Here is a 57,671-nt window from a genome sequence, read left to right as displayed (position 1 = left end):
AACTGTATAACGACAAAGGCGAATACAAATACGTGAAATTCAACTTCCGTTCAAAACAGGGCGTGAAGGGCTTGAACGTAAAAGAAGCGGCTGAGCAGCAAGGCAAAGATTTCAACCACTTGACCAATGATCTTTATCACAACATCTATGCAGGTAATTTCCCGAAATGGGACCTGTACATTCAGGTGATTGATCCTAAAGACTTGGGCAAGTTTGATTTCGATCCGCTAGATCCAACCAAAATCTGGCCAACCGAGCTGGTGCCGGAAACCAAAGTCGGCACCTTGACCCTGAACCGTATGCCGAAGAACTTCTTCAACGAGACTGAACAGTCGGCATTTGCGCCAGGTAATCTGGTACCAGGTATCGAGTCGTCTGAAGACCGTCTGTTACAAGGTCGAATCTTCTCTTACTCAGATACCCAAATGTACCGTCTGGGTGCGAATCACCAGCAAATTCCGGTAAACCGTCCAGTGGTGAATGTGAACAACAATAACCAGGATGGTTACATGAATATCTCTGAGCGTGACTCGGATGTGAACTATGAGCCAAGCCGTAAAGAGCCAAAAGCTGCTACTGAAAAAGCACGTGCAGTACAAACTCCTTTAACTGGCCATATTCAGCAGATCGGGACCAAAGAGCAGAACTTCAAACAGGCAGGTGAGCTGTACCGTTCATATACGGCTAAAGAGAAAGATGACCTGATCATGAACCTTGCTGCTGACTTAGGTGCAGTGAAAGACTCAGAAACCAAGCACATCATGTTATCTTATTTCTACAAGGCAGATGCGGACTACGGTACCCGCATGACCAAGGCAGTGAACGGTAACCTGGCGACTGTTAAAGCCAAAGCTGCAAAATTAAAAGACTAATCACGATTGGTCTTGAGGAACTGGTGATTAGGGCATAGCGCATCACCTCCGAAAAGTCCTGTAAAGCTCCAAACCTTTCCTGCACCCTAGGGGGAGTTTTACAGGCACTCCGTTTTTTATCTCATCTCAGGTGAATATGATCCTGAGTGACTGAAATTTTCTTTTCGATTTCTGTTGGAGTTCATCATGAACGTTATGCCACACGCATTTTTAGCCAGTATTCTTGCCTTCAGTTCTATATTCGCAACGGCTGCTGAAGTGAAGAATGTCTCCCCTGCAAAAACAGCGGCAAGCATTCGGATGAATTCACAACAGGAATTGGTCAACCTGTTCTTTGCTGCGGCTAAAGTTGGCAATAGTGAAGTTATCAACGAATTTCTGAAACATGGCTTCCCGGTCGATGTACGCAATAAAGACGGTTATACACCGCTGATGATGGCGACTTATTATGGCCATCAGGAGATTGTCAGCAGTTTGCTTAAACATGGTGCTGACCGCTGTGCCCGGGACAATCGAGGCAATACGGCCTTGATGGGTGCCTTGTTTAAAATGGAATTTGCCATTGCCAAGCAGCTGCATCAGGCTGACTGTGATGCCCAGGCCCAGAAAACCGGGCAAAAGACTACTGCTGAGTTTGCCAAAGTGATTGGTCAGGAAAAACAATTACAGAAATTGATTCAGGAGCAGGAAAAAACTCAGGTCAAAACCCAGAAATAAGCCGGTTTATATTGGGATACTGTTGTTGAAAATCCGGCCGGCTGTACGTAAATCCTGCAATATTGCATGACTTTTTATGCTTTAATGCAAAGATAAGCACAGCGATATTCCTTTAGTTATGGCTCCAATTATCCATTCTCTGTTAGATACTGACTTGTACAAATTTACCATGTTGCAAGTGGTCTTACACAAGTTTCCACAAACGCATAGTGTCTACCATTTCCGTTGTCGTAATCTGGAAGATACAGTCTATCCCCTGACGGATATTCTGGATGATCTGAACCATCAACTCGATCTGCTGTGCCAGCTTAAATTTAAAGAAGACGAATTACAGTATTTACGCAGTCTACGTTTTATCAAAAGTGACTTTGTTGACTATCTGGAACTGTTCCAGCTGAAACGCCGTTTTATCAAGGCCAGTATTGACAGTCAGGGGCGTCTGGATATTGTGATAGAAGGTCCGATGGTTCAGGCCATGATGTTCGAGATCTTTGTCCTTTCCATTGTCAATGAGTTGTATTTCAGCCGGATTCGTACCCCCGAAGTGCTGGTCGAAGGCGAGCGCCGTTTAAAGGCTAAAGTGGAGCTGTTAAAACAGTATGCTGCTGCACAGGACCCAAATGATCCCCCATTTCTGGTGTCGGACTTCGGTACCCGCCGTCGTTTCAGCTTTGCATGGCAGAAGCATGTGGTTGAAGAATTTAACAAAGCTGCGCCTTATGTGTTCCGTGGTACCAGTAATGTACTGCTGGCCAAAGAGTTGGGCATTACTCCAATTGGCACCATGGCGCATGAATTTTTGCAAGCTTTTCAGGCACTGGATGTACGTTTGCGGAATTTCCAGAAAGCCGCACTGGAAACCTGGGTACAGGAATACCGTGGTGACCTGGGAATTGCCCTGACTGATGTGGTCGGAATGGATGCTTTCCTGCGTGACTTTGACCTGTACTTTGCCAAGCTCTTTGATGGCCTGCGTCATGACAGTGGCGATCCTTACGAATGGGGTGATAAAGCCTATGCCCACTATAAAAAGCTGAAAATAGACAGCAAAACCAAGATGCTGACTTTCAGTGATGGCCTGAATCTGGAAAAAGCCTGGAAATTACATCAATACTTTAAAGACCGTTTCCAGGTCAGTTTTGGAATCGGGACCAATCTGACCAATGATATGGGACAGACACCGCTGAATATTGTCCTGAAACTGGTGGAATGTAACCGTCAGTCGGTGGCCAAGATTTCAGACAGTCCGGGCAAAACCATGACAGATAATGATACCTTCCTGGCCTATTTACGTCAGGTATTTAGCGTTACAGAAACTGCTTAACAGGGACACACCCTATTTAAAAACTGCTTCAATATTGAGGCAGTTTTTTCTTTCTGAGTTAGCTTTCTCTACTTTTTCTTAGCTAAAATTATGCTAAGGATCTTGATAAAAATATCATAATTGAAAAAATGAGCTGTGCTAAGATCAGATAGATTTGACCGTGACGACACCTGATAATGATGACAGCTTCAGCCTTGGATTTTGGCCTGCTGATTGAAGCAGAAGACCTGGTTCCGTATCTGGGACATGAGAAACTCAGAATTGTGGATTTAAGCCGGGCTTCGGTCTACGAGCAATTGCATATTCCACATGCCTTACATTTAAAGCCTAAACTTCTGGTGCGCCAGGAAGAAACGGCGATGGGACTGTTACCGGATACCGAAGGCTTACAGGCGCTCATCAATTATCTGAATATTTCTCCAGAACATCATGTCGTGGCTTATGATGATGAGGGCGGTGCATGGGCCGGACGTTTACTCTGGAACCTGCATTGTCTGGGCTTTGAAAATACCAGCTTACTCAATGGCGGGATTCATGCCTGGCTCGGTGCCAGTCTGCCTACTTCATCTGATCAGGAAACTGTTCAGCCGGTCGAGCATTTAGTTCAGGTGCAACTCGAGCATAAGGCCCAATTCCAGATTGGCTATGAGGAATTAAGACAACAGGTTGAAAATGAAAATATTCAGCTCTGGGATTGTCGTACAGAAGAAGAATATACCGGCCTGCGTCTGGCAGCGCGACGCGGTGGTCACATTCCAGGTGCACGTCATTTTGAGTGGAGTACTGCCCTTAACCGGCAAAATCATTTAAAATTACATCCTTTACCACGCACACAGCAGCGTCTGGAACAACTGGGTTTTGATTTGAATCAACCGGTTGTAGCGTATTGTCAGTCCCATCACCGTTCAGGTCTGGCTTATATTCTGGGCCGGTTATTGGGCTGGAATATCCGGGCCTATGATGGTGCGTGGAGTGAATGGGGCAACCGCCTCGATAGTCCAATCGCTACAGGAGAGGTGCCATCTTGAGCATCACATCGCGTCTAAAACAACAACTGTTTATCCAGGCCCAAAAAGTGGTGCCGCAGCATCGCCTGTCACGTGTGGTGGGAAAAATAGCAGCCAGTGAAAATCCGATTGTAAAAACAGCGGTCATTACAGCATTCAAGACCAAATACGGGATTGATATGTCGATTGCTGAGCAAACTAATGCACTGAAGTTTAATTCATTTAATGACTTCTTTACCCGTGGTCTGAGAACAGGTGTACGTGCGGTAGATGCGGATTCAACTGCAATTGTTTCTCCTGCGGATGGCGCGATTTCCCAACTGGGTAAAATTGAAAATGGCGATGTATTTCAGGCCAAAGGACAGAAGTTCACTGTTGAAAATCTGATTGCCGATCCGCAACTGGCCGAACCATTTAAAAATGGTGAATTCGCGACAGTGTATCTGTCACCACGTGACTATCACCGTGTACATATGCCATTTGCCGGAACACTGACTGAAACCCTGTATGTACCGGGTGAACTGTTCTCGGTTAACCAGACGACAGCAGAAAACATTCCGGGCCTGTTTGCCCGTAATGAACGTATGGTCTGCCTGTTTGATACAGAACTCGGCCGTATGGCAGTGGTATTGGTGGGTGCGATGATCGTCGCAGGGATTGAAACGGTTGCTACGGGTAAGGTGAAACCGTCTGGGCGTATCGAACTGAATCAGCATGATTTATTTCTGGAAAAAGGTGCAGAGCTGGGCCGTTTCTACCTCGGTTCAACCGCAATTATCCTGTTTGAAGAAAATAAAATGCATTGGGATGAAAAGTTTAAAGCCAATTCAACTGTATTGATGGGCGAAGCACTCGGGCATACGGTTTAAAAATTTTAGCTTCCCTTTATTAAAGGGAGGCTGGAGGAATTAAATATTTTCTAGTTTAGAATAAATAAAAATCCCCCTCAGTCCCCCTTTTGAAAAAGAGTGAGGTTCCCTCTCCTTGTAGGAGATGAGCAGCACTGCTGCGCAAGGGAGAGGTTCAAAAAAAGCGCCATCAGGCGCTTTTTTATTGTTAAGGTTTATCGTTTTACGACGATTGAATCGATTCCGCTATTTTGCAAGGTTTGCTGCGCGATGATTGCAGCTTCTGCTGAATCGTAAGGACCAGAAACCACGCGATACCAGACTTTGCCATTTTCCACACTGCGCACTACATCGGCAGATAAGCCATTAAGAATAATTTCTGCACGGCGAGCATCTGCCTGATCTGGGTCATCAAAACTGCGCACCTGCAGAATATAACTGGCCGGTGCGGCAACAGGAGCTTCACTGGCTTGCAGGCCAGGCTCAGTTGTGGTCGCCTCAGGTTCAGCCGCTTCAGGGCGGGGGGCTTCAACAATGACTACCGTATCCTGCTTTTTGTTTTCAGGAACTGCCTGTTCAGGAATTGGCGTCACTTGCTGCTGTGGTAACAGGTCATAAAAACGGTAATCTTTGTTGGTGTCTTCTTCTTGGACAGATTCACTTGTTTGAGTCTTCGGTTTGACTGGTTCCCATGGCTTCCAGAGCATGAGCGCCATCAAAAAACTTAACACGATTAAAATGATCACGAGTGTGCCGAGCCAGGTTGGAATAAGTGGCTTTTTAGGCTTATTCGGTCTTTCAGATACACCGCGCTGCGTTTTTCCAAACACTTGGGATTTTCCTCTTATTAATCGGGACATATAGAAAAGGCATAACAGCAGTTATGCCCCTACTATCATTTCATCCTATGTGATCAGGATCTAAAAGTCATCCTCTAGATCATAAATCACACAGAATTTTAATTTTTCTGTATCTTCAAGCATATAGCTCAAATTAAAAAATTCTGCTTGGCAGATAAACGGTAATAAAACATGCTTTCAAGCTAAGATATTTAAGCTTAAGAGCATGCCAATTGCTTACATGCTCACTTCGAGCATAGCTCTCGTCTTGCGAGCGTGCTCACCTTCTTGCATTAATGTAAAAGCAGTGCTTTACATTGATTCAGGAGCAGACACACCTAAAAGCTCTAAACCATTACGTAATACCTGGCGAACATTCACAGATAACAATAAACGTGCCTGAGTCAACTCAGCATCATCACCCAGAACCTTATTGTCGTTGTACCAGCCATGGAACAGCGCAGCCAGTTCTTTCAGGTAATTACCAATCTGATGTGGTTCATAACTGTTTGCAGCACGCACCACGATCTCCGGATACGCTGCCAGTTTTGCCAGGATTTCAGTTTCCGCTTCCAGCTCGAGTTTAGCTGCTAAACCACGCGCCACTGTCGCATCAAAGTTTACACCGATAGAGGCTGCCTTTTCTAACATACGGCAGATCCGGGCATGTGCATACTGGATGTAATACACTGCATTGTCCTTACTTTGTGACACGGCAAGATCCAGGTCAAAGTCGATGTGCTGTTCAGACTTGCGCATTACGTAGTAGAAACGTGCTGCATCATTACCGACTTCTTTACGCAGGTCACGCAAGGTCACGAACTGGCCTGAACGGGATGACATTTGTACCATCTCGCCACCGCGCCACAGGCTGACAAACTGAACTAAAAGTACAGTCAGTTTTTTCGAGTCATAACCCAGCGCATCAATGGCCGCTTTTACCCGGGAAATATAACCGTGGTGGTCTGAACCCCAGATATCAATAATATCGGTATAGCCACGTTGCAACTTGTTCAGGTGGTAGGCAATGTCAGACGCGAAGTAGGTGGTCTGGCCATTACGGCGTTTCACCACGCGGTCTTTTTCATCACCGAATTCAGTCGACTTGAACCAGATGTTGCCATCTTTTTCGTACAGGAAACCGCGCTGATCCAGAGTTTGTAAGGCTTCTTCAATTTTTTCAGTGAGAGAAGCTTCGCTGAACCACTGGTTGAAAGTCACTCCGAACTCACCCAGATCGTCTTTAATGTCATCCAGAATGGCTTTTAAAGCAGCCTGATGGAAAACACGGTAGCCTTCATTTAATAAGGTTTGTGAATTGAAGATCAGGCCATCGATATGCTTTTCTTTATCGCCAGAAACAACGACTTTATTGCCTTCAGCATCGGGCTCTGCAGCATATTGCACATCTTCCGGTACATCTTTATAAACATCTGCAACAGGGCGGACATAGGCATCACCATCCTGGTCAATAATGCTTTGCGCGATTTCTTTAACGTAGTTGCCCTGGTAAGCATTTTTCGGAAAGACCAGTTCCTGACCGGTTAATTCTAAGTAACGCAGGTAAGTAGAAGTCGCCAGAATATCCATCTGACGGCCAGCGTCATTGACATAGTATTCACGGTCGACTTTGGCACCGGTTGCTTCAAGCAGATTCGCCACCGTCATACCATATGCAGCACCACGACCATGACCCACGTGCAGGCTAGAGGTTGGATTGGCAGAGACGAACTCAACCTGGATACGTTTGCCGGCATTGACCTGGGTACGACCATACGTTGCCTGTTGGGCCTGAATTTGATCCAGAACAACAAAGCGCTGGTCGGCATTCAGAAAGAAGTTAATAAAACCGGGACCGGCAATTTCTGCCTTGCTGATATCTGCCACTTCAGGCAGGGCAGCAAGAATCTTTTCTGCTAAATCACGTGGCTTCATACCTGCAGCTTTCGACGCGATCATGGCAATATTCGACGCAAAGTCACCATGGCTTCGGTCTTTGGTACGCGTCAAATTACTTGTATTATTCCAGTCAGATGGGAGTACGCCTTGTGCCTGTAGAGTGTGCACTGCATGATCGAGAGCTGCTTGTATTGCCGTATTCATAATCAGTCGAAAATAGAGATCGCAGAAAAACAGCAAATATAGCAAATTTCCGGCTGTTTAGGTAAAAGCATTTATGGAGAAGAAAAACTATACAATTAACAGTCATAAATTTTCTAATTAAATCAATAGAGAATAACGGGATAAATCTCATGAAAATTGAATTAATATCAGGCAAAACTATCTAAATAAAAAAATCACTCAGCCAAGTCTGAAGATTTGGCTTATATTGTGGGTAGTCGAAGAACAAACAAAAAAAGAGGCAGTATGGCTTCACCACAACGTCCAACTATTATCGGGAACATTCCTAAACTCCCTGCAAAATGGGCACTGATTATTGTGCCTTTTATCCTGTCCTGCCTGATGAGTGGCATTATTTCCATGATCAATATGCTGCGTACCCTCGGCTGGACTGAAGGATTTATCGCGCTCTGGTTTCATAACTGGATGATTTCCTGGGCGATTGCTTTTCCAATTGTAGTGACTTTATTGCCGTTTGTACGCAGATTTACCGGGCTACTGGTAGATATGTCCGGACCTCAGCCACCCAAATGATCATTTTTAAATTTAATCGGGTGAGGAACAACTCTCTGACGACTTAAAAGCTGGGCTGTATGGGGCAAATAGCCTCACCTTTAAATTAAATGCTCCACTGCCGCCCGGATGATCCCGAGCACCAGACCGATACAGGCCCCAACTACCACGCCATTGACCCGGATCATATGCAGGTCACCACCGACCTCATTTTCAATCTTGTCAATCATCTCGCTTGAATCCCATTCGTGGATGCGCTCGCTGATAAAGCGGATGACTTTTTCACTGTACTGGTCGCTCAGGTCCACCGCGATTCCGCTGAGACGTTTATTCAGCAGCTCACGAACCGAGACATTCGAGATAATATTTTCTCCAACCTGCTGGATAGCAATCCTGAGATTTTCCGCAATACCCGAATCTGGTTTTTGCAAGTCTTCCTTGATTGCATCACATAAAATCACCACGGCACCACTGATAAAATTCAGCACTTGTGGACTATCCAGTAAGGCATCTTTGGTTTCATTCAGACGCTGGCTGGCTTCACTGTCATTATCCGACAGCTGTAACATCCAGCTATTTCCCATTTCCTCAATTTTAAGTCGCCATGGATGATCTGGGTCGGCCAGCATGGCCTCAACCCGCTGAATGACAGAGTCGATACTGCGTTGCTGCACATCAATCCCGATCCAGCTGGCACCTTTGGCCAGTTTCCACACACCCATTTCCTTAAACAGGTTACGGGTCAGTTCCCGGGTCTGTTCGGGATGAGAGGTCATCCAGGCATGTACCACATCCAGTCCTCGCTGTAACACATCCTGATGGAAATCATTGTCCAGTACTGCGCGTAGCATTTCACTGGCCAAGGTATTGATCTGGGTGTTTTTGACCCATTGCACGCTGTTGCTCTGGATAAATCCGGCAATCTGTTCCTGCCCGACAAATTCAAAGATTTTCGGAGCTGTCTGCTGGATGACCTGAGTCACCTGGACACTGTTCTGTGGGTTGGCCAGCCAGCGCCCCGCAGCCAGACTGAGGTCGGTACTCTCCAGACTGCGCTGTACAATTTGTGGAGAAAGAAAGTTTTCCTGGACAAAACGGCCCATCGATTCTGCAATCCGGGCCTTGTTGCGTGGAATAATTTCGGTGTGGTCACGTAAAAACTTGGGGATAGGCAGGCGGCCAAAGGGATTGCGGAACAGAACCGTAATCGCATACCAGTCTGCCAGGCCACCAACTACCCCTGCTTCTGCAGAAAGCATCAGGATCTGAAGCAGCCAGACATATTCTGGCAGCAGTTTGGCTGCCACCATCAATGCCAACCAGATCAGAACCGCAACCACCAGGGCAATGGTCGCGAAACGTTTACTGCGTTGTAAGCTCGGGGAAATACGCTCTGTCTGCATGAATCATCCTGTCAGGAGGGATTGGCCGGTTGCGGTTGCAGCACTGCACCAGATGGACTTAAACCATATTTAGCGCCAAGTGACTGTAAAATCAAGCGGGCATCAAAAGCATCTTGAGGTGCCTGATTGGCCTTGAAGCATTCAATGGTATAGGCCACCTGAGCAGGATCCAGAGTCACGGTATAAGGACGGTCATAGAATGGGTCAGGCCAGAAACCCGGATAACGGCGGTAATAACCAAACGGATAGTAGCTCGGTGCTGGATAAACCACGGCCTGCCGCGGCGGTTGGGTCCGGTTACTTGGATCATTGAGTACCCTGAAGAACTGAAAGCCATTCTGTACGGTGGTCTGGGCGGCTTTGAGCAGGGTAATTTCTTCCGCTGTACCAAAACTCATATTGGGGCGTGCCTGAAAGCTGATGCGATATGTATTGGCATTCAATGGCGTGGTGCTGTACTGGCCGAGCTGGTCAAAGGTCAAAGGTTTGGAAGGTGTGGTGGCACAGCCCGTCAGGCTGAGGGCAGCAACTATACCCAATCCCAGTAATGTATTTTTCATGTTCGGTCTCCTGATGCAATGATCCAGTCCGGACAGCCTGTTAAAAAATCTTAAAAGCTGCTGTCGGGCTGGGTCAGGAAAATAAGTTCTTCATCGGTCGATTCACGGCCCAAGATTTGATTTCTGTGCGGGTAACGTCCAAAGCGGTCAATAATGACCTTGTGCTTTTTCTCGAATTCCAGATTGGTCGGATTACCCAGACGCTGGAACAGTTTCAAAGCGAATTCATGAATCATTCTGGATTCACTGTGCATAAACGGCATATAAAGAAAGGCACGCTGTTCCGGACTGAGCTGTTGATCCAGGTTCAGGCTGATGGCTTCCTGAGCCAAAGCCAGTGCCAGACTGTCTTGGGCAAAAGCCTGAGGAGAATCCCGGAATAAATTTCGTGAAAATTGATCCAGAACAATAATTTCAGCCAGCCGGCCTTCTGCGGTTTTACGCCAGGCCCAGAGTTCGGCCCGGGTTGCCTGACGATGGGTGCTCATGAACTGCTGTGCAATACTTTGGTCGAATTCATGACTCTGGCTAAACCAGAATGGCTGGCTGTCCGCATGAAACCAGAAGTCTAAAATATCTTGATAATTCATAATATTTACAATTCATTAGCATCCATTTGTTAATAAAATCACAAATTATCCATGTCTTATAGAGGAAGTTTGTGTTAAATATTTGCCAAATTAAAAATCAAAGGTTTGCCTGAAAACTAGGCAGCCTGTCATGTGCCGGCACGAAATCACGTTATACTGATTAAACTGATGATTTTAATTTATTTAATAGTTTAGCCCCCTTAAGCGAGATTGTAATGAGTCAACCTGAATCGACTTCCCTAAATGTGTTACCGACCTGGGTCGAGTCGTCACTCATCAAAGGCATGCTGCGTGGTATTGAGCGTGAAAGCTTACGCATGCAAAGTGATGGATTCCTGTCACAGGCAGCGCATCCTCGTGCCTTGGGTTCAGCCTTGACTCATCCCCATATCACGACGGACTATTCTGAAGCATTGATGGAGTTCATTACTCCGCCACAAGACAGTATTAAAAAAGCGCTGGATTATCTCAGTGATATTCATGCGATTGTGCATCGTCATCTGGAAAATGATGAAAAACTCTGGCCCTTATCGATGCCGTGTATGCTGGACAGCAGTGATGACAGCATTCCGCTGGCACAGTATGGCAGCTCGAACATCGGCCTATTCAAGACCTTGTATCGTCATGGTCTAGGTGTGCGTTATGGCCGCCGTATGCAGACGATTTCAGGCGTGCACTATAATCTTTCTTTTCCGGATCATCTGTTTGAGGCCTTACAGCAGCAGGAACAGGACGAATCTCTCAAGGCATTAAGCTTGCAGGATTATCGCAGCCACCGCTATATGGGGCTGATCCGTAACTTTATCCGCCTGACCCCACTGGTCATGTTCCTGGTCGGGGCCAGTCCGGCAGTCTGCCAGTGCTTTATGACCGGCCGTGACCATTTCTTGTTGCCATTGGTCAAAGGCACCCTATATTCTCCATATGCGACTGCACTGCGTATGGGGCGTTTTGGTTATCAGAACTCTGCGCAGAAACAGCTCGGTATTCACTACAATAATTTGCAGGACTATCTGGATGGACTGCAAAAAGCCGTCAAAACGCCCTATGAGCCGTTTAGCCGTTTAGGATTGGACGATGCAAATGGACAGCCGATCCAGATCAATGATCATGTGCTGCAAATCGAAAATGAATATTACAGTTTGGTGCGCCCAAAACAGGTACCGCAAGCGGGCGAAACACCCTCCCAGGCCTTGGAAAATCGCGGGATTGCCTATATCGAGTTGCGTGCCGTCGATGTCAATCCTTATAGTCCGACTGGTATCAATGAAGATACAGCCGGTTTTCTTGAAGTACTGGCCCTGTACTGTCTATTGCAGGACAGTCCGGCACTACTCGGTGATGAACAGGACCTCATTGAGCAGAATCAGGCCGAGGTCGTCAACCGTGGCCGTGCACCTAATGCGGCGATTATAGAAAATGGTCAGTCTTATCTGATTGAAGACTGGTGTGGCATGCATTTGCAGCGCATGCTGCCCTTGGCCAAGCTGCTTGATTCGACCTATGACATCACCGTGTATACCGATGCCCTCAAAACCATGATGCTCCGGGTCGATGAAGTTGATGCTACCCTGTCTGCCCTGGTGGTTGGGGATATACGTAAACAGGGCGGTATGTGGCATTTTGGCCAACATCTGGCACAGCAGCACAGCCTGGTCTATGAAGAACATCAGCTCAGTCCCGAAACACTGGCTTATTTTGAAGAAATGTCACAAAAGTCATTGCAGCAGCAACAGCAACTCGAGCAAGATAGCAGCATCAGTTTTGCTGATTATTTAGCCCAATATCGATAAAAAAACAAGAGGATTCACCATGCAATGGGGTTATCGCTTCGTGAGTGGGGTGTTGTTTCTGGCTGCTGTCATCGGCATGGCATTTGCCTTATATCTTGAGCATGTACAAGGGCTTGCACCTTGTCCGCTCTGTGTGTTTCAACGTGTCGGATTAATCGGATTGGGGATTATCTCCCTCATTGCATGTCTGCATAACCCTGAATCCAATCTCATGAAACGGTTTTATGCCTTGCTGGGTTCGCTCAGTATTTTGTGGTCTGTGGGGGTGGCGGCGCGGCATGTCTGGCTGCAGAACCTACCCCCAGATCAGGTGCCGAGCTGTGGTCCCGGTCTGGAATACTGGCTGGAAACCTTGCCGATGCAGTCTGTATTACAACAGGTGCTCAATGGTTCAGGGGAATGTGCCACGGTTGACTGGACCTTCCTGGGTCAATCCTTGCCTGTCTGGTCCTTGATCTTCTTTAGTATTTTATTACTGGTCAGTTTATGGCAACTATTGCGTAAATATAAAAAGGCACCGGTTAAACGACTAAGAGATAAATATTAATTCTATATTCAATAAAAAGCCCTCAATTAAGGGCTTTTTTATATGCTTAAGTTCAGGTCAGGGCAATGCCTTCCAGGCTGTCCAGGTCCATTAGATATTCATGAATCTGATCAAAGGCTTCATCTTCTACACTTGGATAAAACCAGCGTACGATCTGTTCAGCCACCAGTGGATGATACTGAATTTCAAAATGGTTCAGGCCATAGAAAATAGCCTTATGTGCATCCGGGACTTTGAGCTGGAAACGAGGATTAGGGTGCTCGCCCAAAGCACTTTTCAAACTGACCAGATAATCGCCAATCATATGCAGGGTCTTGTTCTTGCGGTGTTCAAACTCGATGGTACCTGCAACCAGATAGGTATCGATATGAGAAGGAATCGGGGCAGGTTTGCGGTGATCATCCATAAGGCCGATCCGAAGCGGATTATGCTCCCAGTCATCATCACGAACACTACCATGGCGTAAATCCAGAATCCCGTTACTGCGGATATTGACCAGATGGCCAATCAGCCGGATCAGTGGAAAATGTCCAAGTTTGTCCTGCAGGCTAAAGCCAAAACGCTCTAATACTGCCCCGTGATGCGGTGAACCCAGACAGACCAGATTCTCCACCATGTTGACCCAGCCATACATATTTTGCTTGCCATAGAACAGCGCACTGCGTGATACCAGTCCACCCATACTATGTCCAATCAGGTCAATACTGGTAATTCGCGGATTGCGGGTGACCAGTTCCTGTAAGGTATTTGCCAGACTGCGACCATTGGCAGAAATCCGGCGTCCGGTATTGTAGTTTAGGTAGAGCATGGTATTGCGGCTGCGCTGCGCCAGTAATTTTTCCCCGATTCCTTCATATTTGCGATTTGACCAGTCTAAATGATTCATGCACAGGCCATGTACAAACAGGGTAATACGGCCGCTCAGCTCACCTTTTTGCAGCGAGCCATAATGGTCATAGATCACCATCGGTAGGGCGAGAGGGTTTTGATATTTCAGCAGGTAGTCCCCGATAATGCCATTTAAGGCACTGACCAGGAAATGCAAGGAAGGGGTCAACGGTTTGTTGTGCAGTTTTGGAAACCGTTCAATAATCTGGCGCAAAGCGGGAGCAATCAGGGTATTGCCATAATGAAACAGCATGTCATAAGACATTTGGTAGAGCCGCACAATCGAAGGAATATTCTGAATTTTCTGTGAATTGTTTTCACTTAAACCAAAAATACTCATTAAAATTTCGCGTTGAAGACTTTTGACCAGCTCCTGGATCACATCATTAAAGCGCATCGTGACCAGCTGCGCCAGACCTTCCAGTACATCGGCCTGACTCGGCGGGGTTCGGTCCCAGCGACAATAGGTTTCATGTAACGGTGTCAAACTTGGCATCTGATCCTGTCCTTTCATTGAGCCGCGTGTAGTACTGTCTTTCTTTTTAAAGAACTTCGCGGTATAAATTCTTTTTCTTGTTGGGTTTCCAGATTTTTAAGAGCCTTCGATTAAAATAACGAGAATGAGAAAAGATTTTGAGCTTTTTTGTCAGACAATTTAAGCAATTAACAGGTTATAAAAAGTAGTGTACTTCACATTTTTAAATTAAATTTTGATGATTGATGGGTTTTTTGTTGATAGTTGATGAATATCATTTATTTGCATGGATTTAAGAGTAATTCGAACTCGATCAAGGGGAGATTGCTGCAACACTACTGTGCACAGTATCCAGAGATCCGGGTACATTTACCTGATTTAAACATGCCACCGAATGCTGCCATTGCACATGTGTCCGCGCTGATTGAGTCAATGCAAAAGGTCGCATTGCTGGGCAGCAGTCTCGGGGGATTTTATGCGACACATCTGGTCGCACAGCATGCTGTGCCTGCTGTACTGATCAATCCGGCAATGCGACCATGGCAACTGTTTCGTGAACTGTTTGATGAGCAGTTACCTTATCAGGTACATCCAAACTGGTGTCTGGATGAGGCAGATCTGATACAACTGCAACAATTGGCCCTGCCGGTTGCACAAGATGCAGACAAAATACTGGTTCTGCTGCAACAAGGTGATGAAGTTTTGGATTATCGTGAAGCACATCGTTATTATAGTGCTGCGCATCCCCCGGCTATGCTGATGACTGAAGCGCATGGCAGTCACGGGATGGATGATTTTGCGGAAAAAATTCCGTTCGTCTTACAGTTTTTATTGGACTGCATAAAAAAGGAAACCGAATAACGTGTCTCAATATACGGCTCAATCTCTCGAAGTTCTGTCTGGTCTGGACCCGGTCCGTCGTCGTCCGGGCATGTATACCGATACTTCTCGTCCCAACCATTTGGCCCAGGAAGTGATTGATAATGCTGTCGATGAGGCACTGGCAGGGCATGCCAATAAAATTACCGTCACGGTCTATAAAGATGGTTCTTTGTCAGTCGAAGACAATGGCCGTGGTATGCCGGTAGATATACACCCGGAATATGGCCAGAGCGGTATTGAAATCATCATGACCAAACTGCATGCCGGCGGCAAGTTCAGTACCGATAACTACCAGTTTTCCGGTGGCTTGCATGGCGTCGGGATCTCGGTGGTGAATGCACTGTCGACCCGTGTTGAAGTTGCGGTACGGCGTCAGGGTAACCTGTATAAAATGGCCTTTGAAAATGGCGAACCGGTTGCACCACTTGAAGTACTGGCAGGTAAGGCACCAAAACGGGTATCCGGGACAACAGTTCACTTCTGGCCAGAAGCTAAATATTTTGATTCGCCTAAATTTGCCTTAAAAGCGTTAAAACATAATCTCAAAGCCAAAGCTGTTCTGGCCGCAGGTTTACAGATCAATTATATTGATCAGATCAATGATGAAAAGATCACCTGGCAGTTTGAAAATGGTCTGGTTGACTATTTGATGGATGAGTTGGAAGACCGTGAAATTATTCCGGCACCAGCTTTTGTCGCCACAGGTGATGCAGAGCGCGCCAGCGCAGAATTTGCGATTTGCTGGAATGTTGAAGGTGGTGAAAGTGTTCAGGAATCTTATGTCAACCTGATTCCGACCGCGCAGGGCGGCACCCATGTGAATGGTTTGCGTTCAGGCGTGACTGATGCGATGCGCGAGTTCTGTGAACTGCGTAATTTGCTGCCGCGGAATATGAAACTCTCTGCCGAAGACGTCTGGGACGGCGTGAACTATATCCTGTCACTGAAATTCCAGGAGCCGCAGTTCTCAGGTCAGACCAAAGAACGTCTGTCGAGCCGTGAAGCAGTAGGGATTGTGCAGAATATTGCCAAAGATGCCTTTGCATTATGGTTGAACCAGAATTCTGACATTGCCATGCAACTGGCTGAAATGGCCATTTCCAAAGCCGGTCGCCGTCTGAAAGCGGCCAAGAAAGTTGAGCGTAAGAAGATTGTCGCGGGTCCAACTTTGCCGGGGAAACTGTCGGATTGTGTAGGCCATGATCTAGACCAGTCAGAATTGTTTATTGTGGAAGGGGATTCTGCGGGCGGTTCGGCCAAGCAGGCGCGTGACAAGAATTTTCAGGCGATCATGCCAATTCGTGGCAAGATTTTAAATACCTGGGAAGTCTCTTCTGATGAAGTACTGGCATCTCAGGAAGTACACAACATCGCGATTGCCATTGGCGTGGATCCGGGTTCAGATGATCTGTCTGAGCTGCGTTATGGCAAGATCTGTATTCTGGCCGATGCCGACTCGGATGGTCTGCATATTGCGACCCTGCTTTGCGCCCTGTTTGTGAAGCATTTCCCAACTCTGGTCGAAGAAGGGCATCTGTATGTCGCCATGCCGCCTTTATTCCGGATTGATGACAACAAAGATGTGCACTACGCTTTGGATGAAGACGAGCTGAACAGCATCCTGAAAAAATGCAAAACCAAGAATCCGCAAATTACCCGATTTAAGGGTCTGGGCGAGATGAATGCCAGCCAGTTGCGTGAAACTACACTTGATCCGAACACGCGCCGTCTGGTGCAGCTGGATCTGGATGATGCGCATTTTACCGCAGGTCTACTGGATAAACTCTTGGCAAAAAAACGTGCCAGTGACCGCAAAGACTGGCTGGAGCAAAAAGGTAATCTGGCAGATTTGGTGGTTTAATGCAGACCTATCCTTCACCTGCAGATATTCAGGAGATGAAGCAGTGTGGTTATGATCGTTCATTCATAGCCGATGCTGAAGAAACGCTCTATTTATGGCAGGCCATGAAGGATATTCAGACGCAAATTGAAAATGCATTTGCTGATGTTACTCTTGATGATGGCATTGGCTTATGGCAAGCACAAGGCATGGATGATTATAAAAGCGCAGAAGAATGTCTGGCTTTGCGTCAGCGTGATGAAAAAGTAGATTGGTCCAAAATTCCTGTTCAGGATTTAAAAGACTGTCACAGCAGTTTAAGTTTCTTTGATGCAGAAGGTATGCGTTTTCATTTACCAGCGTTTCTGATTGCCGATCTGCGTGGTGAATGGCTCTTTCACCTGACTTTTTACTTGTGCAGACCAACTGAACAGATGCAACAGTTTCATTTATTGAATCAGGCACAGCGAGAAGCTGTTAAGGCTTATCTAAACTGGATTGCATCAGATCGGGATTTTTCTTTGAACCGCGATTTGATTCTTCAGGTCCTGAAACAAGGATATTGGTCTCATTAAGCTTAGTTTTTGCCCATAAAAAAATCCCGCAAGTGCGGGATTTTTTTTAATGAATAGAGATTAGATATCGCATAAAGAACAGTTGACGCCGCGGCAATTATGTAAAACCGAGCTGCGTGCGCTATTTTTATTGGTACCTGGACCTTCTACCAGAGGTCCTGCAAGTTGTTCAGCGCCCGAACCCGGACGCCATTTGCTTTTCATATTGATTTGCTGATGACCGGTGATCATCGGTTTTGCTAAAGTCTGCTGTTTACAATAATTACATTCAATCGTATCGGTCGAGATACGGGCAATTGGAACACGTTGTTCAAAAATTCCCTCGCAATGCTCACAGCGGAAATCATATAACGGCATTTCTGTACTCCTGTAGCATGTAGGCCTCAAATTAAAAAGACGGGTAGCCGAAGGCTTTAGGTTGGATGACTACCCGTTGCGAAGCCAAAACAGCAATAAATCGTAAAACCTAGCGTTTATGCCCCCAGAACTTGTCATCGTTCAGTGCACCCTGAGGCAGGATGTTCTGTTCGAAGATTGAAGTTGGCAGAGATACGGTACAGGCACAGTTTGGAATATCCACGATACCGCCGATACGGCCTTCAACTGGTGCGGCAGTCAGTAACATGTATGCCTGTGAGCCGGTAAAACCAAAATTCTCAAGGTATTTGATCGCTTTTAAGCATGCCTGACGATACGCTACAGTGGCATCCAGATAATAGTTAACGCCATCTTCAACGCTGATGCCTTCAAAGGTCAGCCACTGGTCATAAGCCGGACGGACATTACTTGGCACGAAGATTGGAGAATCGATATTGTATTTTTCCATACCGCCCTTGATCAGGTCGAAGCCGACACGGGTAACACCGTCCATCTCGATCGCGCCACAGAAGCCAATTTCACCATCCCCTTGTGAGAAGTGCAGATCGCCCATCGAGAAGCCAGCACCTTTCTGGTAAACAGGGAAATAGATACGGCTACCTGCTGCCAGGTCTTTAATGTCCGTATTTCCACCATGTTCACGCGGTGGAACAGTACGTGCAGCTTCAGCCGCCATACGGTCGAATTCGGCACCTGTTACGCCACGTAGAACGGCAGTACGCGGATCAGGCGGGTTAGCCTGGCCTTTAGGCACCAGTAGTGCCTCGCGACGGTTCCATTCTTTTAGCAGGTCATGTGAGGGTAAGGTTCCCATCAAGCCTGGGTGTTTTAAGCCGGCAATACGCACGCCCGGAATATGACGTGAAGTCGCAAATAAGCCTTTCAGATCCCAGATGGCTTTGTCAGCCTCAGGGAAATAGTCAGCCAGGAAGCCGCCGCCATTTTCCTTGGCAAATACGCCCGAGAAACCGACATCTGAAATTGGCTGGATGTCGAGCAGGTCGATTACCAGCAAGTCACCTGGCTCAGCGCCTTCTACATAGAAAGGTCCGGTCAATGGATGGGCACGGGTAAGGTCGACATTTTTGACATCAGAAATGTCATCAGTATCTTTAATCTGTGCATCCAGGAAATCCAGACTTTCAATCAGGATTTCTTCACCTGGTTTTACCGAAGTCAGAAATGGCAAATCCGGATGCCAGCGGTTATGTCCAATTTCCGCCTGTTCTGCCAGCGGAACCCCCGGTTTAATTTTAATATGTTGCATGGTTTATCCCCTGTGTTGAGGTCGAATAAAGCTAGTTTTTGATGTTATTGCCCGTGTCATCCATGATGAACAGCAGATCTTCGATCACGCTTTCAACAGGAACTGACTGAACCTGGATCGTTTTACCGTCATAATCGATGATGATCTGACCGGCTTCTGGATGCTGAATAAAAAATCTGGCAAGTTGCGGCTCGACTAGAACCCGAAAATGGCGACTCAAGCCTCGTGCTCCGAAACGGACATCGTGTCCGGTAGACAGAAACTGAGTTGCAGCTGCTGTAAGTTCAACCGTACGGCTCTGCTTGCGGAGTCGCTGATTCAGTTTCTGGATTTCCAGACTGACCAGTGTTGGCGCAAAATCAGCTTCTACCGCTTCATAATGCAGAATACGTTCAATACGATTCAGAAACTCTGGATCGAACTTCTTGTACAGTGCACGTTCGGTAATCTGGCTATCATCCAGTTTTGCCAGTCGAGCCAGTTTCTGGATCGGTTTTGGAAGCTTGGCCAGCTGTCTTAAACGTGCCTGAGCATTTTTGGCACCGATGTTACTGGTCATAAAGATCATGCAGTTTTGAAAATCCAATACTTTGGTCCCTGCGGTCAGCTTTAATGTTCCGGTTTCCAGAACATTCAATAGACCACGAATGACTTCGGTACTGGCTTTTTCAATTTCATCAAACAGCACAATACCTGGCTTGGAAAAACTGCCTTGAATATGGGCTTCATCAAACAGAGTATTGCCTTCCTTGGAGCCGACATAGCCCGGAGGGGCACCTGTCAGTGCTGCAGCATAATGTTCCTGTGCCAGTGTGTTCATGTCGATCCGGCAGAATGCATCGGGCTTGCCATGAATCGCTTCCGCAATCAGCCGAACCGTTTCGGTTTTCCCAACACCCGTCGGCCCGAGCATTAATGTGACTGCCAGTGGCCGGGTAGGGGCATTAAAATCTGCCTTGACGGTTATGAGCATGTTTTCGATTTCATCCAGGGCAGCGCGCTGCCCGATAATATGACCACGGACATGCTGCATGACTTTTTCAGGATCGAAGCTAAAGCGAGAGGTACGTGCAATACGTTCTTTGCTCTGCATCTCATAACGCTGTTTCGCCAGGGTTTCCTGATTGGCACTGATGCGGTCACTGGCAAATGTCATATCGAATACCTCCTCTCAGACCAAACTTAAGATGCTTCTTTTTCTAAGCCTTCATGTGGCAGATTGCCGATTGGGCATTCCGCAACACCGATGGTAGAGCGGGTAATTTTTTCCACGTTCTCTTGCGCTTTTTGAGCATCCAGAACCCAGGTCTTGTAGAAGTCGAATGGACAGTCCGCAACGCCTTTATCGCCGTCACCGTTGTTATAGACACCGGTATAGCCGCGGTGCAGCAATTTAAATAAATGGTTTTGTGACTGGTCGTATTTACGTGCATCACGAATTTCATGCAGTGACAATTGTGCGTATTGGATGCCGTTTTCTTCCGTACCACATTCACCCAGGGTACGGCCGTCGAAGCCGACTACTGCAGAGTGACCGAAGTAGGTGTAGACCCCATCAAAACCGGTACAGTTGGCAACAGCAACGTAAACGTTATTTGCCCATGCCATGCATTTCGCCATGTTGATCTGCTGATCTGCAGCCGGGTACATATAGCCTTGGCAACGCACGACCAGTTCAGCGCCTTTCATGGCACAGTCACGCCAGATTTCTGGATAGTTACCGTCATCACAGATGATCAGTGACATCTTGATGCCCTTCGGTCCTTCGGTCACATAAGTGGTATCACCTGGGCACCAGCCTTCAATTGGGCACCATGGAATAATCTTGCGGTATTTCTGAACGATTTCACCTTTATTATTGATCAGGATCAAGGTGTTATAAGGCACCTTGTTTGGATGTTCCTCATGTTGTTCACCGGTAATCGAGAACACGCCCCAGACGTTGGCTTCAATACAGGCTTGCGAGAAAATCGCGGTTTCATCGCCTGGAATGGTGGCAGCAGTTGCCATCATCTCGTCATGGTCGTACATAATGCCCATGGTGCTGTATTCAGGAAAAACAATCAGGTCCATACCTGGAATACCCTGTTTGATTCCTTTCAACATCTCAGCAATTTTTTTTGCGTTCTCAAGAACTTCCGCTTTGGTGTGCAAACGAGGAATTTTGTAGTTTACAACTGCTACCCCTACTGTATCTGGGCTGCTTGAGATATCACCGTGACGCATTCAAATTTCTCCAACTCTTTTATTGATTCAACTTTATGATTCGAGTGTCGCGTGAAATGCGTTACAGCAAAATACGTTGAATTGCGTATATGGATGCGTAGACGGGAAGAAATTTTTAAATGTGAATAATCAAATAAAATAATAAAACCAGATACCAATTAATTAAGTGAAGTAGAAATTAAAAATCCCCCGACGAATCGGGGGATGTGGAAAAATTATAGCCAGATTAAACCGGGAATATTAAACAGAGAGATATTTACTGATAGTGGTCTCATCGACATTTTCACGGACATCTTCGTAGGCAAAACGACCTTTGTCGATCACCAGGAAGCGATCGGCCATCGCGATGGTAAAACTCAGCACCTGCTCGGAAACCACAATGGTCAGATCACGCTGGTCACGGATTTCTTTCAGAGTTCTGGCAATATCCTTGATGATAGAGGGTTGAATCCCTTCCGTTGGTTCATCCAGCAGAAGTACCTTCGGATTAGTCGCTAAGGCACGGGCAATTGCTAATTGCTGCTGTTGTCCACCCGATAAGTTTCCACCTTTACGTTTGCGCATATCCCAAAGTACAGGAAACAGTTCATACAGGTCATCCGGTACTTTGCCGTGCGCAGAAGCCGGTAAACCGGTCTGGATATTTTCCAGCACCGACATGGTGGAGAAAATCATCCGGCCTTGAGGAACATAAGCCACACCATTTTCTACGCGCTGGTAAGGATCCAGTTTTTCCAGATTCTTGCCATCCAGCTTGATTTCACCTTTGCTATTTTTAATATCTCCAATCAGGGTTTTGAACAGGGTGGTTTTACCCATGCCGTTACGGCCCATGATCGCTACGATTTCCTTCGGTTGGATTTTCAGTTCCAGGTCGTGAATCACCTGACTTTGTTTATATCCTGAACACAAAGAATTAATTTCTAATAATCCGCTCATAGTGGCCTCCTTAGTGTCCCAGATAAACTTCAATCACTTTTGGATCATTTTGCACATCGTCCATTTTGCCTGCTGCCAGAATTTTGCCCTGATGCAGTACCGTGACTTTGTCCGCAATGGTTTTGACGAATTCCATGTCATGTTCAATCACCAGCACAGAACGTCCTTTGCTAATCTCCCGCAACAGTTGTGCCGTCTGCTCACGCTCCGAGACACTCATCCCTGCGACTGGTTCATCGAGCATGAGGAGCTCTGGATCTTGCATGAGTAACATGCCAATTTCCAGCCACTGCTTCTGGCCATGAGAGAGCAGACCAGCTGAGGTATCCAGAAGATCAGTCAGGAAAATCTTGCCAGCAACTTCACGAATACGGTCATCAACATCTTTAGTCCGTCTGAAAAATAGCGCACCAAATACGTTACGGCCACGCGGGAAGGACATTTCCAGGTTGTCATAGACCGACAGGTTTTCATAAATATTCGGGTTCTGGAATTTACGCCCAACCCCTTTACGGACAATGTCGAACTCTTTCAGTTTGGTCAGTTCAATATCATTAAACTTGATGGTGCCTGAAGTTGCTTTGGTCTTGCCACAGATCAAATCCAGCACTGTGGTTTTGCCGGCCCCATTGGGACCAATCACCACATGTACTTCATTTCTATCCAGATAGAAGTTGAGATCACTGACTGCCTTGAACCCATCGAAGGACACGGTGAGATCTTCAATGACCAGAATCGGTTTATTCATTTCTACGCCGACTTTATTCATTTGACACCTCCTTCCACAATTGGATCGATAGTTTTATCCGGATCAGTACTTGGCGGTGGCAAAGTGCTGTCGATAGGTTTCTTTTTCAGGAACAATGGACGTACATATTTTTCATACAGACCTGCTAAGCCATTCGGTAAGAACATGACAACACCGATGAACAATGCACCGAGGAAGTACAACCATACTTCAGGGAAGGCTTCAGAGAAGTAAGTTTTGCCAAGATTCACCAGAATTGCACCATACACAGCACCGATCAGCGACAGACGACCACCAACCGCAGCCAGAATGACCATTTCAATCGAAGGCACAATGCCGATAATCGTTGGTGACATGAAGCCGACTTGCAGGGTAAACATCGCACCACCAATAGATGACACCACAGCAGCGAAACAGAAAATGAATACTTTGTACATTGCCACGTCATAACCAGAGAAACGCACACGTTCTTCTTTGTCACGCATCGCAGAAAGTAGACGTCCGAGTTTAGAACTGAGGACAAAACGGCTGATCATGATCACTGCAATGAGCAGCAAGGCATTGATGTAGTACAGAACATACTTGGCTTCGTCGGTACGGATATCCCAGCCATGCAGTGTTTTTAAGTCGGTGATACCGTTAATACCGCCAGTGAAACCTTGTTGACCAATAATCAAGATGGTCAGGATCGCCACAACCGCTTGCATGATAATCGAGAAGTACACATCACCGACACGACGGGTAAACATCGCGAAACCAATGATAAAGGCAAGCAAGATTGGAATGATGATGATGGCGAACAGGGTAAAGCCGAAACTATGGAAGGGTTCCCAGAAGCCTGGCAAGCTGGTGATCTGGTTCCAGTCCATAAAGTCTGGAATACCTGGTGTGGTTTGTGCTGCTGTAGATTGCATGTCCGAAGCTTCAAGTTTCAGGAACATGGCCATACAGTAGCCGCCAATGCCAAAGAAAATCCCTTGACCTAAACTTAAAATACCACCGTGCCCCCAGCACAGTACGAGACCAATTGCGACGAAAGCAAAAGTCAGATATTTACCCATCAGGTTCAGACGGAAAATATCCAGGAACATCGGCATCACCAGCAGGATCAGTACAGCTAGAATCACCAGACCAATCGCGCCTTCTTTGCCACCTAAAAATGCATTTGCAAAATTTTTCATAATATCTCTCCTGAATCCTATTTACGTACTTTGATTGAGAAGAGACCCTGAGGACGTAGCATCAGGATGATGATCACCGTCGCGAGTGTCAGGACTTTGGCTACAGAACCGGACAGGAAGAACTCCAGAACAGACTGTGCTTGAGCAATACTAAAGGCCGATGCCACAGTACCGAGTAAGCTTGCAGCACCACCGAATACCACCACCAGGAAGGTATCGACGATATACAGCGAACCTGCTGTTGGACCAGTAGAGCCGATGGTGGTGAAGGCTGCCCCGGCAATCCCTGCAAGACCACACCCTAAAGCAAAGGTTAAGCTGTCAACGCGTTTGGTGTTGATCCCTACCGCACCACTCATAAAGCGGTTCTGGTTGGTTGCACGCAGTTGTAAACCCCAGCGTGAACGATAAATCAGGAAGTAGACAAATGCAGTAACACAGAGGGTGACACCGACCAGGAACAGGCCGTTGATTGGAATATCGATGGCTTCAGTCGGTTGATATGAACCCATTAACCAATCTGGTAGGGTAGGACTGACTTCTTTAGGACCAAAGATAGAACGGAAAAGTTGTTGCATGATGAGGCTTAAACCCCATGTTGCAAGAAGTGTATCGAGTGGCCGTTGATAGAGCCGGCTGATCATGAGCCGTTCCACCATGTAACCGATAATGCCTGCTGTGAGGAATGCTGCAATGATGGCAATGAGAAAGTAATACGGTAAAAGTTGTGGAAACAAGCTTTCAGTTAAGGTGGAAATGAAAAATGTCGTATATGCGCCAATGGTCAGAAACTCACCATGTGCCATGTTAATTACGCCCATTTGCCCAAAGATAATTGCAAGGCCGAGCGCCATCAGTAACAGCACACAGAACACAGAGAGACCATTAAAGCCTTGCATGGCAAATATTGCACCGAATTCTGCAAATGATATATCCATCGCATCATCCTCCAAGCTTTAAAAAAATTGTGTGGAATAAAAAGATCAGGAGAATGACTTCCCCTGATCATGTGGCTGTTAACTTAGTAACCTTTAGGGAATGGGTTTGGTTTGATTAGACCTTTAGATTCATAAACCACCTTGAACTGACCATTTGGCAGGACCTGTGCAATACGGGATTTGCTCCATAAATGGTGGTTCGGGTCAATTTTCACGTAACCTTCAGGTGCTCGTTTCATTTCTAAGCCTTTAGATGCCGCTGTTACTTTCGCAACATCGAAGCTACCTGCTTTTTCAACTGCAGCTTTCCATAACCATGGACCAAGATAAGCAGCTTGAGTCACGTCACCAACGACGGCTTTAGGACCGTATTTTGCTTTAAATGCTTTAACAAAAGTCTGGTTATTCGGGTTGTTCAGGCTTTGGAAGTATTTCATTGAAGAGTAGAAGCCCTTCATGTTTTCACCGCCAATACCGAGTAACTCATCTTCAGTCACTGAAAGGGTAAGCAGTGTTTGCTTGTCGCCTGTTACGCCTGCAGCTTTCATTTGTTTATAGAAGGATACGTTTGAACCACCGACAACCGCAGCGAAGATGGCATCAGGTTTTTTCAATTTGGTCTTGTTAATGAGTGAACCGAATTGTGTGTGACCCAATGGATAGTATTCTTCGCCCACCACTTTGCCTTTCAGCACTTTTTCAATGTGCGTACGGGCAATTTTCATGGTGGTGCGCGGCCAGATGTAGTCAGAACCAATCAGATAGAAAGTTTTGGCTTTTTTCTCTTTTGCCAGCCAGTTCAGGGCTTCAAGTACCTGTTGAGTTGCTTCCTGACCCGTGTAGATTACGTTTTTAGATTGCTCTAAACCTTCATAGAATGTCGGGTAGTAAAGCAGGGCATTATTACGTTCAATAATTGGAAGCACAGCTTTACGGGATGCTGAAGTCCAGCAACCGAAGATCGCAGCAACGCGGTCTTTTTCAGATAACTTACGTGCTTTTTCTGCAAAGGTTGGCCAGTCAGAAGCCCCATCTTCCTGAATGATTTTGATCTGACGACCGAGAACACCGCCTTGTTTATTAATCTGTTCAATTGCCAGACGCTCTGCCTGGATTGAGCCAGTTTCAGAAATCGCCATGGTACCGGTTGCCGAATGCAGCTGACCCACATACACAAACTTGTCATCTACTTTAAGTTTGGTGGTATTGACCTTTGCCGTTGCAGGGGTGCTGGCATTTGTTAATACTGGAGCCAGCAGGAATGGAACAGCAAGTAAACCTGCCAGTAATCCAGATGTCTTTACTTTTGATTTCAAGCTCATGTCGGTTCCCCTATAGAATTAGATGTGCTGATGCGCTTAATCATTGGTTTGCGCTTGGTATGCAACTAAGCCTAAGGGGAGTTAAAAAATGAGCATATACGTCACTTTACGTATATACCGTGCAGCCGGATTATTTTTAGATACTGATAGGCTGGGCATAGTTTTTGCTTTTAAGACCAGATATTTAGCTTTATTTAATCTGTATGGACCCAACAGCCAAGACCAGTCAGGCACCGCAGCGCGTCATTCATACCCGGCGTAAATACAATACTTGGGTGGTTGATGAAAGCATCGAAGACTATGCGCTTCGCTATGCGCCTAAATCCGTCCGGAAATGGTCACTGTGGACAGTGACCAATACGGCGCTTGCGGCCGTTAGTTTCCTGGCAATGGAGGCACTTGGGGCGACCATGCTCTGGCAATACGGGTTTAGTAATGCTTTCTGGGCATTGGTGGTGGTATCCATTATCATTTTCCTGACCAGTTGGCCGATTGGTTATTATGCTGCCCGTTATAATGTCGATATTGATTTACTGACCCGTGGTGCCGGATTTGGTTATATTGGCTCCTCCATTACCTCGGTCATTTATGCCAGTTTCACCTTTATCTTTCTCGCCTTTGAAGCCGCTATCATGGCGCTGGCATTGGAGCTAGGCTTAGGGATACCCCTGAGTATTGGCTATCTGATTTCAGCACTGGTGATTTTGCCATTGGTGGTAAAAGGTATTGGCTTTATCAATAAGGTGCAAGCAATCACCCAACCACTGTGGTTATTTCTACTTTTATTGCCCTGGTGCTTTGTCTTGGTGAAGCAGCCTGATTTGATCAGCGATCTTGCACTCATTGAGGGCGCAAAAAGTCAGAGTGCTGCGTTTAATCTGTCCTTTTTTGGTGCATCCTGCACAGTACTATTTGCTTTGATCACCCAGATTGGTGAACAGGCGGACTATCTGCGATTTTTACCCGATAAAAAACATATTCAGCGTAAATGGAATTGGGCGGTCTTTTTGGGTGGACCAGCCTGGATTCTGGGTGGATTTATCAAGATATTCATGGGCATGCTATTGATGGCATTGGCAATGAAATATCTGGTCTCCGATTCTGAACTGAGTAACCCCAATTATCTGTACTGGATTGCCTATCAACAGGTAGTCAATCATCCCGGTATTGCTTTATTCCTGACGGTTCTATTTGTCTGCGTTGCCCAGATCAAGATTAATGTCACCAATGCCTATGCAGGTTCATTGGCCTGGTCTAATTTCTTTGCGCGTCTGACACATAGCCATCCAGGGCGCGTGGTTTGGCTGGTATTTAATATCTTTATTGCCTTGCTATTGATGGAGCTTGGGGTAATCCATGCTGTGGAGCGTGTACTGGGCTTATACAGCAATGTAGCCCTTGCCTGGATCGGCGCCCTTGTTGCGGATCTGGTGGTCTGTAAACCGCTAGGGCTGAGTCCAAAAGGTATCGAATTTAGACGGGCCTATCTGTATGACATTAATCCAGTTGGGGTCGGTAGCCTGATCATTGCCTCGGTCTTATCCATGTTGTGCTATTGGGGGATTTTCGGAGATATTGCCCGCTCACTGGCTGGTTTTATCGCACTCGGTACAGCAATGTTATGTGTACCGCTGATTGCTTGGTTTACCAAAGGTAAATATTATCTGGCACGTCAAGAAAAGCCTGAACTGAATCTGGTCGAGACCCAGACTTGTGTAGTCTGTGAGCATGATTATGAGACAGCCGACATGGCCAGTTGTCCGGCCTATAGCAGCCAGATCTGTTCTCTGTGCTGCACGCTTGAAGCACGTTGTCATGATCTGTGTAAGCCGCATGCACGCTGGTCTTCACAGCTAAGAATTTTTGCGGCTTGGTTCCTGCCGAAATACTGGGTACAACATATTAATACCCGCTTAAGTCTGTATATCCTGCTGATTTTTGTCTTGAGTGTGGTGCTGGCGGTCAGTCTGAGCCTGATTTATTTACAGGAATCTGCCAGCTTGGGTACCCTGTCACAGCAGCAGGATGCACTGACGATGCTGTTCATCAAAATCTACGCAGTACTATTCCTGCTACTTTGTGTGGCTGCCTGGTGGCTAGTACTGAATGATGAAAGTCGACGTCAGGCGCAATTGGAAAGCAATACCCAGACCCAACTGCTGATGGATGAAATTGAAGCGCATAAAATTACCGATCGCCAGTTACAGGATGCCCGCATTCAGGCAGAAAAGGCCAATGAAGCCAAAAGCCGTTATGTGATTGGCATCAGCCATGAGTTACGGACACCGTTGAACAGTATTCTCGGTTATAGTCAGCTACTGCAGAAACAGGAAAAACTGTCTGAACAGGGCGAGTCTGCCCTTGGCGTGATTAGCCGTAGCGGTCAGCATCTCACTTCTCTGATTGATGGTCTGCTCGATTTGGCACGGATTGAAACCGGCAAAATTTCATTGGAAAGTTCCAACATTGACCTGCCAAAATTTCTTAAACAGATTGTGCATATGTTCGAGCCACAGTTTGCTCAGAAACAGCTGAAGTTTGATGTGGAGATCAGCAGTAAAATTCCGCAATATGTGCGTATCGATAAGAAACGCTTAGAGCAGGTACTGATTAATCTGCTGGGCAATGCCTTGAAATTTACCCTCAAGGGTGGAGTGAAATTTAAGGTCGATTACCGTTTTCAGACCGCTTATTTTGAAATTCATGATACGGGTTGTGGTATTGCTGAATCGGATGTTGAGCGGATCTTCCAACCTTTTGAACGTGGTCGAAATGTAGTACAGGGCAGTTTTGCCGGTACAGGTTTAGGACTACCGATCGTGAAACTTCTGGTTGATATTCTCGGAGGCGAGCTGACCCTGAGCAGCCAGTTAAAACAGGGTTCAGTGTTTAAAATAAAATTGTATTTACCTTCTAAATCCCTGATCCATCCGATTGCTGACGTTGCCTCTAATACCGTGACCGGTTATACCGGAGAACGCCGTAAAATACTGGTTGTTGATAATGAAGCAACCGACCGTGGTCTGGTTTTAAATTTCCTGAAACCACTGGGTTTTATTTTAGAAGAGGCAGAATCAGGTTTAGCCTGTTTGCGCCAGGTTCCAGAATTTAATCCTGATCTGATTCTGATGGATTTGAGCATGCCTATACTGGGCGGCTGGGAAACAGCAAAATTGCTGCGCCAAAATAAAATTACCAATGTACCGATTATTATTATTTCTGCAGATGCCAATGAGCGGATGATCAATCCGGAAACCGATGTTCTCAACGAAGACTTTTTAGTAAAGCCGGTCGATCTCAATTTATTATTGAACAAAATTGGTGATAAATTGGGCTTAAACTGGCTTCATCAGCATGAGCAGAATCCAGAACAAGAACAAGCTTCTGATCAGGAAGAGCAGCCCCTCACTGTGGGGGTTAAAAACAAAAAAGAAGTGCACCAATCAATCCCATTGTTAAATGTGGCAGAGGCAGTTATTCAGCTGGAACAGCATTTAAGTATTGGTTTTATTCGGGGTGCGAAGGATGTGCTGCATGAGTGCGGACAGCACTTTGAACAATATAACGATATATGGCATCAGATTGAACGGGATTTACAACAATTTGATTTTAAAAAAGCAATTCAGCGACTTCATGAGCATGCAGATGTGTTGAAGTAGAGGGGAATGAGCATGTTAGAAAGTATTTTGATTGTGGATGATATACCTGAAAATCTATGCCTGTTGCATGAGAGCCTGGATCAGGCTGGCTATCAGGTACTTGTGGCGACCAATGGATTTGATGCAATTGAAATTGCGCATCGCATTCAACCCGACATGATTTTGCTGGATGGCAGTATGCCGGAAATGGATGGCTTCGAAACCTGCACCCAGCTTAAGGCCAGTCCAGTAACTGAACATATCCCGGTGATTTTTATGACGGGTCTGACTGAAACCGAGCATATTCTTAAAGGCTTTCAGGTAGGTGGGGTAGATTACGTAACCAAGCCATTAAATATTGATGAAGTTCGGGCGCGGGTAAAAACTCATTTATTGCAGGCGCGTCTGATGCATCAGCAGCGGCAAATGCTGGACGCAACAGGTAGCGCGATTCTATCGCTGAATCTGGAAGGTGAAATTATCTGGCAAACGCCCATTGTCAGTGAATTACTGAACAGCCATCAGGTGGATGTACAACACTTTCAATCCAGTTTAAATCACTGGTTACAGGATTTGCTCAAGCAGCCCGATCAAGCACATTTACTGCATGGTCAGTACGGTCATGGCCATCAGCAGTTACAGCTCAACCTGCTCACCAAACTGTATGCAGGACATATCTCTAAACATGTCTTGGTACAGTTGAAAGAGCAAACCCAAATGCCGAGTGCAGAGGAAATCGCACAGGCTTGTCCGAATCTGACGCCGCGTGAAGCAGAAGTCATGCATTGGGTCACGATGGGGAAGACCAACCGGGATATTGCCGAGATCTTACAGCTCAGCCCACGTACAGTGAACAAGCATCTTGAGCATGTATTTGAAAAGCTCTATGTAGAAACACGGACGGCTGCAGTATTGCATGTCATGTCAGCCTGTCAGAATCAGGCAGTGGCTTGATACTTTTGGCTATCAAGTTCCCTTTTCTGGAAGGAAAAGGAACTTAAAGTTTTTCTTTAAATCTCGGTATTTTCATTCCAAAGGAAGTACATGCCAAATTGTCCGGTTCTAAATTCACCGCCTATCGCTTTGCCCGTATCCGTTAAAAAGTGCTTATCATTTTCAAGTTTAAGATAGCCTTTATTCACCAGCTGTTCGAGCAAATCAGGAGTCTTGATTCCAAATTTAGAAGCAAGTTTTGCTGTGGTTAATTTCTTGAATTTTACATTTTCTTGTTCTATTTCGCGCTCATTTTGCACTTCAACCTTATCTATTCTAACTTCATCTAAGCTAATGCGAACTTCTTCACTAATCCGAATAATGCGTTGCGCTTCTTCGTACGCATCTTTGAAAACTTCATCATCTTCATACTTACGAACTGAAATGCCCATTTCATTGTTATTGACCTGGCTAAATTCATAGAGGTTTAAACTGGAAATAATACATTCTGATTCATTGAGATAGCACTTTGCATGCAGGTTTTTGCAGAAACTTAAACGAACATAATCTAATTTTTGTATCCATTTAATTTCTTCAGGATGTAAATCACTTTTGCCATAAACAATTCGAACATCAATTTTTAACCGGTCTTTGTCTTCTAGTAATTCTTTGATACGGTCATTGAGCCGCAAATAAGGACTGATTAAAATTAAACGCTCTTTGGCGTTTTTAATAAGTTCTTCTAAGAAAAAATTGGTTGCACTGGTATTTAAAAATTTAGCCATATTTTTTCCTGCAATATTTGAATTTTATGTTTGTTATAGGGCAATAAGATATCGCTGAATCAGTAATCACTCAACCTTTAAATACTTGCCATCTGCTGAAACGTTATGCCCAAAACCGCAAGACATCGGATTTCTGCTATTGACCATAATCTGTTGTCCAATTTGAGCGTTAAACTGAAATTTCAAATCAATTCTGCAGTCGTCATAACGATATTGGGTATGTGTTTTGTTCAGTGGCATGCGGGTTGAAAATTCTCCCATATTAGGACCATAAATCAGACTGCGTAAACCCATATAGAGTCCATTAAACTCAATCTGGTAGGCATTCGAAGCCTGTTTAACTTCCATCGTATTCCACTGACCAAAACCTGCATAGCGGACATATTTCCCTGCAAGACTCTTCGGTTTTTTTGGTACAGGTAACTGTTTTAGATTGAACTGGCTGGCTTTAGCATTCGGGAAAACGGAAAACCAGGCGCGTGCCCATTGCGGCTTGCCTAGCTTGGCATAACTTATACCGACATTATTAAACGCCGTGGTGATATCACGTTCAGAAAAAGCTGTACCGCCATCTTCTACATTCATCGCACAAAAGGATGACCAGGCCGCTTGTTGCTCAAATTGCGCGATGGCCTTTTGATATTGTTTCTGGTCGTAGAATTTCTTGCCATTATTTGCGTAACTTTGCACTTTGCTACAGCCTGAATGCAATTCTTTCTCGAACTCTGAATCAGCAAAAGTGAGCGCGCTTAAACTTAAAAGAGCAATAGAAAATAGAGATTTGTACATGGTGTTATTCGGTATGAGTTTAATTCGAATAAAACATAGCAAGCCTGTGAAGTAAATAATATCTCTGTTGTAATCCAATCCAGTAAAAATCAGATAATATGAAAGTGATAAAGACAGTGGGAGGCTGATGTTAAGAAAATAGATCAAGAGAAGAATTTAAAATAAAAGTGAATTAACCCTGATCCAGATTGAGTTGTAATAGGACCAAATCACGCCATTGCCCAAACTTCTGTCCAACTTGCGGCATATAGGCAGTTTGAACGAAACCCAGTTTTTCATGCAGGCGAATTGACGAGGTATTTTCTGAATCAATTGCGGCAACCATAATATGCAATTTCTGTACTTGAGCCTGTTCAATTAAATACTGCAATAATTTAGAACCCAAACCTTGTCCTGCATAATCCGGATTTAAAAAAATGGAATGTTCAACCGTCTGTCGAAAGCCCTGAATACTGCGAAAATGATCATAACAGGCATAACCAGCCACGACCCGATTTCGAGTATCTTCAACCACAAAAACTGGAAAATTCTGATTTTTAAGCTGCTTAAACCAGATTTTGAAATAGTTCAGATCAAAGGCTGTTCTGTTCCAGGTCGCAGTGCCATAGAGCACTTCCTGATTATAAATCTCAAGGATGGTTTCAAGGTCACGTTCGGTCGCAGGGCGAATGTCAAAATCAGGCATATTCTTGTTCTGTTAGGATAAAGCTGAAATTATGGTTTAAAAAAAAGCAGAACCGAAGTTCTGCTTTTGATCATACATCAATTAGAAGTGATACTTCACAAGGGCACTGACATTGTTTTCGTCCGTACCTTTTACAGCATATTTGTTATTCCAGACAGAATGTTCAATACCTAGGTATAGACGGGTTTCTGGAGAGATATGTTTGCCCAGATTCCACTTGTATTGGGTGGTCCAGTTAAGCTCGCTCGCATGACCATTTTTTTCAGCAGTAGACCAGTCAAGGAATCCGTCAACAAGGAAGTCTTCGGTACCAACTTTGAAAGGAATAGCGTACACCATAGTCATTTGGTAATCGTCTTCAGAGCCTTTTTCATTATCGGCCTTGTAGAAGTTTAGCTGAGTATACTGGAAATACGGAATTTCAAGGTCAAAGCCAACACCATACAGATAATTGTTAAAATCACTGCCAGGATAGTTAGCGCTATTGCCTTCCCATGTACCCGCAATCAATACATCTTTAATCGGTCCAAGTTCAAGCTTTTGACCGGTAACAGCACCCAGACTCAAACGAGGTGATACTTCGAAATAGGTTGCATTACCTGAGTCATTATGAGTACGGTCAGCAAAACCGAAGAAATCCCCGTAATTCAACTTGGCAGCATATTCAAAGGTTGCAGTGGTTTGCTGGTTATCGTCACCTGCACCCGGGAATGCATAGTGTTCACCATAAAGACCAGTAATGCTGAAGTCCTGCCATACAGGTTTTGCTTGAGCAAATACTGCAGTTGAAGCCAATGCACAAAGTGCTGCGAGTTGTGTAAATTTCATTTAAATCTCTCCCCCAAGAAAGCAGAATAAGCATACAGATTAATAAGTAAAAATAAAGTTAAAATTGTGGATCTAGCCAAAATATTCAGGGAGTCATGACCTTGGAGAAATCAGTTTTATTACTGCTGTTCCGGTCTGAATTTTCTAAGTCTTTATTTTAAAAAGTGAAGAAATAGAAACTTTCGTTTGCTTGTTAAGACGGCAAAATTATTATTTATCTATAAACAAGCATAGAACATTCAGTAGGTATAAGAGGGTTATGGGGAGATTAAGTTATTAAAAATAATTGGATTTTTAACATAAAATATTATTTTTAGGTAAAAGCAGATGAAAAGAACTCATAGCTTGGTACTTTAATCTTGAAGGTATTGCTCTTTCAGATTTTATTCACCATTGAGGTCATAAAACCGGGTCTAAAATTTTAGATTATTGGCTACTTGTCCAGCTTTATTCAGATAAAAAAGCATCTGGATTGTTTAATCTTGCTGCTTAAACAGCCAAAACTAAACTTTTTGCAAAGCTGTTTCTGCTACCGCGCACTAGACTGAAAAAATAATCTGCTTATCCGTAGTGATTCTAAACATAAAATCTATTATTTTTAATAATTTGCTCTCATTTTGTATTCTTGGGGCTAATGGGCGGCTGCAAGTTATAAGCAGATTTTATAATGAAGAGTTCAACACCCAGTCACATAAATAATATTACAACTACACCATAACTCATCAGTTGTTTTTAACTCGGTAAGTACTTGTCACAATCAATTATTCTTTTGCTAAAAATCCAAAATACCACTTGCATATTTTCCAGATAGGGCCGATATTCTAGATATAAGGACACGATTCTGCAGACTCAAAAAATGTGTTCATCATTCAAAGTGGAGGTTAGAAGTCCAGTCATTTGGATATGTAAAATGCAATGTGAAACAGCAAGTTAAGAGCGTGCCAAGATAAAGAATTTTGCACTAAAAAAGTTACAAAGATTCGAGGGTGGTAATTTATGAATATTGAAATCCGTACAGATAAGCACATTCAGAATAGCGATCGTTTAATTGAGTATGTACGTGCAGAATTGAATCAGGAATTCCAGCGCCACAGCGAACGTATTACCCATTTTTCAGTCCATCTTAGTGATGAAAATGGCGCCAAAGGCGGTGAAGACGATATTCGCTGCATGATTGAAGCGCGACCTGCAGGATTGAAACCAGTAGTGGTCAATCATCGTGCACCGAGTGTAGCGACTGCTATTAGTGGTGCTATTGATCGGCTGAAACGCAGTCTGGAACATGTTATCGAGAAAAATGATGACCCTCGTGCAGGTACACTGGAACTTGCAGATACGGATACAGTAGATACAGAAAACTGATTTCGGAACGATTTGAAAAGAGCCCTGCGGGGCTTTTTTCATATTAAAACCAAAATATACTTGCTGGAAATACAACAAAAGCCTCTTTATTCGGCATAATAGTCGAAAACGAATTAAAGTGAGTTCCATCATGTTAACTGCGCAACAACAGCTTTTTGTGCAAGCACTCGAAGAATTGAATCTGGAACAGGTCAAACAGCTGCTGGCAGGTGGACTCAATCCAAATTTTGTAGATCATGACAAAGGACCGGTGATTTCGGTCTGGTCGGATGGCCTGTTTAAATGGTGGGAAGAGGTGTGCGAGTTGTATGAAGCCGGCACCCCACTTTCAGAAGATGAAAAGCAAGCACGTTTGCAAGTGCATTTACAGATTCTGGAAGAGCTGATCCAGGCCAAAGTAAATCTGCATCTCTGGGATGCTGAAGAAATTTATGGTCCGCTTTGGGATGCTGCAAGTGCTGCATGTGCACCTGCCGTACAGCGTTTACTCGATGAAAAAGTAGATCCGAATAGCAAAGATGAAGATGGCATGACAATTTTATCTTCAATTAGTGACCTGTTCTTTGACTGTGATTTTGATGAAATTAACTGGTCAGAAGCCCTGCAAGAAGAAAAACAGACGCTCGAACTACTTCGTAGTCATGGCGCAAAAATGACCAAAGAGCTTGGTTAAATACATTTTATAAAAGAGCCTGAATATGACAACATTAAGAATTTTGGGTCTGATAGCACTGGTGAGTTGTAGTGCCCAAATTTTCGCAGCTGATTTTGAATTTGACCGGCCTAGTGAAGGTCTCAGTACCGGCATCACCCCCGTAGGGAAGGTAGCCTGGGAACAGGGATTGCCCACAGTTCAGTATAGCGATTCAGGCGAGCAGACGATTACCAGACTTAATGCAGATATGTTGTTACGTACCGGGATTGCCAAGGATTTAGAACTACGTCTGGGCTGGGATGGTCCTGGATGGAAGCAAGTAAAATCCAATGGTCAGACCGATGACGAAGACGGCTTGGGTGATATCAGTATCGGTCTAAAAAAAGCCATTGATCTGGATGATGACAAACTAAGTATGGCCTTGCTGGCTGAAGCAATTATTGCGACAGGCAATGCCGGTTTTAGTAATGAAGAGGATATTTACAGCCTCAGTTCTGCAGTTTCTTATCAGTATAATGACTTGGTAAGCACAGCAATCACCATGCGTTATGAATGGCAGGACAGTCACTGGGCAGTCGTGGCAGTTCCATCTTTAGGCTACCAGATTAAAGATCGCTGGTCAGGCTATTCTGAACTGGTTTACCGTAAGGCTGAAGGGGTCAATAATGAATACGCGCTTGGCACTGGAGTGATGTATGCATTAAACGATCGTGTCCAGTTGGACGCCAGTGTAGGTGTTGATCTGAATAGTATAGATCGAAGCTACTTTTCAGGACTAGGCTTATCTGTCCTGTTCTAAGCGGTTTAGTTTACAGATGATCAAATACTCGCAGTTCCCGGTCGGGGGGAAAGTACTTGTCCCGCTCATTTTAGGCTGCTCTGTGTTCAGTAGTCCTGCTCAGGCGGAAACTGCATTATTGTCTGCCGAGCAGGCTTTTCCGTTAACTGTGATCTCCACCAGTCAGCAGCAGGCTGAACTGAGCTGGCAGATTCCAGACAACTATTATCTGTATCAGCATAAAATTGAAGTGCGGCAGGGGAATCAGGCATTAGCGCTTGAATTGCCGCCAGCTGAAGATTTATATGATGACAACTATGGGCATACCCAGGTTTATTATCAGCAGTTAAAGTTTCAGATTCCGACTCAGGCGGGGCAATCCTATCAGGTCAGCTGGCAGGGCTGTGCTAAAGACAGGATCTGTTATCCGCCACAAACCATCCAGTTCAAGACTGATTTATCCGGTCTGGTACAATTTGAAACAGCCGGATCAGGAACAAAACGTTTACTTGATTTGAATAGCGCCTCACCGCAACAAAATACCCTGTTTAATACAGCAGATTCCTCAGAGTCTGCTTCAGATAACCTCTCCGCATCAGACCGGCAAACCGGACCCTATGCAGCACAAGACCAAAAATGGTCAGCCCAGCTGCTTGAACGCTCTTTAGGTTATGGGCTTTTGCTGTTCTTTGGTTTAGGAATATTACTGGCTTTTACCCCATGTTCCTTGCCGATGCTGCCGATTCTAACGTCGCTGATTGTACGAGACAGCAAAGGCCTGAAAGCTTGGATGATTGCACTGACTTTCGTCAGCAGTATGGCTGCTGTCTATGCGGTACTTGGCTTAATTGCATCTTCAGCCGGCCTGAACTTCCAGCGCTGGTTGCAGCAACCCGCCACCTTGATCGGGTTTAGTCTGCTATTTGTCCTGTTTGCCCTGAATCTGTTTGGCCTGTTTGAAATCAAACTGCCCCAAGGTCTGGTGCAGCGTCTGGACCGGGCACAGGCCATGCAGCAGGGAGGTAGTCTGGTCAGTGCGGGTATTATGGGAGTGATTTCGGCACTCCTGGTCGGGCCATGCATGACTGCACCACTGGCCGGTGCATTGTTGTTTATTTCCCAGACCCAAAGTCAGTGGCAGGGAGCTCTACTACTGTTTACCCTAGGTTTCGGAATGGGTGCACCTTTACTACTGGCCAGTATTCTGGGGGCGCGGATTCTACCGAAAGCCGGGCACTGGATGAATCAGATTAAAGTGCTCTTTGCCTTTATCATGCTGGCATTGGCCCTGTATTTTATTCGGCCGCTGATTTCAGAAGCTGTTTTACAGTGGTTATCCCTAGCCTTGGGCATGGCCTTTGTTGCCTATGTACTATTCCGGATTTTCTGGCATCGTACTGGTCTAAGATGGCTGTATATCCTGTGTCTGGCATTGGCCGTGCCTTATATTGCTTATAGCCAATATCAGCATAGTCAGCGGTTTTTTGTGGAGCAGGCGAGTACAGAAGCCAAGTGGCATGTGGCCCGTAATGCGGCCGAATTTCAGCAGATTTTGGCCAAGGTTCCACAAGGGCAAAAGGTCATTATTGATGTCTATGCCGACTGGTGTGTCGCCTGTCAGCCGATCGAACACCGGATTTTAAAATCTGCAGCGGTACAGCAGGCCCTTGCGCCATATTTCCTGATCAAGCTGGATTTAAGCCAATATAATGCTTCTCATCAAGCACTATTAAATCAATGGGAAATTCTTGGACCGCCGACGTATTTATTCTTGAATGCGCAGCAGCAGGAAATCCGGGGGTTGCGATTGACCGGTGCATTTAGCGAAGCTGAATTGCTGGCCCAGTTGCAAAATTTGGCGCAAAGCGAAAAGCCTTAGTATTCAATATTATCCAGAAATTTGGCTGTTTAGGAAACTTGCATCTGGGCAGTCAATGGCTCAACATAGGCTTTGACCAGATTACGTCCATCCGCTTTAGCCTGATAAAGTGCCTGATCGGCCTGACTCAATAATTGTTGTGGGCGTAAATCAGCCGTCGAAATGGCAATCCCGAAACTGGCAGTGACCGGAATCAGCTCACCCTCATCACTGAAAATCTGCAATTGCTGAATGGCAATGCGGCAGCGTTCAGCCACTTGTTCGGCTTTTTCCAGACTGGTATTTTTTAGCACCAGAATAAATTCTTCCCCACCAAAACGGCCGACCACATCACTTTCACGCAATTGCTGGTTCAGCACGGCGCTCACTTCTACCAGGGTTTCATCACCCTTATGATGGCCAAAATGGTCATTAATCTTCTTGAAATGATCCAGATCCAGCAATACCAAGGCATAATTGGGAGTCGCTGCGGCATTCAGTTTGTCCAGACACTGATTGATGCTACGACGGTTAAACAGGTTGGTAAGCGGATCGATCTGGCTCAGCTGTTTGATCAGCTGCTCGCGATGCCGCCACTGACTGAGCAGAATCTCGAATAACACCATGCAGACGGCCAGAATTGGCAAAATGAAATACAGCATCGATAACAGCCAGAAGCCATTATAGAAAAGCTCGCCATCGAGATTAAATAGCGGTGAATAAGGCAATTGATGGCTGAAACTTAAATAGGCACATCCGCCTAGGAAAATGGATGCTGGAATCAGCATGCTATAGACCAGTGTACGATGGAACAGCACCAGTCCCACCATAATTAAACAGACATAGGAGGTCGTGGCCACAGGGCTGATCACCCCGACGAGATAGGCGTCACGACACAACGAGATAACAAAAGTACCCACTGCCATGTAGGGCAGATACCGTTCAATCAGCTGATTCCCCTGAAATTTATAACAGGGAAAAATCAGGAGAAATAGAATTACCAGAAAGCTGCTGTTCAGAGTAATTTGTGTATAGACCCGTTCTAGATGCACATATTGCCAATATTCGGGATTTAATAACACGAAAATATCCCAGCCGAGCCAGGTCAGATGTACTCCGCATCCCAACGCCAGCATCAGGATGCACTTTTTTAGAATACTCCAGTTCATCACGACTTCATCTTCGACCAGATATTTCGTGATTTTATGCTTCAGTATTTTTTCTGGTACAGGCGATATTCGCTTCATGGTCCCGGCCTGATTTTAATTGCTATGGCAGTTTTTTTTAAGACTTATCGGATATTTATGGCGTTATTTACATAAGATAACATAAGTTGGAGTACTTGATAAACAACAATATTTAACCCAGTTTGGTTATTTTTATATCTTGTCTGTTGGGCTTTAGCCTGTGATGCAGGTACTCAGTGTTATGCCAAAGCACCCTTAATTAAAAATCGGAGAGCTTAAGCAGTACACAGTTTTGTTCTAAATTCAGGATGATGTGTTTTATTGGTGCTAATTATTTCATTATGACGAATAGTTAAAATAGCTGAATTAATTATCCAATAGAACCGTAAAGAAAGAGCCACATCATGAAAGTTTTACAGATAGATTCCAGTATTTTAGGAGAAGCCTCAATTTCGCGTCAGTTGACGCAGGCTGTGGTAGAGCAATTACAGCAAAAATATGCCGAGGTAATTGAAGTTGACTATCTGGATCTGGCTGCACAGCCCATTCCACATCTGAATGCTGAAATTTTAATGGGTCAAAATGCAGAACAGACCGCCTTGGGTGACAAAATTTTACAGCAATATTTGCAGGCTGATATCTTGGTCATTGGTGCCGCGATGTATAACTTCGGTTTACCCTCGACTTTAAAGGCCTGGATTGACCGGATCTGTGTCGCAGGACGTACCTTTAAATACACCGAACAAGGTCCTGTGGGTCTGGCGGGAAATAAGAAAGTATATATTGCCAGTAGCCGTGGTGGTGTTTATGGCGAGCAGAGCCCGGCTGATTTTCAGGAAGCTTTCCTGAAAACCGTATTTAACTTTACTGGGGTGACGGATATTGAAGTGATTCGTGCCGAAGGTGTTAACATGGGCGAAACTGCCAAAGCACAAGCGCTGCAAAGTGCATTACAGCAGGTTCAGGCTATTTAACTCAGCCCTTTCCTTTCTGAATAAAGTCAGCTGCGGCTGACTTTTTTACATACTGAATTATATTTAATCCCGATCCAGACCATGGGCAAATTCAGCAAGATCACCTAAGGCCTGTTTGGCTTCATCGAACCAGGCACTGAACATCTGGAAATTATGCCACATGCCGGTATATAGTTTGAATTCAACCTCGATACCTGCCTGCTCGGCTTTTTCTTTAAAACGGGTCGCATCATCCAGCAGAATTTCCTTGGAACCCACCTGAATATGGATCGGGGGCAAGCCGTTTAAATCGGCAAAAAAAGGGGAAACTTCCGGATCGCCACGGTTAATTGAGCGCGGGACATAATATTCAATTCCGGTTTGAAGTGTTTCCAGAGAAAGCAGGGAATCATGTTTCTGGTTATAGCGTAAAGATTCGCTGGTTAAGGTCAGATCCAGCAGGGGAGACAGGAGAATCAAACCGCTGACTTGTGGGAGATTTTCCTGCTGTATTTTAAGTGCCAGCGCCAGTGCCAGATTGGCTCCGCAAGAGTCTCCGGACAGGATGATATCTTTGGCCTGAACTCCTTGATCCAGGAGCAGGTGATAAACATCAAACAAGGCTTCCAGGGCTTCCGGATAGGCAGATTCAGGGGATAGCGGATAATCTACATGTAGGACCTGCATTTGGGTCCGAGCTGCAATTTGCGTCATAAAAGCACGATGGGTTTTTAAGGAACCTAAATAAAATGCCCCACCATGAATATGAAAAATCAGCTGGCTGGATTCCTGCTGTGGTTTGATTTCCTCAGCACGTAGCCCCGCCAGACGTAGGGAGCGAATCTCCACAGTTTTGTCCTGTGGGAAAAGTTTGCACATTTGTTCCAGTGCAAGACGCATAGAACTAGGTGGAAGATTCAATCTGCTCGGGGCACGAATGGCTGTTTTTAAAAAGCTTTCTGTAATTAATTGTTTCGTTAGCGCGTTTATCTTCATTTTCCTTCCATCTTTTTGTGCTTTTATTAATCATGTAGATTATTTACCAACCATATTTACAAGGTTACACTAAATAGTCACAGCTAAAAATTGAAAATTTGTTGTGACTTTTTAATACTAGATTGGTCTATTTTCAGACTAAGGAAATGAAGAAAAATGAAAAAAATAGCGCTTATGTTAGGACTACTAGGCTTATCTGCATTGGCTAATGCTGCGGATCCTTTAAATGGCACGGTATGGAAAACCATTGATGACAAAACCAAGCAGCCGAAGGCGATGGTTAAATTCACTGAACAAAAGAATGGCACTTTGTCAGCTAGCATTCAGTCGGTGTTAACTCCAGGTGAAGAAAATGCCTGTACCAAGTGTGAAGGCCCTTACAAGAACAAGTCACTCAAAGGCTTGACTATTGTCAAAGGTCTTAAAAATACTGGTGGTACCAGCTATGACAGCGGTTCAATCCTGGATCCACAATCTGGTAAAACTTATAAGTTGAAAGGTCAGCTAGCTGATGGTGGCAAGAAGCTTGAGCTACGTGGTTTCATTGGTGTAGCGGCATTGGGTCGTAACCAGACCTGGATTCGTGCCAACTGATTTATTTAAGTAGATATTTAAAAGCCTGATGGATGTCAGGCTTTTTTTATGGCGCTTGTTTAAAAAAGGAATCAAGAATCTAAGTTACGATAGGCAGATTCATCAAAACCCGCAATAAATCCTGCAGAGGTCGCCAAGATAGGGCGTTTAATCAAACTGGTGTGGGTGGTTAATGCATTAATTAAAGCATCTTCACTCGATAGGGCCATCTGTTGTTCTTCTGCGCCGAGTTTACGCCAGGTAGTGCCTTTCTTGTTCAAAACTACATCCTGACCCAGGGCGTCCAGCCAGATTTTCACTGTTTCAGCATCGATGCCCTGTTTTTTATAATCATGAAATTCATAAGCGAGACCTTGCTCATTAAGCAGATCAAAGGCTTTTTTCATTGAACTGCAATTTTTAATTCCGTAAATTTTTAACATAGCTGTCATCTAGAAAATTTAAATCATGCATTAGCTTAACCAAATTGGCCACAGCAGACCATGTAAAACCCAAACAGGAAAAGGAAATTTTTTTAAATATCAGTTTTAAATACCCGCCAAGCCCTGTCATTAAAATGACATCAAGCTGCTTTAACATTGGTGGCAAGAAAAAGAATAATCTGCATCATAAAAAATGAAATTGAGGTGTAGCAGAAGTAATAAAAATAGAAAACCCGCATTTAATCATCCTGATCATGCGGGTCTCAATCCAACGTCCATTGTCACATCCATGCAAAACAGGCTACATCTATAGTCTGTTTTATTTTCGTCCTACGGCGTCCTGTCCTTATATGGTCATCCTGACCTGTCCCTGTGCCGTAGCGCTATAATGCTATGTTATTACATGGAGATAAACCCAAGAAATACGTCATGTCATGTAAGAGATAAACCCTAACTGAGTGAACATATGTTTACTATGTTGCATCGTACGGATTTATAGTTTGTAGTCAATAATCACGGGAGCATGGTCACTAAACCATTGATCTTTATAGACCCAAGCATTCACAGTGCGCTCTTTCCAGTCTGGAGAACAGGCCTGATAATCAATCCGCCAACCCACGTTCTTGGCGCGTGCTTGACCACGGTTTGACCACCAAGAATATAACTCGGCTTCTTTGCGCACTTCACGGAAAGTATCGACATAACCCAGCTCATCATAGATATGATCCAGCCAGGCACGTTCATGCGGCAAGCATCCTGAAGATTTCTGGTTACCTGACCAGTTTTTAATATCAATACGTTTATGCACGATATTATAGTCACCACAGACAATCACCGACTTATTTTCATCACGCCACTGTTTCAGGATTTTCGCGTATTCTTCCAGAAAGTGATCTTTACGTGCTTGCGCTTCATCTCCTGATGAACCCGAAGGCAGGTACAGTGAACAGATCTGTACAGTTTGCTCTAGACCCAAGTCAAATTCAGCGGCAATAAAACGACCTTGTGAATCGGCCAGTTCAAAACCCAGGCCATCGGTTAAAGAGACAAAAGGCAGGCGGCTATAAATGGCAGTACCGGCATACCCCGGACGTTCGGCAGGAAACAGGTGCGCGTACCAGCCTTCAGGCTTGAATTTATCGGTCCACTGCGCATGCGTGATCCGACTTTCCTGCATGCAAATTACATCAGCTTCAGACTGTTCCATCCATTCTAATAGACCTTTGGTGACAGATGAGCGTAAGCCGTTGACATTAATCGAAACGACGCGAAGAATTTTTTGATCACCTGGATAGCTACTCTTTGGTATCATGCGCAAATCTTACCTTAATTAATGGATTTAGGAGCACCTCATGTCAACGCCAGCTCAGTTTAACCCGCAAGCTTTTATCGAACTCGCATTATCACGCGGTGTGCTTAAATTTGGTGAGTTTACTTTAAAATCGGGACGTGTGAGTCCCTATTTTTTTAATGCGGGCCTGCTGAATGATGGTGAAGCCTTGACCCTGCTGGCTTCTGGCTATGCTGCGAAACTGACTGAATGTGACAATGTGGAAGTGATCTTCGGCCCTGCATATAAAGGTATCCCTTTTGTGGCAGCTACGGCGGTGACCTTGTCGCAAAATCATGGGGTGAGTGTGCCGTGGGGGTTTAACCGCAAAGAAGCCAAAGACCATGGTGAAGGTGGCGTATTGGTTGGTGCGTCTGTAGCAGGTAAAAAAGTCTGGATCATTGATGATGTGATTACCGCAGGCACAGCGATTCGTGAAGTCGTCACCATCTTGAAGAATGCCGGTGCTCAAATTGCTGGAGTTCTGGTAGCGCTAGACCGCCAGGAAAAAGGTCAGGGGGATTTATCTGCGATTCAGGAAGTACAGCAAGAGCTTGAGATCCCTGTACATGCCTTAATTACAATGAAAGACTTAATGGACTATCTGGAAGTGAAAGGCGACCTAGAGGCGTTGGCGAAAATGGAAGATTACCGGGTTAAATACGGGATCTAAGCCTGAATCATGAGAAAAAAGGAAGTTTTGACTTCCTTTTTTATTCTCAGGTAAAAGTACCTACAATCAAAACTATTGCTCAGAAGAAGGAATCAGACCGTACATTTTTATTTTAAGATTCAATTTATTTATAAATTCAGCCATTTAATAGCTATCTAGATTAAATCAAGTAAAATAACTGAAATTTAAGTTAATCAATTGTTTTATAATAATAAAATAAATTAAAAATACTGGAGATCGAAATTAATATTTCATTATTTTTTGTACGCATTTGCTTACGTCAATTCAGGCACTTTGCGTCTATACGAGCTGCCCATCATTTCCTATGATGAAGTCATCAGGAACAGGATGTTCCATAGAAGAATAACCAGAGATAAATACAAGGAAAGTAAGGTACGACAGGAGTTATACCAAGCAAACCAACACGGAAAACCCCTGGCAGGATGCTGGGGATTTTTCACTTTTATCTTTTTATAAAGTCCAACTCAGAACAGCAGTGGCTCAAAATTATTTATCTTCAGAGCTAAAAAAAGCACCTTCAGGTGCTTTTTTTCATTGTTGGGCTAAATTATAGCGCAACGATATTGATCGCATTTGGACCTTTTTGACCATCAACTACGCTAAAAGAAACACGTTGACCTTCAAACAAAGTTTTGAAACCAGAACTGCTGATTTCTTTAAAGTGTGCAAAAACGTCAGGACCTGACTCTTGTTGAATAAAACCAAAACCTTTAGTTTCGTTAAACCATTTTACTGTACCGGTAACTGTAGTAGACATAATATAAACCTGTTAAATTTTAATAATTTTAGTCATCGAAATGACTATGGATAACTTGGAAAAACAACAAGAATTGAAATAAAGATCTGAAAAAACTGAGGATTATAAATAATACTGCGGCACTTAAAGAAGTTTAACTAAACAACGCTTTTTTCTAGTTAAAGACAGCATAACCTAAATCATAAAATATTCAAGTTTTTTATATTTATTATTTATTTTTCTTATAAAAATGACTCGAATTTTTTGCTTTTAAATTTTGTTCTGATCCGTTTGCGCTTTATGCAGAGCATTTCAGCATCAGCGAATTAAAACCGCTAAATCTATGTGGTGGTTGAGTTGTTTTATGTTAATCAAAATCGTTTTCTAAGTAATAATGTTTTTATAAGTATATGAATTTTATTAATTTGGTTGAAATAAGGTTTTTGTCTTTAAGTTAGTTATTGTCATTGCCGAGATATAAGAATCCACCTATATTAAAAATTAATTGGAAAAATTAACTATAAGAATTTCTTAATTTTAATTTAAAACCATAACAAGAGTGAGTCTCATGGATTACTGGAACGGCGTGTTGCTTATATCCATCATCACCATGGTTGGGCTGGCCATGATCATCCTGTTTGTCGGATGTAAAATGTGGAAAAATCTGGTGGTGACTTTGCTGATAGCCACCTTGATCGGTTTTCTGATTATGTGTGCGATCAACTTTATCTTCGGTGACCGTCTGCAATTTCTTTGGGGTGTGCCTCAAAGTGACAATAGTAATTTCATGCTGGAAATGGGGCTGATGAGCCTATTAATAGGTGGCGTGAGTACTTTTATCATTATGCTCGGCACGCTGGTAGCAAAAAGTAACAATAGAAATCAAAGTGATGAAGACTAGTTACTATCAAAATAACAGATATCGGCATAAGCGGGAACGTACCGGAAAACCCAAAAAGTATAATGAGAATGCTTATAAAATCAAAAAATCATTATTTTCAGCTAAAAGCACAGCAGCATAGGGCTACGGAGCATGAATATAGTTTCATCTTCCGTAGCGACATGATTAACCTGTAAAAAATTAAATTTAAGAAAACTTAGAACATTATTCTCAGGCCTGCACCATAGATCCAGCCTTTTTCAGAGTCAGAGCTTTGCTGCCAGTCCGTCTGTTTGTTACCTTTGTTGTATTCATAACCCACTTCCAGATAAGGCATGAGCTTTTTGCTCAGCTCATAACGTGTTTCCAGACCCAAGGTTGCATGACTAAGACCGGTTTTTTTCGCATTCGCTGCCTGATCATTCAGGGTGAGCTCCAGCTCGGCAAACGGCTGCATAATCAGTTTCTGCGTCAATAACAGGTCACGTTCCGTTTCCAGCTTCAATCCTACAAAATCATCTTCACCGATATACAGATAAGCATCAGTTTCAAAAAAGTAGGGGGCCAGGCCATGCAGGCCAAATACAGCATCGAAGCGCTCGTTCTGCTGTCGTGTTGCAGGCTCAGCTAAATTTTCCTGACGGTAACGCACACCGGCCTGTACATCCCAGAAATCGGAAATATTTCGGCTATACAATACTTTGGCATCATATTCGGCCTGACGGGATTCATGTTTGTCGGCTTCTAGCTTGAGGAAGATTTTATTTTCATCCGTGCCAATTCTGGCCTGGTTCTTGGACTTGAATGCTCCATTTCCCTCTGAACTATGCTGCCATTTCTGGTCCAGAATGATCTGGCTATAAATCTGTGCGCCATGTTCTTTACGGTGATCATGTTCGCTGGCAGAGCTGACTGAATTTTTTGGTGTGCTCAGCACCTGCTGTTGATGCAATAACTTTGGTGGCGGTTGATAGGATGCGGCATCTGCAGTTTCAGTATGCTGTGCGTGGTCATCAGCCATGTTTTGCATGGCATGATGCCCGCTATGATGCTGATGTTCATTATGACCCGTATGCTCGCTAGAAGCTGCCGCAAAAATACTCAGACTGCTTAGGGTAAGCGCACTGCTGAGCACTGACTTTACCAAAAGATTAGTGATGTGCATGGCTTTCTCCTTGAGCAGCTGCTGGCTTTGACGGCATTTTTTGTGAAGAAGGGTGAGCTGCTTGATCTTCGTCAACCTTTGCCACAATCAGCTTGTTCATCATGCCGGCACTCATGTGATAGAGCAGATGGCAGTGAATCGCCCATTCGCCCAGTTCGTCAGCCGTGAGCAGGGTGGTCACCGTTTTCCCGGGCGGCACAATGACAGTGTGTTTATTTGGCATATTTGCAGCAGACTGACCATTTTCCAGCTGCATAAACATGCCATGCAAATGCATCGGATGGGCCATCATGCTGTCATTGATAAATTTCAGCCGGATCCGCTCGCCATATTTCACTTGAAGTGGCTCGGCATCACTGAATTTTTTACCATTAATGGTCCAGATGTAGCGCTCCATGGTTCCACCCAGACGAATCACCAGTTCACGTTCTGCTGCGCGGATATCGGGTTGTGGTGTCAGGGCTTTGAGGTCTTGATATTGCAAGGCTCTGTGTCCTGCAGGCGTAGACATATTGGCCCAGCCCTCAACCGGCTGATGAGGCTGATTGGTTCCGGACATGGCACTATGACTTGCATGCATGTCGTGCTGGGCATGCTCATCATGTTCACTTGTGGCAGTCTGCGTGGTCTGGCTGCTGTGTGTGTCATGCGACATATCATGCTGCTCAGCATGTCCCATATCTTCCATGGTCAATAAGGCACGAGGGCGCGGTGTCGGTAATTGAACCGAAGCCGGGGTTTTGCTTGAATCAGTTGCCTGATGCAGACTGCCAATGGCAAAGCCTGAGCGGTCGATCGATTCTGCTTCAATCTGGTAATGCGCTGCAGTGGGTTCCACAATCACATCATAGGTTTCAGCAGTTCCAATCCGGAATTCATCTACAGCGACAGGCTGTACAGCTTGTCCATCGGCACTGACCACGGTCATTTTCAGCTGGGGAATACGCACATCGAAAAATGACATGGCGGAAGCATTGATGAAACGCAGGCGGACTTTTTCTTTGGGCTGGAACTGGCCACTCCAGTTCTGTTGTGGTGTTTTTCCATTGACCAGAAAGGTATAACCGGTAACATCAGACAGGTCGGTTTTCAGCATGCGCATCTGGTTCCACATCTTGCGGTCTGACCAGGTGGCCTTGAGGCCATCACGTTTCACCTGCTGGAGTACATCGCCTACGGTTTCGCGCTGGGTCTGATAATATTCGGCCGATTTTTTTAAATTGTTCTGAATCTGCTGGCTGCCCTGTTCGTGAAAATCCGACAGCATCACCACATAATCCCGCTCGGTCTGTTCATGTGCAGGTAGCAATGTCTGGGCTTTGGGGCGAATCACCAATGCGCCATAGAGGCCGTCCTGTTCCTGACCTTTGGAATGTGCGTGATACCAGTAGGTGCCGTTTTGACGAACCTTGAAACGATAAGTAAAAGACTGTTTCGGTTTGATCCCCTGAAAACCGTTAAATCCGGGGACGCCATCCATCAGCCCGGGCAGGAGCAGGCCATGCCAGTGCAGCGAGGTATCCTGATTGTTCAGGTTGTTTTGTACATGAATGACTGCATCATCACCTTCTTCAAATTCCAGCAAGGGTGCAGGGAATTTTCCGTTTACAGTGATACGCTTGACCGTCTTTCCGGTGAGATTGATCGGGCTTTCATCAATGACCAGATGATATTCTTTTACGGCTGCAAACAGGGCAGACGACGAGATGAGACCGAAGCCCAGACACAGGCTTTGACTGATTTTAAGCAACATAACTTAATCCTTAATGAATAAAAAAATTTAAAAATTCAGGATCAAGCTTTGGGTGGGCGCAGGATTTCCTGCCAGTAACCGGCAAGGTGCTTGGCATGGTAAGCAGGGAGGAGGGTTTTTTCCGGATAACCGTAATCAGGCACGCTTAACTCGGGCGTTGCAATGGGCAGGCTGGTGACCAGGTTCTGGCAGGCCATAGTGCCACAATCCAGACAGTCTGATGACTGCTGGGTGCTGTCACTGACACAATCCGGTTGTACCAGAATCTGATCTTGATGATGATCAGTCTCATGCAGCGAGTGAGAAGCAGATGGTTTTTTCATTTCCAGACAATGACTGCTCATTTTTTCAGTCGACATGACCAGATGCATGGTGTTTGCAGATGCGACAGACACACTGCTCCAGCCTATGGCAAAAACCACAAGCATCACCAACCAGATCTGTTTGACGAGCCGTATGAGCAAAAGTACACCCTGAAAAAATGCGCTGCATGTTTGAGCAATAAAAGCATAAACGCAGTAACTCAAATTAGCAAATTCTGGACAAGATTATTTTTTAGGTCACCTACATACTACTTTTTTCATAGGTTCAGGTTTCAGTTTCGCACTTTTCACACTTTTTACAATCCAGCAGTATCCCGATCTTTTCCTTGCGCCCTTGCTTGGTCATCACCCAAGGACGGTTTTGCCAGGGCGGGGTATGCCGTACATGCTGGTCATGTCCGCAGGCCAGCTCTGCAACCCAATGCTGTTCCTCATCCAGATGAAAACCGATGATGGCCTGTTGCATGGCATACCTCCCTTGAGCTCAAATTGCCTGAGCATCTATCTAAAAACCTATACAAAATAAGTCATGCAAAATCACCATAAACAAAAGAATCGACACAAGCTATACTCCTTGCCAAGTCATTTTTTGAAAAAGAGCAGAAACACATGCGCGTACTTGTTGTGATGGATCCCATTGAAAATGTAAACCTGAAGAAAGACTCGACCATGGCGATGCTATGGGCAGCAGCACGTCGCGGGCATGAACTCGGTTATGCATTGCAGCAAGATTTATATATCGACCAGGGCAAGGCCTTTGGTCTGATCGCGCCGTTACAGGTGTTTGAAGACTACGAGCATTATTATGAACTTGGCGAAAAACAAAAAGAGTCGATCGCTGCTTATGACGTTGTCTTGATGCGTAAAGATCCACCTTTTGATATGAACTTCGTCTATACCACTTATATTCTGGAGCAGGCAGAGCGCGAAGGAGCATGGATCATCAACAAACCGCAAAGCCTGCGTGACTGTAATGAAAAACTGTTCGCGACCCAGTTCCCGTATCTACAAGTTCCGACCTTGGTGACTTCACAGCAAAGCCTGATTCGTGAGTTTCTCAAAGAACAGGTCGATGTGATTGTGAAACCGCTGGATGGCATGGGGGGTACTGGAATTTTCCGCCTGTATCAGGACGGGATCAATATCGGTTCAACCATTGAAATGCTGACCAATAACGGCACCCAGCCGATTATGGCGCAGCGTTATATTCCGGAAATTGTCGAAGGCGATAAACGCATCCTGATGATTAATGGCGAGCCAGTGCCATATTGTCTGGCCCGTATTCCACAAAATGGTGAAGTGCGCGGTAATCTGGCCGCGGGTGGCCTAGGCGAGGCACGCCCACTGACTGAACCTGACAAAGCCATTGCAGCAAAAGTAGGGCCGTATCTCAGAGAGAAAGGTCTGGTTTTTGTGGGGCTGGATGTGATCGGAAATTATGTCACTGAAATTAATGTAACCAGTCCAACCTGTATCCGTGAAATTGATGCCCAGTTTGGCACCTCGATTGCAGACGATTTATTTGCTGTGCTGGAAGCGGGTCAGGTCAATCAGGTTTAAAGGCAAAATCAGGTGAAAAAAAGAGTCTGCTTGCAGACTCTTTTTTATTTTTTTTCACTGGGGATAGAGCGCTTAAATAAATATGCCGTCATTACCATGCCCAGCATCGAAAGGCAGACAGTGATAATGGCAAGATTGGCCCAGTATTGGGTGGCAGATATCAGCGCAGCGCTCAGGGTCGGTATAAAAAACTGTGCGCAGGCTGAAATTTGTAAAACTAGACCCACACTGGCCGCTGCTGCATAGGCGCGTGGTGCATAGTGCAGGGTAATCGCAAAAACAGTGGTCGGGATCATCCCGCCAATCAGTGAAAACAGCACGGCACTGACAACCTGCAATTCAAATGAGAGCCAGGAACTTGCGGCAAATACCAGACAACTGCTACAGAGCATTGCCACAAATCCTGTATTCAATAAGGTGTGCGGTCTATAACCCTGTTGCAGCAACATGCCTGCGCCAAAAGTGCCCCCCAAATTGGCCAGCACGATCATCGAGACCAGCATCCCTGCACGTTTTAAGCCTAGCCCCTGTTCAACATACAGTGTAGGCAGGAAGCCCGTGACAGTAATCCATTGACTGGTATAACACGCAAAAATAATCGCCAGACAGATAATGGGAGGATGGGTCAGGGTAATTTGAACAATCTGCCAGAATGAGGTGTTTTCCGTAGCTGCCTGGGTAGAGTCTGGCTGTGTTACCAAGGCAGGTTCAATATTTAAATATTGTTTGATCATGCCAGCAATGACAAGGCACAGGCAGCCCAAAATGGCCCAGATCGTTTGCCAGTCCAGATATTCAAGCAGGAGAGGAATCGTCAATACGGCCAGACTGACACCGATGCCCATATAGGAACTCCAGAGTCCCATCTTGAAATTCAGTGTTTCAGCGCGGCTGGTACGTTTTAAAATTGCTGGCGCACATAAGGAGATGGTTAAAAATCCGATTCCTTCCATAAAACGCAATACATATAAAGTGGCAGGCTGCGTAATCCAAAGCCCGGCAAGACTGCTCAGCCCTAAAATGATTAAGGCCATGATCAGGCAGCGCTTTAATCCCATTTTTTCCGAGAAGGCGCCAATGCCTAGCGCAAACAGCATTCCGGCGGCCTGCACCAATGCTAACGAAAAACCAGCCTGAGTAAAACTCAGGTTTAAATCCTGCTGCAACACAGGAATCACGGCCGAAAGTTTGCCCACATGGATCGCAGCCAGATAACCGGCCAAGATAATCCATACATCACGCAATGAGATTTTTGACATCTATCCGAACTGAGTCCATTTAAAGCATCTGCTTGTACATCAAGCATCATTCATATATAGATATGAATAACATGAAAGTTTTATAAAATTTATAGGTTTTAAGCCTAAGCTCATTAGTCGATGATAAGACATGGATTGACCGGGAGTGAGCTGTAAATGGTTCTAAATAAAGCCCTGTCCTTGGCAAGATCATTGATAATATAATGAAAAGTGAGTTTAAAATTGATATGATATGTCACTTAAGTCGAAGGAAAAGTGCAGACCTTATAAATAAAACGAGTCCAAACTTGAAATTTGCGTGAAAAAAACAATTAAAGCCTTGTTGAAATAAAGTAAATAAACTTTCATGGCCTGAGGTTTGTGATTACAATTGATTACTTAAATCAGATTTCCTGCTCCATTTTTAGTATTGAAGAATTAAACCGTGACCGACGCTCAGCAAAAACAGCCTAAACATGTCATGATGATGGCCGCAGGTACAGGTGGACATGTGTTTCCAGCGTTAGCTGTTGCCAAAGATTTACAACAAAAAGGTATACAGGTTTCATGGTTAGCCACCCCCACAGGCATGGAAAACCGCCTGTTAAAAAACCAGAATATTCCCATTTATCACATTGATATTCAGGGTGTGCGTGGCAATGGTTTCTTACGTAAAGCCTTGGCGCCTTTTAAAATCATGAAAGCCACCTTCAGTGCCATGAAATTCATGAAACAGCTTCAGGTCGATGCCGTGGCAGGCTTTGGCGGTTATGTGGCAGGCCCGGGTGGTTTGGCCGCGCGTATCTTAGGCATTCCGGTGCTGATTCATGAACAGAATGCAGTCGCCGGTTTTACCAATACCCAATTGTCGCGTGTGGCAAAGACGGTGTGTCAGGCTTTTCCAAATACCTTTCCGGCCCAAGAAAAAGTCGTGACTACAGGTAATCCGGTACGACAAGAAATTAGTGAAATTTTAAATCCGTCCTGGCGTTATCAGGAGCGTGACAAGGCAGGACTGCCCTTACGTATTCTGATTGTTGGCGGATCTTTGGGGGCGCAAGCCTTAAATGAACGGGTTCCGGAAGCTTTAAAGCAACTCAATGTGCCATTAAGCGTCTATCATCAGTGTGGGCAAAACCATGCCGAGTCGACACGGGCACGTTATGAAAATGCACCAGCCAGTTTGCAAGTTGAAGTACAGCCCTTTATTGAAGATATGGCCAAAGCCTATTCTGATGCCGATCTGGTGATTTGCCGTGCCGGAGCTTTGACTGTAACTGAAATTGCCACTGCCGGCGTAGCTGCGATTTTTGTGCCGCTTCCAAGTGCAGTGGATGATCATCAGACGGCCAATGCCGGTTTCCTGGCCAATATCAATGCGGCAAAGATTTGCCCGCAGGCCACAATGACCCCGGAAAGTTTAAAAACATTATTAGAGCCGATGCTGAATCGCCAACTGTTAATGGAAATGGCCGTGAAAGCACGCCGACAGGCTCAACCCGATGCGACTCAACATGTGGTCCGTTTAATTCAAGAATTGTAATCCGAGTAAACTATGTCTCCAACAACCCCAGCTGAACAAGCGAAAAAGTTAATTAAAGTGCCAGAAATGCGCCGTATCAAACACATTCATTTTGTGGGGATTGGTGGCGCAGGCATGTGTGGTATTGCGGAAGTGCTGAAAAACCAGGGCTATAAAGTTTCCGGTTCAGATATCAAGACATCCAATACCACCGCACAGCTGGAAGCGAATGGCATTAAAGTCTATATCGGACATACTGCAAATAATATTAAGGGCGCCAACGTGATCGTGGTCTCTACCGCGATTGATAAGGAAAATCCGGAAATTAAAACCGCGATTGAAAACCGTATTCCTGTGGTTCGCCGTGCGGAAATGTTGGGTGAACTGATGCGTTATCGTCATGGTATTGCCGTTGCCGGCACGCATGGCAAGACCACGACCACCAGTCTGATCACCTGTATGCTGGCTGAAGAAAACATGGATCCAACCTATGTGATCGGTGGTTTGCTGAACCGTACCGGTATGAATGCAGCCTTGGGCGCCAGCCGTTATATTGTGGCCGAAGCCGATGAGTCAGATGCTTCTTTCCTGCACCTGGAACCAATGGCTGCCGTGGTGACCAATATTGATGCCGATCATATGGATACCTATGGCGGTAGCTTCGATGTCCTGAAAGATACTTTTATCCAGTTCCTGCAAAAACTGCCATTTTACGGCTTGGCCGTAGTCTGTGGTGATGATGCCAATATCCGTGAAATCATGCCGCGGATTGCACGTCCATTACTGACTTATGGCTTCAATGAAGACAATGACATCCGCGCAGTAGATGTTGATCAGGATGGCATGCAAACCCACTTTACCGTATTGCGTAAAGAGCGTGAGCCATTGCGTGTAACGGTCAACCAGCCAGGTTTGCATAATGTGCTGAATGCCTTGGCTGCGATTGGTATAGCAACTGATGAAGGCGTGTCTGATGCTTCAATCTGCCGTGCACTGGAAGGTTTTAGTGGTGTGGGTCGCCGCTTTGAAGTTCAGGGTGAGTTTGCGATTGAAGGCGGTGACGTGAAACTGGTGGATGACTATGGTCATCATCCAAAAGAAGTCGAAGCGACGATTAAAGCTGCGCGTCAGAGTCATCCGGACCGTCGTCTGGTAATGATGTTCCAGCCACACCGTTATAGCCGTACCCGTGACTGCTTTGATGATTTTGTGGAAGTACTTTCGACTGTAGACCAGTTATTGTTGCTGGATGTTTATCCTGCTGGCGAAAAACCGATTGTCGGGGCGGACAGCCGTACTTTGGCCCGCAGCATTCGTCTACGTGGTGAAGTCGAGCCAATTCTGGTCGATGCGGCGGACGGCAACCTGAATCAGATCATGAGAAAAGTATTGCAAGCAAATGACTTGTTATTAACCCAGGGCGCAGGTAATGTTGGAGCAATCTCAGTCGAACTTGCGCAAAATCACTTATATATAAAATAGTCATCTTGCGTGACTGAATTGAATTGACCAGATTGAAAAAAGTTTAAGGATATAAACGTGTCAAATGCTTCAAAATTCGGAAAAGTTGCCGTGTTGCTTGGTGGTAAATCTGCAGAGCGTGAGGTTTCTTTAGACAGTGGTACGGCGGTACTTGAGGCATTAGTGCGTTCAGGGGTCAATGCGGAAGCGTTTGATCCGCAGGAGCGTAGTGTCACAGAATTGGTGAATTATGATCGTGCATTCATTGTATTGCATGGTCGTGGCGGGGAAGACGGCCAGATCCAGGGTGTACTGGAATGGCTAAACGTACCGTATACCGGTACGGGTGTACAGGGTTCTGCCATCGGCATGGACAAGGTCAAGACCAAACAGGTCTGGCAGGGCTCGGAATTGCCGACAGCACCGTATCGTATTGTCACCAAAGATTCCGATGCGGCTGACATTGTTAATTCTTTAGGCTTGCCTTTGATTATCAAGCCGGTACATGAAGGTTCCAGTATCGGTATGAGCAAGGTCGAAAAAATTGAAGACTTTGCCGAAGCGATTGCCAAGGCAACTGAACACGATGCCGTAGTGATGGCAGAAAAATGGATTACCGGTCGTGAATTCACCATTGTGGTTTTAAATGGTCAGGCGCTGCCGGTGATTCGTCTTGAACCGCCTCAAGATGTTGCCTTCTACGACTATGAAGCTAAATATAACCGTAATGATGTGCAATATGGCATCCCGTGTGGTTTAAGCGAAGCTGAAGAGCAGCAGTTAAAAGCCTTGAGTTTACGCGCGTTCCAGGCAGTCGGCGCCAGCGGTTGGGGCCGGATTGATGCCATGCAGGATGAACAGGGCAATTTCTGGCTGCTTGAAGTCAACACCGTGCCGGGTATGACCAGTCATTCTCTGGTGCCAAAAGCGGCAGCTGCAGTCGGATACAGTTTTGATGAGCTGTGTGTTGCGATTCTGGAACAGACTCTGACCGGTTCGGCACACTAAATATGGCTCAGCTTCCTGTTTCCATGCGCCGTAAACGTGCTGCAATTACCTCGATTCACGACAAGCCGCCAACACGCAAAGAAAAGCTGGCTAATTTTGGTGGTTGGTTATTGTTGTGTATCGCGGTGCTGGTACTGGCCGCTGGAGTATGGGGTTTATATAAAGTCATGACCAATACTGATGTAGCAGAACTGGGCGTAGTAGGTACGCGCTCGGCTGCTGAACAGCATCAGGTCATGCAATATGTATCACCGATTGTGACCGAAAACTATTTTACTTCGGATTTGGAAGCGATCCGCGACCGTACCCTGGAATTGTCCTGGGTGGACCGGGTCGTGGTTTCTCGAGCGTGGCCAAATGGTATTCGGGTCAGGGTCATGCCGCATCATGCAATTGCACGTTGGGGAACAGGGCGTTTATTAAGTGACAGTGGCGTGATTTTTACGGAAGTCACACCCAAGAATTATCAGGCATTACCGTTACTACATGGGCCGGCGAGCCATGCAGAAACCATGATGCGTCGTTATAATGAAATTAATCAGTTATTTTTACCACAAGGCATTCGTCTAAAAGAATTATACCTCACCGAGCGAATGACCTGGTTTATGCAGTTTGATTCGGGTTTAAGAATAATTGTGGATAAAGATCAGACCATGAGCAAATTACAGCGTTTGAGTCAGCTGTCCCAGCGTGATTTGAAGCCGGTCTGGTCTAAAATCTCGGCTATCGACCTGCGTTATCGCAA

Annotated in this window: 55 protein-coding genes (2 of these 55 cut by a window edge); 26 read left to right on the top strand and 29 right to left on the bottom strand. The window is 45.2% G+C overall.

Annotation, left to right across the window (positions count from 1 at the left end; all coding sequences use genetic code 11):
* From AY605_RS03770 to asd, 5 genes are all read left to right on the top strand, one after another.
* A protein-coding gene (locus AY605_RS03770) for a catalase (RefSeq protein WP_064095118.1) crosses the window boundary here: on the top strand, nt 1-872 show its 3' portion. Its footprint begins 643 nt before the window's first position; only the last 872 of its 1,515 coding nucleotides appear in the window; its start codon lies beyond the left edge, outside the window; the stop codon is at nt 870-872.
* Between the two features lie 186 nt (nt 873-1,058).
* Nucleotides 1,059-1,589 (top strand): ankyrin repeat domain-containing protein, encoded by a 531-nt coding sequence (locus tag AY605_RS03765; protein ID WP_064095117.1) that lies wholly within the window; start codon nt 1,059-1,061, stop codon nt 1,587-1,589.
* A gap of 118 nt (nt 1,590-1,707) precedes the next feature.
* Entirely contained in the window at nt 1,708-2,913 is a 1,206-nt protein-coding gene (gene pncB / locus AY605_RS03760) for a nicotinate phosphoribosyltransferase (RefSeq protein WP_064095116.1), read from the top strand.
* 179 nt (nt 2,914-3,092) lie between these two features.
* The gene (locus tag AY605_RS03755; protein ID WP_064095180.1) at nt 3,093-3,941 is read left to right on the top strand and encodes a sulfurtransferase; all 849 of its coding nucleotides are present in this window, start codon (nt 3,093-3,095) and stop codon (nt 3,939-3,941) included.
* Nucleotides 3,938-4,789, top strand: a complete 852-nt coding sequence (gene asd, locus AY605_RS03750; RefSeq protein ID WP_064095115.1) for an archaetidylserine decarboxylase — start codon at nt 3,938-3,940, stop codon at nt 4,787-4,789. The genes AY605_RS03755 and asd overlap by 4 nt, the downstream gene beginning before the upstream one ends.
* 194 nt (nt 4,790-4,983) lie before the next feature.
* Here asd and AY605_RS03745 read toward each other — a convergent pair whose 3' ends face one another.
* Together AY605_RS03745 and argS are read right to left on the bottom strand one after the other, a co-directional pair.
* Nucleotides 4,984-5,598, bottom strand: a complete 615-nt coding sequence (locus tag AY605_RS03745) for an SPOR domain-containing protein (RefSeq protein WP_064095114.1) — start codon at nt 5,596-5,598, stop codon at nt 4,984-4,986.
* A 321-nt stretch (nt 5,599-5,919) separates the two neighbouring features.
* Complete coding sequence (gene argS / locus AY605_RS03740; RefSeq protein WP_064095113.1) at nt 5,920-7,710, bottom strand: arginine--tRNA ligase; 1,791 nt, start codon at nt 7,708-7,710, stop codon at nt 5,920-5,922.
* 264 nt (nt 7,711-7,974) lie between these two features.
* Here argS and AY605_RS03735 point away from each other — a divergent pair, with 264 nt between their 5' ends.
* Nucleotides 7,975-8,262 carry a DUF2798 domain-containing protein gene (locus AY605_RS03735; protein ID WP_064095112.1) on the top strand — a complete coding sequence of 96 codons (288 nt, stop codon included), beginning with the start codon at nt 7,975-7,977 and terminating at the stop codon, nt 8,260-8,262.
* 80 nt (nt 8,263-8,342) lie between these two features.
* On the opposite strand, the gene AY605_RS03730 is transcribed toward AY605_RS03735, so the two are convergent.
* Genes AY605_RS03730 through AY605_RS03720 form a run of 3 tightly spaced genes read right to left on the bottom strand, consistent with a single transcriptional unit; the run spans nt 8,343 to nt 10,794 of the window.
* Nucleotides 8,343-9,644, bottom strand: coding sequence for a DUF445 domain-containing protein (locus AY605_RS03730; RefSeq protein WP_064095111.1), 1,302 nt, complete (start codon nt 9,642-9,644; stop codon nt 8,343-8,345).
* 11 nt (nt 9,645-9,655) lie between these two features.
* Nucleotides 9,656-10,204 (bottom strand): CC0125/CC1285 family lipoprotein, encoded by a 549-nt coding sequence (locus AY605_RS03725; protein ID WP_064095110.1) that lies wholly within the window; start codon nt 10,202-10,204, stop codon nt 9,656-9,658.
* A 50-nt stretch (nt 10,205-10,254) separates the two neighbouring features.
* On the bottom strand, nt 10,255-10,794 hold the full coding sequence (locus AY605_RS03720) for a DUF924 family protein (protein WP_064095109.1): 540 nt from the start codon (nt 10,792-10,794) through the stop codon (nt 10,255-10,257).
* Nucleotides 10,795-11,009: 215 nt separating this feature from the next.
* Between AY605_RS03720 and gshA the strand changes: the two genes are divergently transcribed.
* Together gshA and AY605_RS03710 are read left to right on the top strand one after the other, a co-directional pair.
* Entirely contained in the window at nt 11,010-12,587 is a 1,578-nt protein-coding gene (gene gshA / locus AY605_RS03715; protein ID WP_064095108.1) for a glutamate--cysteine ligase, read from the top strand.
* A gap of 19 nt (nt 12,588-12,606) precedes the next feature.
* Nucleotides 12,607-13,134, top strand: a complete 528-nt coding sequence (locus tag AY605_RS03710) for a disulfide bond formation protein B (protein WP_064095107.1) — start codon at nt 12,607-12,609, stop codon at nt 13,132-13,134.
* A gap of 52 nt (nt 13,135-13,186) precedes the next feature.
* Here the strand turns inward: AY605_RS03710 and AY605_RS03705 are convergent, their stop codons facing one another.
* The gene (locus AY605_RS03705) at nt 13,187-14,518 is read right to left on the bottom strand and encodes a hypothetical protein (protein WP_064095179.1); all 1,332 of its coding nucleotides are present in this window, start codon (nt 14,516-14,518) and stop codon (nt 13,187-13,189) included.
* Between the two features lie 246 nt (nt 14,519-14,764).
* On the opposite strand from AY605_RS03705, the gene AY605_RS03700 reads away from it, so the two are divergent.
* Genes AY605_RS03700 through AY605_RS03690 form a run of 3 tightly spaced genes read left to right on the top strand, consistent with a single transcriptional unit; the run spans nt 14,765 to nt 17,794 of the window.
* Nucleotides 14,765-15,358 carry a YqiA/YcfP family alpha/beta fold hydrolase gene (locus AY605_RS03700; RefSeq protein ID WP_064095106.1) on the top strand — a complete coding sequence of 198 codons (594 nt, stop codon included), beginning with the start codon at nt 14,765-14,767 and terminating at the stop codon, nt 15,356-15,358.
* A gap of 1 nt (nt 15,359) precedes the next feature.
* Nucleotides 15,360-17,240 (top strand): DNA topoisomerase IV subunit B, encoded by a 1,881-nt coding sequence (gene parE / locus AY605_RS03695; RefSeq protein ID WP_064095105.1) that lies wholly within the window; start codon nt 15,360-15,362, stop codon nt 17,238-17,240.
* Entirely contained in the window at nt 17,240-17,794 is a 555-nt protein-coding gene (locus tag AY605_RS03690; protein WP_064095104.1) for a DUF6714 family protein, read from the top strand. Before parE ends, AY605_RS03690 begins: the two co-directional genes overlap by 1 nt.
* 60 nt (nt 17,795-17,854) lie before the next feature.
* Here AY605_RS03690 and AY605_RS03685 read toward each other — a convergent pair whose 3' ends face one another.
* The 9 genes from AY605_RS03685 to urtA all read right to left on the bottom strand — a co-directional run bounded on the left by AY605_RS03685 (nt 17,855) and on the right by urtA (nt 26,793).
* Nucleotides 17,855-18,151, bottom strand: a complete 297-nt coding sequence (locus AY605_RS03685; protein WP_064095103.1) for an FmdB family zinc ribbon protein — start codon at nt 18,149-18,151, stop codon at nt 17,855-17,857.
* A 109-nt stretch (nt 18,152-18,260) separates the two neighbouring features.
* The gene (gene fmdA / locus AY605_RS03680; protein WP_064095102.1) at nt 18,261-19,439 is read right to left on the bottom strand and encodes a formamidase; all 1,179 of its coding nucleotides are present in this window, start codon (nt 19,437-19,439) and stop codon (nt 18,261-18,263) included.
* Between the two features lie 31 nt (nt 19,440-19,470).
* The gene (locus AY605_RS03675) at nt 19,471-20,595 is read right to left on the bottom strand and encodes an AAA family ATPase (RefSeq protein WP_064095101.1); all 1,125 of its coding nucleotides are present in this window, start codon (nt 20,593-20,595) and stop codon (nt 19,471-19,473) included.
* A 26-nt stretch (nt 20,596-20,621) separates the two neighbouring features.
* Entirely contained in the window at nt 20,622-21,665 is a 1,044-nt protein-coding gene (locus AY605_RS03670) for an aliphatic amidase (protein WP_004813842.1), read from the bottom strand.
* A 240-nt stretch (nt 21,666-21,905) separates the two neighbouring features.
* Nucleotides 21,906-22,604, bottom strand: coding sequence for an urea ABC transporter ATP-binding subunit UrtE (gene urtE / locus AY605_RS03665; RefSeq protein WP_064095100.1), 699 nt, complete (start codon nt 22,602-22,604; stop codon nt 21,906-21,908).
* A 10-nt stretch (nt 22,605-22,614) separates the two neighbouring features.
* Nucleotides 22,615-23,373 carry an urea ABC transporter ATP-binding protein UrtD gene (urtD, locus tag AY605_RS03660; protein WP_064095099.1) on the bottom strand — a complete coding sequence of 253 codons (759 nt, stop codon included), beginning with the start codon at nt 23,371-23,373 and terminating at the stop codon, nt 22,615-22,617.
* Nucleotides 23,370-24,533, bottom strand: coding sequence for an urea ABC transporter permease subunit UrtC (gene urtC, locus AY605_RS03655; RefSeq protein WP_064095098.1), 1,164 nt, complete (start codon nt 24,531-24,533; stop codon nt 23,370-23,372). Before urtC ends, urtD begins: the two co-directional genes overlap by 4 nt.
* 17 nt (nt 24,534-24,550) lie before the next feature.
* Nucleotides 24,551-25,471: an urea ABC transporter permease subunit UrtB gene (gene urtB / locus AY605_RS03650; protein WP_064095097.1), complete on the bottom strand. Its 921-nt coding sequence runs from the start codon at nt 25,469-25,471 to the stop codon at nt 24,551-24,553.
* Nucleotides 25,472-25,554: 83 nt separating this feature from the next.
* Nucleotides 25,555-26,793: an urea ABC transporter substrate-binding protein gene (urtA, locus tag AY605_RS03645; RefSeq protein WP_064095096.1), complete on the bottom strand. Its 1,239-nt coding sequence runs from the start codon at nt 26,791-26,793 to the stop codon at nt 25,555-25,557.
* 203 nt (nt 26,794-26,996) lie between these two features.
* Here urtA and AY605_RS03640 point away from each other — a divergent pair, with 203 nt between their 5' ends.
* Together AY605_RS03640 and AY605_RS03635 are read left to right on the top strand one after the other, a co-directional pair.
* On the top strand, nt 26,997-30,452 hold the full coding sequence (locus AY605_RS03640) for an ATP-binding protein (RefSeq protein WP_064095095.1): 3,456 nt from the start codon (nt 26,997-26,999) through the stop codon (nt 30,450-30,452).
* A 12-nt stretch (nt 30,453-30,464) separates the two neighbouring features.
* Nucleotides 30,465-31,385 carry a response regulator transcription factor gene (locus AY605_RS03635; RefSeq protein WP_064095094.1) on the top strand — a complete coding sequence of 307 codons (921 nt, stop codon included), beginning with the start codon at nt 30,465-30,467 and terminating at the stop codon, nt 31,383-31,385.
* Between the two features lie 56 nt (nt 31,386-31,441).
* Here the strand turns inward: AY605_RS03635 and AY605_RS03630 are convergent, their stop codons facing one another.
* The 4 genes from AY605_RS03630 to AY605_RS03615 all read right to left on the bottom strand — a co-directional run bounded on the left by AY605_RS03630 (nt 31,442) and on the right by AY605_RS03615 (nt 34,451).
* The gene (locus AY605_RS03630; RefSeq protein ID WP_064095093.1) at nt 31,442-32,149 is read right to left on the bottom strand and encodes a phospholipase D family protein; all 708 of its coding nucleotides are present in this window, start codon (nt 32,147-32,149) and stop codon (nt 31,442-31,444) included.
* A 66-nt stretch (nt 32,150-32,215) separates the two neighbouring features.
* Nucleotides 32,216-32,938 carry a hypothetical protein gene (locus tag AY605_RS03625; protein WP_064095092.1) on the bottom strand — a complete coding sequence of 241 codons (723 nt, stop codon included), beginning with the start codon at nt 32,936-32,938 and terminating at the stop codon, nt 32,216-32,218.
* Between the two features lie 172 nt (nt 32,939-33,110).
* Entirely contained in the window at nt 33,111-33,623 is a 513-nt protein-coding gene (locus AY605_RS03620) for a GNAT family N-acetyltransferase (RefSeq protein ID WP_064095091.1), read from the bottom strand.
* 81 nt (nt 33,624-33,704) lie between these two features.
* A complete protein-coding gene (locus AY605_RS03615) occupies nt 33,705-34,451 on the bottom strand; it encodes an outer membrane protein OmpK (RefSeq protein ID WP_064095090.1) in 747 nt (248 codons plus the stop codon).
* A 996-nt stretch (nt 34,452-35,447) separates the two neighbouring features.
* Between AY605_RS03615 and AY605_RS03610 the strand changes: the two genes are divergently transcribed.
* The 4 genes from AY605_RS03610 (at nt 35,448) to dsbD (ending at nt 39,125) form a co-directional block, all read left to right on the top strand.
* On the top strand, nt 35,448-35,813 hold the full coding sequence (locus AY605_RS03610; RefSeq protein WP_064095089.1) for an HPF/RaiA family ribosome-associated protein: 366 nt from the start codon (nt 35,448-35,450) through the stop codon (nt 35,811-35,813).
* Nucleotides 35,814-35,943: 130 nt separating this feature from the next.
* Nucleotides 35,944-36,486: a hypothetical protein gene (locus AY605_RS03605; protein ID WP_064095088.1), complete on the top strand. Its 543-nt coding sequence runs from the start codon at nt 35,944-35,946 to the stop codon at nt 36,484-36,486.
* A 25-nt stretch (nt 36,487-36,511) separates the two neighbouring features.
* Nucleotides 36,512-37,267 carry a transporter gene (locus tag AY605_RS03600; RefSeq protein WP_064095087.1) on the top strand — a complete coding sequence of 252 codons (756 nt, stop codon included), beginning with the start codon at nt 36,512-36,514 and terminating at the stop codon, nt 37,265-37,267.
* A 16-nt stretch (nt 37,268-37,283) separates the two neighbouring features.
* Nucleotides 37,284-39,125: a protein-disulfide reductase DsbD gene (gene dsbD / locus AY605_RS03595; RefSeq protein WP_064095086.1), complete on the top strand. Its 1,842-nt coding sequence runs from the start codon at nt 37,284-37,286 to the stop codon at nt 39,123-39,125.
* Between the two features lie 29 nt (nt 39,126-39,154).
* Here the strand turns inward: dsbD and AY605_RS03590 are convergent, their stop codons facing one another.
* A complete protein-coding gene (locus tag AY605_RS03590) occupies nt 39,155-40,351 on the bottom strand; it encodes a GGDEF domain-containing protein (protein WP_064095085.1) in 1,197 nt (398 codons plus the stop codon).
* Nucleotides 40,352-40,695: 344 nt separating this feature from the next.
* On the opposite strand from AY605_RS03590, the gene AY605_RS03585 reads away from it, so the two are divergent.
* Entirely contained in the window at nt 40,696-41,265 is a 570-nt protein-coding gene (locus AY605_RS03585) for an FMN-dependent NADH-azoreductase (RefSeq protein WP_064095084.1), read from the top strand.
* Nucleotides 41,266-41,328: 63 nt separating this feature from the next.
* Here AY605_RS03585 and AY605_RS03580 read toward each other — a convergent pair whose 3' ends face one another.
* Nucleotides 41,329-42,240 (bottom strand): alpha/beta hydrolase, encoded by a 912-nt coding sequence (locus tag AY605_RS03580; protein WP_064095083.1) that lies wholly within the window; start codon nt 42,238-42,240, stop codon nt 41,329-41,331.
* A 156-nt stretch (nt 42,241-42,396) separates the two neighbouring features.
* Between AY605_RS03580 and AY605_RS03575 the strand changes: the two genes are divergently transcribed.
* Entirely contained in the window at nt 42,397-42,834 is a 438-nt protein-coding gene (locus AY605_RS03575) for a DUF2147 domain-containing protein (RefSeq protein ID WP_064095082.1), read from the top strand.
* Between the two features lie 71 nt (nt 42,835-42,905).
* On the opposite strand, the gene AY605_RS03570 is transcribed toward AY605_RS03575, so the two are convergent.
* Nucleotides 42,906-43,256, bottom strand: a complete 351-nt coding sequence (locus tag AY605_RS03570; protein WP_064095081.1) for a Spx/MgsR family RNA polymerase-binding regulatory protein — start codon at nt 43,254-43,256, stop codon at nt 42,906-42,908.
* Nucleotides 43,257-43,749: 493 nt separating this feature from the next.
* Complete coding sequence (locus AY605_RS03560; RefSeq protein ID WP_064095079.1) at nt 43,750-44,568, bottom strand: exodeoxyribonuclease III; 819 nt, start codon at nt 44,566-44,568, stop codon at nt 43,750-43,752.
* A gap of 40 nt (nt 44,569-44,608) precedes the next feature.
* Between AY605_RS03560 and pyrE the strand changes: the two genes are divergently transcribed.
* Nucleotides 44,609-45,259, top strand: coding sequence for an orotate phosphoribosyltransferase (pyrE, locus tag AY605_RS03555; protein WP_064095078.1), 651 nt, complete (start codon nt 44,609-44,611; stop codon nt 45,257-45,259).
* A 568-nt stretch (nt 45,260-45,827) separates the two neighbouring features.
* Here pyrE and AY605_RS03550 read toward each other — a convergent pair.
* Complete coding sequence (locus AY605_RS03550) at nt 45,828-46,037, bottom strand: cold-shock protein (protein ID WP_004281299.1); 210 nt, start codon at nt 46,035-46,037, stop codon at nt 45,828-45,830.
* A 547-nt stretch (nt 46,038-46,584) separates the two neighbouring features.
* On the opposite strand from AY605_RS03550, the gene AY605_RS03545 reads away from it, so the two are divergent.
* The gene (locus tag AY605_RS03545) at nt 46,585-46,917 is read left to right on the top strand and encodes a hypothetical protein (RefSeq protein WP_064095077.1); all 333 of its coding nucleotides are present in this window, start codon (nt 46,585-46,587) and stop codon (nt 46,915-46,917) included.
* A gap of 196 nt (nt 46,918-47,113) precedes the next feature.
* Here AY605_RS03545 and AY605_RS03540 read toward each other — a convergent pair whose 3' ends face one another.
* From AY605_RS03540 to AY605_RS03525, 4 genes are all read right to left on the bottom strand, one after another.
* Nucleotides 47,114-48,061 carry a copper resistance protein B gene (locus tag AY605_RS03540; protein ID WP_064095076.1) on the bottom strand — a complete coding sequence of 316 codons (948 nt, stop codon included), beginning with the start codon at nt 48,059-48,061 and terminating at the stop codon, nt 47,114-47,116.
* Nucleotides 48,048-49,814: a copper resistance system multicopper oxidase gene (locus tag AY605_RS03535; protein ID WP_064095075.1), complete on the bottom strand. Its 1,767-nt coding sequence runs from the start codon at nt 49,812-49,814 to the stop codon at nt 48,048-48,050. The genes AY605_RS03540 and AY605_RS03535 overlap by 14 nt, the downstream gene beginning before the upstream one ends.
* A gap of 41 nt (nt 49,815-49,855) precedes the next feature.
* Nucleotides 49,856-50,278, bottom strand: coding sequence for a hypothetical protein (locus tag AY605_RS03530; protein ID WP_064095074.1), 423 nt, complete (start codon nt 50,276-50,278; stop codon nt 49,856-49,858).
* Between the two features lie 124 nt (nt 50,279-50,402).
* A complete protein-coding gene (locus tag AY605_RS03525) occupies nt 50,403-50,603 on the bottom strand; it encodes a DUF3565 domain-containing protein (RefSeq protein ID WP_064095073.1) in 201 nt (66 codons plus the stop codon).
* A 143-nt stretch (nt 50,604-50,746) separates the two neighbouring features.
* Here AY605_RS03525 and gshB point away from each other — a divergent pair, with 143 nt between their 5' ends.
* The gene (gene gshB / locus AY605_RS03520) at nt 50,747-51,697 is read left to right on the top strand and encodes a glutathione synthase (protein WP_064095072.1); all 951 of its coding nucleotides are present in this window, start codon (nt 50,747-50,749) and stop codon (nt 51,695-51,697) included.
* Nucleotides 51,698-51,741: 44 nt separating this feature from the next.
* On the opposite strand, the gene AY605_RS03515 is transcribed toward gshB, so the two are convergent.
* The gene (locus AY605_RS03515; protein ID WP_064095071.1) at nt 51,742-52,956 is read right to left on the bottom strand and encodes a CynX/NimT family MFS transporter; all 1,215 of its coding nucleotides are present in this window, start codon (nt 52,954-52,956) and stop codon (nt 51,742-51,744) included.
* A 424-nt stretch (nt 52,957-53,380) separates the two neighbouring features.
* Here AY605_RS03515 and murG point away from each other — a divergent pair, with 424 nt between their 5' ends.
* The 4 genes in view from murG to AY605_RS03495 are tightly spaced (at most 57 nt apart) and all read left to right on the top strand, a layout consistent with a single transcriptional unit that may run on beyond the window.
* The gene (gene murG, locus AY605_RS03510; protein ID WP_064095070.1) at nt 53,381-54,478 is read left to right on the top strand and encodes an undecaprenyldiphospho-muramoylpentapeptide beta-N-acetylglucosaminyltransferase; all 1,098 of its coding nucleotides are present in this window, start codon (nt 53,381-53,383) and stop codon (nt 54,476-54,478) included.
* Nucleotides 54,479-54,490: 12 nt separating this feature from the next.
* Nucleotides 54,491-55,939, top strand: coding sequence for a UDP-N-acetylmuramate--L-alanine ligase (gene murC / locus AY605_RS03505; RefSeq protein ID WP_064095069.1), 1,449 nt, complete (start codon nt 54,491-54,493; stop codon nt 55,937-55,939).
* A gap of 57 nt (nt 55,940-55,996) precedes the next feature.
* Nucleotides 55,997-56,926, top strand: a complete 930-nt coding sequence (locus AY605_RS03500; protein ID WP_064095068.1) for a D-alanine--D-alanine ligase — start codon at nt 55,997-55,999, stop codon at nt 56,924-56,926.
* 2 nt (nt 56,927-56,928) lie between these two features.
* On the top strand, nt 56,929-57,671 hold the 5' portion of the coding sequence (locus AY605_RS03495; RefSeq protein ID WP_064095067.1) for a cell division protein FtsQ/DivIB. Its footprint extends 112 nt past the window's final position; 743 of the gene's 855 nt are visible here — the first part of the coding sequence; its start codon is at nt 56,929-56,931; its stop codon lies beyond the right edge, outside the window.

This window comes from Acinetobacter sp. SFD (assembly GCF_001647575.1).
Classification (GTDB): domain Bacteria; phylum Pseudomonadota; class Gammaproteobacteria; order Pseudomonadales; family Moraxellaceae; genus Acinetobacter; species Acinetobacter pecorum.
This window is presented reverse-complemented; position numbering and strand designations above follow the sequence as displayed.

Coding starts and splice junctions, on each gene's coding strand:
- AY605_RS03540 (WP_064095076.1), bottom strand. CDS start 48,061: ATGCACATCACTAATCTTTTGGTAAAGTCAGTGCTCAGCAGTGCGCTT.
- AY605_RS03755 (WP_064095180.1), top strand. CDS start 3,093: ATGACAGCTTCAGCCTTGGATTTTGGCCTGCTGATTGAAGCAGAAGAC.
- gshA (WP_064095108.1), top strand. CDS start 11,010: ATGAGTCAACCTGAATCGACTTCCCTAAATGTGTTACCGACCTGGGTC.
- AY605_RS03580 (WP_064095083.1), bottom strand. CDS start 42,240: ATGAAGATAAACGCGCTAACGAAACAATTAATTACAGAAAGCTTTTTA.
- AY605_RS03765 (WP_064095117.1), top strand. CDS start 1,059: ATGAACGTTATGCCACACGCATTTTTAGCCAGTATTCTTGCCTTCAGT.
- AY605_RS03525 (WP_064095073.1), bottom strand. CDS start 50,603: ATGCAACAGGCCATCATCGGTTTTCATCTGGATGAGGAACAGCATTGG.
- AY605_RS03570 (WP_064095081.1), bottom strand. CDS start 43,256: ATGTTAAAAATTTACGGAATTAAAAATTGCAGTTCAATGAAAAAAGCC.
- AY605_RS03720 (WP_064095109.1), bottom strand. CDS start 10,794: ATGAATTATCAAGATATTTTAGACTTCTGGTTTCATGCGGACAGCCAG.
- AY605_RS03670 (WP_004813842.1), bottom strand. CDS start 21,665: ATGCGTCACGGTGATATCTCAAGCAGCCCAGATACAGTAGGGGTAGCA.
- urtE (WP_064095100.1), bottom strand. CDS start 22,604: ATGAGCGGATTATTAGAAATTAATTCTTTGTGTTCAGGATATAAACAA.
- dsbD (WP_064095086.1), top strand. CDS start 37,284: ATGATCAAATACTCGCAGTTCCCGGTCGGGGGGAAAGTACTTGTCCCG.
- AY605_RS03575 (WP_064095082.1), top strand. CDS start 42,397: ATGAAAAAAATAGCGCTTATGTTAGGACTACTAGGCTTATCTGCATTG.
- AY605_RS03685 (WP_064095103.1), bottom strand. CDS start 18,151: ATGCCGTTATATGATTTCCGCTGTGAGCATTGCGAGGGAATTTTTGAA.
- AY605_RS03705 (WP_064095179.1), bottom strand. CDS start 14,518: ATGCCAAGTTTGACACCGTTACATGAAACCTATTGTCGCTGGGACCGA.
- AY605_RS03550 (WP_004281299.1), bottom strand. CDS start 46,037: ATGTCTACTACAGTTACCGGTACAGTAAAATGGTTTAACGAAACTAAA.
- AY605_RS03515 (WP_064095071.1), bottom strand. CDS start 52,956: ATGTCAAAAATCTCATTGCGTGATGTATGGATTATCTTGGCCGGTTAT.
- AY605_RS03675 (WP_064095101.1), bottom strand. CDS start 20,595: ATGACATTTGCCAGTGACCGCATCAGTGCCAATCAGGAAACCCTGGCG.
- AY605_RS03730 (WP_064095111.1), bottom strand. CDS start 9,644: ATGCAGACAGAGCGTATTTCCCCGAGCTTACAACGCAGTAAACGTTTC.
- pyrE (WP_064095078.1), top strand. CDS start 44,609: ATGTCAACGCCAGCTCAGTTTAACCCGCAAGCTTTTATCGAACTCGCA.
- urtB (WP_064095097.1), bottom strand. CDS start 25,471: ATGGATATATCATTTGCAGAATTCGGTGCAATATTTGCCATGCAAGGC.
- AY605_RS03725 (WP_064095110.1), bottom strand. CDS start 10,204: ATGAAAAATACATTACTGGGATTGGGTATAGTTGCTGCCCTCAGCCTG.
- AY605_RS03590 (WP_064095085.1), bottom strand. CDS start 40,351: ATGAAGCGAATATCGCCTGTACCAGAAAAAATACTGAAGCATAAAATC.
- gshB (WP_064095072.1), top strand. CDS start 50,747: ATGCGCGTACTTGTTGTGATGGATCCCATTGAAAATGTAAACCTGAAG.
- urtA (WP_064095096.1), bottom strand. CDS start 26,793: ATGAGCTTGAAATCAAAAGTAAAGACATCTGGATTACTGGCAGGTTTA.
- AY605_RS03535 (WP_064095075.1), bottom strand. CDS start 49,814: ATGTTGCTTAAAATCAGTCAAAGCCTGTGTCTGGGCTTCGGTCTCATC.
- AY605_RS03710 (WP_064095107.1), top strand. CDS start 12,607: ATGCAATGGGGTTATCGCTTCGTGAGTGGGGTGTTGTTTCTGGCTGCT.
- AY605_RS03640 (WP_064095095.1), top strand. CDS start 26,997: ATGGACCCAACAGCCAAGACCAGTCAGGCACCGCAGCGCGTCATTCAT.
- argS (WP_064095113.1), bottom strand. CDS start 7,710: ATGAATACGGCAATACAAGCAGCTCTCGATCATGCAGTGCACACTCTA.
- AY605_RS03545 (WP_064095077.1), top strand. CDS start 46,585: ATGGATTACTGGAACGGCGTGTTGCTTATATCCATCATCACCATGGTT.
- murC (WP_064095069.1), top strand. CDS start 54,491: ATGTCTCCAACAACCCCAGCTGAACAAGCGAAAAAGTTAATTAAAGTG.
- pncB (WP_064095116.1), top strand. CDS start 1,708: ATGGCTCCAATTATCCATTCTCTGTTAGATACTGACTTGTACAAATTT.
- fmdA (WP_064095102.1), bottom strand. CDS start 19,439: ATGCAACATATTAAAATTAAACCGGGGGTTCCGCTGGCAGAACAGGCG.
- AY605_RS03690 (WP_064095104.1), top strand. CDS start 17,240: ATGCAGACCTATCCTTCACCTGCAGATATTCAGGAGATGAAGCAGTGT.
- AY605_RS03625 (WP_064095092.1), bottom strand. CDS start 32,938: ATGTACAAATCTCTATTTTCTATTGCTCTTTTAAGTTTAAGCGCGCTC.
- AY605_RS03630 (WP_064095093.1), bottom strand. CDS start 32,149: ATGGCTAAATTTTTAAATACCAGTGCAACCAATTTTTTCTTAGAAGAA.
- AY605_RS03600 (WP_064095087.1), top strand. CDS start 36,512: ATGACAACATTAAGAATTTTGGGTCTGATAGCACTGGTGAGTTGTAGT.
- urtD (WP_064095099.1), bottom strand. CDS start 23,373: ATGAATAAAGTCGGCGTAGAAATGAATAAACCGATTCTGGTCATTGAA.
- AY605_RS03620 (WP_064095091.1), bottom strand. CDS start 33,623: ATGCCTGATTTTGACATTCGCCCTGCGACCGAACGTGACCTTGAAACC.
- AY605_RS03735 (WP_064095112.1), top strand. CDS start 7,975: ATGGCTTCACCACAACGTCCAACTATTATCGGGAACATTCCTAAACTC.
- urtC (WP_064095098.1), bottom strand. CDS start 24,533: ATGAAAAATTTTGCAAATGCATTTTTAGGTGGCAAAGAAGGCGCGATT.
- AY605_RS03605 (WP_064095088.1), top strand. CDS start 35,944: ATGTTAACTGCGCAACAACAGCTTTTTGTGCAAGCACTCGAAGAATTG.
- AY605_RS03610 (WP_064095089.1), top strand. CDS start 35,448: ATGAATATTGAAATCCGTACAGATAAGCACATTCAGAATAGCGATCGT.
- AY605_RS03700 (WP_064095106.1), top strand. CDS start 14,765: ATGAATATCATTTATTTGCATGGATTTAAGAGTAATTCGAACTCGATC.
- AY605_RS03560 (WP_064095079.1), bottom strand. CDS start 44,568: ATGATACCAAAGAGTAGCTATCCAGGTGATCAAAAAATTCTTCGCGTC.
- AY605_RS03615 (WP_064095090.1), bottom strand. CDS start 34,451: ATGAAATTTACACAACTCGCAGCACTTTGTGCATTGGCTTCAACTGCA.
- AY605_RS03635 (WP_064095094.1), top strand. CDS start 30,465: ATGTTAGAAAGTATTTTGATTGTGGATGATATACCTGAAAATCTATGC.
- AY605_RS03585 (WP_064095084.1), top strand. CDS start 40,696: ATGAAAGTTTTACAGATAGATTCCAGTATTTTAGGAGAAGCCTCAATT.